At 69.7% G+C, this 54,963-nt stretch carries 60 protein-coding genes (2 of these 60 running past the window's edge); 22 read left to right on the top strand and 38 right to left on the bottom strand.

The annotated features are described in order from the left end of the window. The 3 genes in view from nudC to DM480_RS04190 are tightly spaced (at most 2 nt apart) and all read right to left on the bottom strand, a layout consistent with a single transcriptional unit that may run on beyond the window. Positions 1–428, bottom strand: partial view of an NAD(+) diphosphatase gene (gene nudC / locus DM480_RS04180; protein ID WP_115377718.1) — the start only. Its footprint begins 454 nt before the window's first position; only the first 428 of its 882 coding nucleotides appear in the window; the start codon lies at positions 426–428; its stop codon lies beyond the left edge, outside the window. Between the two features lie 2 nt (positions 429–430). Then, positions 431–1,798, bottom strand: a complete 1,368-nt coding sequence (locus DM480_RS04185) for a serine hydrolase domain-containing protein (protein ID WP_115377719.1) — start codon at positions 1,796–1,798, stop codon at positions 431–433. After that, positions 1,798–2,874: an A/G-specific adenine glycosylase gene (locus tag DM480_RS04190; protein ID WP_115377720.1), complete on the bottom strand. Its 1,077-nt coding sequence runs from the start codon at positions 2,872–2,874 to the stop codon at positions 1,798–1,800. Before DM480_RS04190 ends, DM480_RS04185 begins: the two co-directional genes overlap by 1 nt. Positions 2,875–2,900: 26 nt before the next feature. On the opposite strand from DM480_RS04190, the gene DM480_RS04195 reads away from it, so the two are divergent. The 3 genes from DM480_RS04195 (at position 2,901) to DM480_RS04205 (ending at position 4,941) form a co-directional block, all read left to right on the top strand. Beyond that, entirely contained in the window at positions 2,901–3,425 is a 525-nt protein-coding gene (locus DM480_RS04195) for a DUF721 domain-containing protein (protein WP_232834114.1), read from the top strand. Positions 3,426–3,428: 3 nt separating this feature from the next. Further along, entirely contained in the window at positions 3,429–4,121 is a 693-nt protein-coding gene (locus DM480_RS04200; RefSeq protein ID WP_115377722.1) for a DsbA family protein, read from the top strand. 79 nt (positions 4,122–4,200) lie between these two features. Continuing rightward, a complete protein-coding gene (locus DM480_RS04205) occupies positions 4,201–4,941 on the top strand; it encodes a thioredoxin domain-containing protein (protein ID WP_115377723.1) in 741 nt (246 codons plus the stop codon). 63 nt (positions 4,942–5,004) lie between these two features. Here the strand turns inward: DM480_RS04205 and DM480_RS04210 are convergent, their stop codons facing one another. Then, positions 5,005–5,955 carry a GGDEF domain-containing protein gene (locus DM480_RS04210; RefSeq protein ID WP_115377724.1) on the bottom strand — a complete coding sequence of 317 codons (951 nt, stop codon included), beginning with the start codon at positions 5,953–5,955 and terminating at the stop codon, positions 5,005–5,007. Between the two features lie 259 nt (positions 5,956–6,214). Between DM480_RS04210 and DM480_RS04215 the strand changes: the two genes are divergently transcribed. Then, positions 6,215–9,604 carry a chromosome segregation SMC family protein gene (locus DM480_RS04215; RefSeq protein ID WP_115377725.1) on the top strand — a complete coding sequence of 1,130 codons (3,390 nt, stop codon included), beginning with the start codon at positions 6,215–6,217 and terminating at the stop codon, positions 9,602–9,604. Between the two features lies 1 nt (position 9,605). Here DM480_RS04215 and DM480_RS04220 read toward each other — a convergent pair whose 3' ends face one another. Together DM480_RS04220 and DM480_RS18065 are read right to left on the bottom strand one after the other, a co-directional pair. Then, the gene (locus tag DM480_RS04220; RefSeq protein WP_198665894.1) at positions 9,606–10,034 is read right to left on the bottom strand and encodes a DUF2721 domain-containing protein; all 429 of its coding nucleotides are present in this window, start codon (positions 10,032–10,034) and stop codon (positions 9,606–9,608) included. A 93-nt stretch (positions 10,035–10,127) separates the two neighbouring features. Continuing rightward, positions 10,128–10,280, bottom strand: a complete 153-nt coding sequence (locus tag DM480_RS18065) for a hypothetical protein (protein WP_157968762.1) — start codon at positions 10,278–10,280, stop codon at positions 10,128–10,130. A 164-nt stretch (positions 10,281–10,444) separates the two neighbouring features. On the opposite strand from DM480_RS18065, the gene DM480_RS04225 reads away from it, so the two are divergent. The 3 genes from DM480_RS04225 (at position 10,445) to DM480_RS04235 (ending at position 13,650) form a co-directional block, all read left to right on the top strand. After that, positions 10,445–11,692, top strand: a complete 1,248-nt coding sequence (locus DM480_RS04225) for a putative DNA modification/repair radical SAM protein (RefSeq protein WP_115377727.1) — start codon at positions 10,445–10,447, stop codon at positions 11,690–11,692. Positions 11,693–11,767: 75 nt separating this feature from the next. Further along, complete coding sequence (locus DM480_RS04230) at positions 11,768–12,253, top strand: hemerythrin domain-containing protein (protein WP_115377728.1); 486 nt, start codon at positions 11,768–11,770, stop codon at positions 12,251–12,253. Positions 12,254–12,258: 5 nt separating this feature from the next. Then, a complete protein-coding gene (locus DM480_RS04235; RefSeq protein ID WP_115377729.1) occupies positions 12,259–13,650 on the top strand; it encodes a UdgX family uracil-DNA binding protein in 1,392 nt (463 codons plus the stop codon). Between the two features lie 125 nt (positions 13,651–13,775). Here DM480_RS04235 and DM480_RS04240 read toward each other — a convergent pair whose 3' ends face one another. The 5 genes from DM480_RS04240 to rpiB are packed head-to-tail and all read right to left on the bottom strand — an operon-like array spanning position 13,776 to position 16,965. Continuing rightward, positions 13,776–14,501: an RNA methyltransferase gene (locus DM480_RS04240; RefSeq protein ID WP_115377730.1), complete on the bottom strand. Its 726-nt coding sequence runs from the start codon at positions 14,499–14,501 to the stop codon at positions 13,776–13,778. A gap of 48 nt (positions 14,502–14,549) precedes the next feature. Then, entirely contained in the window at positions 14,550–15,014 is a 465-nt protein-coding gene (nrdR, locus tag DM480_RS04245; RefSeq protein WP_115377731.1) for a transcriptional regulator NrdR, read from the bottom strand. A 21-nt stretch (positions 15,015–15,035) separates the two neighbouring features. Then, the gene (locus tag DM480_RS18225) at positions 15,036–15,212 is read right to left on the bottom strand and encodes a hypothetical protein (protein ID WP_198665895.1); all 177 of its coding nucleotides are present in this window, start codon (positions 15,210–15,212) and stop codon (positions 15,036–15,038) included. Between the two features lie 3 nt (positions 15,213–15,215). After that, the gene (gene glyA, locus DM480_RS04250; RefSeq protein ID WP_115377732.1) at positions 15,216–16,526 is read right to left on the bottom strand and encodes a serine hydroxymethyltransferase; all 1,311 of its coding nucleotides are present in this window, start codon (positions 16,524–16,526) and stop codon (positions 15,216–15,218) included. A 4-nt stretch (positions 16,527–16,530) separates the two neighbouring features. Further along, positions 16,531–16,965 carry a ribose 5-phosphate isomerase B gene (rpiB, locus tag DM480_RS04255; protein ID WP_115377733.1) on the bottom strand — a complete coding sequence of 145 codons (435 nt, stop codon included), beginning with the start codon at positions 16,963–16,965 and terminating at the stop codon, positions 16,531–16,533. Positions 16,966–17,191: 226 nt separating this feature from the next. On the opposite strand from rpiB, the gene DM480_RS04260 reads away from it, so the two are divergent. After that, entirely contained in the window at positions 17,192–17,626 is a 435-nt protein-coding gene (locus DM480_RS04260) for a DUF3429 domain-containing protein (RefSeq protein WP_232834115.1), read from the top strand. 7 nt (positions 17,627–17,633) lie between these two features. Here DM480_RS04260 and hemA read toward each other — a convergent pair whose 3' ends face one another. Next, on the bottom strand, positions 17,634–18,875 hold the full coding sequence (hemA, locus tag DM480_RS04265; protein ID WP_269801933.1) for a 5-aminolevulinate synthase: 1,242 nt from the start codon (positions 18,873–18,875) through the stop codon (positions 17,634–17,636). 98 nt (positions 18,876–18,973) lie between these two features. Beyond that, positions 18,974–19,765, bottom strand: coding sequence for a glutamate racemase (murI, locus tag DM480_RS04270; RefSeq protein WP_115377735.1), 792 nt, complete (start codon positions 19,763–19,765; stop codon positions 18,974–18,976). A 155-nt stretch (positions 19,766–19,920) separates the two neighbouring features. On the opposite strand from murI, the gene plsY reads away from it, so the two are divergent. Beyond that, a complete protein-coding gene (gene plsY / locus DM480_RS04275; RefSeq protein WP_232834116.1) occupies positions 19,921–20,529 on the top strand; it encodes a glycerol-3-phosphate 1-O-acyltransferase PlsY in 609 nt (202 codons plus the stop codon). A 1-nt stretch (position 20,530) separates the two neighbouring features. Then, positions 20,531–21,622 (top strand): DNA-processing protein DprA, encoded by a 1,092-nt coding sequence (gene dprA, locus DM480_RS04280; RefSeq protein WP_115377736.1) that lies wholly within the window; start codon positions 20,531–20,533, stop codon positions 21,620–21,622. A gap of 7 nt (positions 21,623–21,629) precedes the next feature. On the opposite strand, the gene DM480_RS04285 is transcribed toward dprA, so the two are convergent. Then, positions 21,630–22,748, bottom strand: a complete 1,119-nt coding sequence (locus tag DM480_RS04285) for a methyl-accepting chemotaxis protein (RefSeq protein ID WP_115377737.1) — start codon at positions 22,746–22,748, stop codon at positions 21,630–21,632. 360 nt (positions 22,749–23,108) lie between these two features. Here DM480_RS04285 and DM480_RS04290 point away from each other — a divergent pair, with 360 nt between their 5' ends. Next, positions 23,109–23,822 carry a potassium channel family protein gene (locus DM480_RS04290; RefSeq protein WP_115377738.1) on the top strand — a complete coding sequence of 238 codons (714 nt, stop codon included), beginning with the start codon at positions 23,109–23,111 and terminating at the stop codon, positions 23,820–23,822. Positions 23,823–23,840: 18 nt separating this feature from the next. Here the strand turns inward: DM480_RS04290 and DM480_RS04295 are convergent, their stop codons facing one another. After that, positions 23,841–24,491: a TMEM175 family protein gene (locus tag DM480_RS04295; RefSeq protein ID WP_232834117.1), complete on the bottom strand. Its 651-nt coding sequence runs from the start codon at positions 24,489–24,491 to the stop codon at positions 23,841–23,843. Positions 24,492–24,593: 102 nt separating this feature from the next. Between DM480_RS04295 and topA the strand changes: the two genes are divergently transcribed. Next, on the top strand, positions 24,594–27,152 hold the full coding sequence (gene topA, locus DM480_RS04300; protein WP_115377739.1) for a type I DNA topoisomerase: 2,559 nt from the start codon (positions 24,594–24,596) through the stop codon (positions 27,150–27,152). Positions 27,153–27,349: 197 nt separating this feature from the next. Here the strand turns inward: topA and DM480_RS04305 are convergent, their stop codons facing one another. Continuing rightward, on the bottom strand, positions 27,350–27,646 hold the full coding sequence (locus tag DM480_RS04305; protein WP_115377740.1) for a sel1 repeat family protein: 297 nt from the start codon (positions 27,644–27,646) through the stop codon (positions 27,350–27,352). 78 nt (positions 27,647–27,724) lie between these two features. After that, a complete protein-coding gene (panC, locus tag DM480_RS04310; RefSeq protein WP_115377741.1) occupies positions 27,725–28,570 on the bottom strand; it encodes a pantoate--beta-alanine ligase in 846 nt (281 codons plus the stop codon). 76 nt (positions 28,571–28,646) lie between these two features. On the opposite strand from panC, the gene DM480_RS04315 reads away from it, so the two are divergent. From DM480_RS04315 to DM480_RS04350, 8 genes are all read left to right on the top strand, one after another. Further along, positions 28,647–29,495 (top strand): division plane positioning ATPase MipZ, encoded by an 849-nt coding sequence (locus DM480_RS04315; protein WP_115377742.1) that lies wholly within the window; start codon positions 28,647–28,649, stop codon positions 29,493–29,495. Further along, positions 29,492–29,743 carry a J domain-containing protein gene (locus DM480_RS04320; protein ID WP_115377743.1) on the top strand — a complete coding sequence of 84 codons (252 nt, stop codon included), beginning with the start codon at positions 29,492–29,494 and terminating at the stop codon, positions 29,741–29,743. Before DM480_RS04315 ends, DM480_RS04320 begins: the two co-directional genes overlap by 4 nt. A gap of 122 nt (positions 29,744–29,865) precedes the next feature. After that, positions 29,866–31,233: a phosphoglucomutase/phosphomannomutase PgmG gene (gene pgmG, locus DM480_RS04325; protein WP_115377744.1), complete on the top strand. Its 1,368-nt coding sequence runs from the start codon at positions 29,866–29,868 to the stop codon at positions 31,231–31,233. A gap of 31 nt (positions 31,234–31,264) precedes the next feature. After that, positions 31,265–31,729, top strand: a complete 465-nt coding sequence (locus DM480_RS04330; protein WP_115377745.1) for a PH domain-containing protein — start codon at positions 31,265–31,267, stop codon at positions 31,727–31,729. Positions 31,730–31,858: 129 nt separating this feature from the next. After that, the gene (locus tag DM480_RS04335) at positions 31,859–32,617 is read left to right on the top strand and encodes an exonuclease domain-containing protein (RefSeq protein ID WP_115377746.1); all 759 of its coding nucleotides are present in this window, start codon (positions 31,859–31,861) and stop codon (positions 32,615–32,617) included. 88 nt (positions 32,618–32,705) lie between these two features. Further along, a complete protein-coding gene (locus DM480_RS04340; protein WP_115377747.1) occupies positions 32,706–34,217 on the top strand; it encodes a sensor histidine kinase in 1,512 nt (503 codons plus the stop codon). Further along, positions 34,214–34,660, top strand: a complete 447-nt coding sequence (locus DM480_RS04345) for a response regulator (RefSeq protein WP_115377748.1) — start codon at positions 34,214–34,216, stop codon at positions 34,658–34,660. Before DM480_RS04340 ends, DM480_RS04345 begins: the two co-directional genes overlap by 4 nt. Positions 34,661–34,706: 46 nt before the next feature. After that, positions 34,707–35,696: a sensor histidine kinase gene (locus DM480_RS04350; protein ID WP_232834178.1), complete on the top strand. Its 990-nt coding sequence runs from the start codon at positions 34,707–34,709 to the stop codon at positions 35,694–35,696. A 160-nt stretch (positions 35,697–35,856) separates the two neighbouring features. On the opposite strand, the gene DM480_RS04355 is transcribed toward DM480_RS04350, so the two are convergent. Continuing rightward, on the bottom strand, positions 35,857–36,651 hold the full coding sequence (locus DM480_RS04355; RefSeq protein WP_115377750.1) for an aldo/keto reductase: 795 nt from the start codon (positions 36,649–36,651) through the stop codon (positions 35,857–35,859). A 76-nt stretch (positions 36,652–36,727) separates the two neighbouring features. Between DM480_RS04355 and DM480_RS04360 the strand changes: the two genes are divergently transcribed. Continuing rightward, entirely contained in the window at positions 36,728–37,357 is a 630-nt protein-coding gene (locus tag DM480_RS04360) for a DedA family protein (protein ID WP_115377751.1), read from the top strand. Here the strand turns inward: DM480_RS04360 and DM480_RS04365 are convergent. From DM480_RS04365 to DM480_RS04425, 13 genes are all read right to left on the bottom strand, one after another. After that, the gene (locus DM480_RS04365) at positions 37,344–38,735 is read right to left on the bottom strand and encodes a hypothetical protein (protein WP_115377752.1); all 1,392 of its coding nucleotides are present in this window, start codon (positions 38,733–38,735) and stop codon (positions 37,344–37,346) included. The two genes, DM480_RS04360 and DM480_RS04365, sit on opposite strands and share 14 nt — an antisense overlap. A gap of 4 nt (positions 38,736–38,739) precedes the next feature. Beyond that, complete coding sequence (locus DM480_RS04370) at positions 38,740–39,249, bottom strand: DUF2306 domain-containing protein (protein WP_115377753.1); 510 nt, start codon at positions 39,247–39,249, stop codon at positions 38,740–38,742. 313 nt (positions 39,250–39,562) lie between these two features. Continuing rightward, positions 39,563–40,075 carry a hypothetical protein gene (locus DM480_RS04375; protein WP_115377754.1) on the bottom strand — a complete coding sequence of 171 codons (513 nt, stop codon included), beginning with the start codon at positions 40,073–40,075 and terminating at the stop codon, positions 39,563–39,565. Between the two features lie 13 nt (positions 40,076–40,088). Further along, the gene (locus tag DM480_RS04380) at positions 40,089–40,631 is read right to left on the bottom strand and encodes a demethoxyubiquinone hydroxylase family protein (RefSeq protein ID WP_115377755.1); all 543 of its coding nucleotides are present in this window, start codon (positions 40,629–40,631) and stop codon (positions 40,089–40,091) included. Further along, entirely contained in the window at positions 40,628–41,110 is a 483-nt protein-coding gene (locus tag DM480_RS04385) for a disulfide bond formation protein B (protein WP_115377756.1), read from the bottom strand. The genes DM480_RS04380 and DM480_RS04385 overlap by 4 nt, the downstream gene beginning before the upstream one ends. A gap of 10 nt (positions 41,111–41,120) precedes the next feature. Next, complete coding sequence (locus DM480_RS04390) at positions 41,121–42,482, bottom strand: S41 family peptidase (RefSeq protein ID WP_115377757.1); 1,362 nt, start codon at positions 42,480–42,482, stop codon at positions 41,121–41,123. Positions 42,483–42,607: 125 nt separating this feature from the next. Beyond that, positions 42,608–43,765: a murein hydrolase activator EnvC family protein gene (locus DM480_RS04395; protein WP_115377758.1), complete on the bottom strand. Its 1,158-nt coding sequence runs from the start codon at positions 43,763–43,765 to the stop codon at positions 42,608–42,610. Between the two features lie 176 nt (positions 43,766–43,941). Further along, positions 43,942–44,364, bottom strand: coding sequence for a 23S rRNA (pseudouridine(1915)-N(3))-methyltransferase RlmH (locus tag DM480_RS04400; RefSeq protein ID WP_115380781.1), 423 nt, complete (start codon positions 44,362–44,364; stop codon positions 43,942–43,944). Between the two features lie 2 nt (positions 44,365–44,366). Beyond that, entirely contained in the window at positions 44,367–44,711 is a 345-nt protein-coding gene (gene rsfS / locus DM480_RS04405; RefSeq protein ID WP_115377759.1) for a ribosome silencing factor, read from the bottom strand. A gap of 55 nt (positions 44,712–44,766) precedes the next feature. Continuing rightward, on the bottom strand, positions 44,767–45,375 hold the full coding sequence (locus tag DM480_RS04410; protein ID WP_115377760.1) for a nicotinate-nucleotide adenylyltransferase: 609 nt from the start codon (positions 45,373–45,375) through the stop codon (positions 44,767–44,769). Beyond that, complete coding sequence (locus DM480_RS04415; protein ID WP_115377761.1) at positions 45,372–45,659, bottom strand: type II toxin-antitoxin system RelE/ParE family toxin; 288 nt, start codon at positions 45,657–45,659, stop codon at positions 45,372–45,374. Before DM480_RS04415 ends, DM480_RS04410 begins: the two co-directional genes overlap by 4 nt. Next, a complete protein-coding gene (locus DM480_RS04420) occupies positions 45,656–45,922 on the bottom strand; it encodes a hypothetical protein (protein WP_115377762.1) in 267 nt (88 codons plus the stop codon). The genes DM480_RS04415 and DM480_RS04420 overlap by 4 nt, the downstream gene beginning before the upstream one ends. 31 nt (positions 45,923–45,953) lie before the next feature. Further along, the gene (locus DM480_RS04425; RefSeq protein WP_115377763.1) at positions 45,954–47,207 is read right to left on the bottom strand and encodes a glutamate-5-semialdehyde dehydrogenase; all 1,254 of its coding nucleotides are present in this window, start codon (positions 47,205–47,207) and stop codon (positions 45,954–45,956) included. 67 nt (positions 47,208–47,274) lie between these two features. On the opposite strand from DM480_RS04425, the gene DM480_RS04430 reads away from it, so the two are divergent. Then, a complete protein-coding gene (locus tag DM480_RS04430) occupies positions 47,275–48,348 on the top strand; it encodes a DUF3667 domain-containing protein (RefSeq protein ID WP_115380783.1) in 1,074 nt (357 codons plus the stop codon). Here the strand turns inward: DM480_RS04430 and DM480_RS04435 are convergent. From DM480_RS04435 to tilS, 7 genes are all read right to left on the bottom strand, one after another. Next, positions 48,314–49,000 (bottom strand): YoaK family protein, encoded by a 687-nt coding sequence (locus DM480_RS04435; RefSeq protein WP_115377764.1) that lies wholly within the window; start codon positions 48,998–49,000, stop codon positions 48,314–48,316. The two genes, DM480_RS04430 and DM480_RS04435, sit on opposite strands and share 35 nt — an antisense overlap. 13 nt (positions 49,001–49,013) lie before the next feature. Beyond that, positions 49,014–49,193, bottom strand: coding sequence for a hypothetical protein (locus DM480_RS04440; RefSeq protein ID WP_115380785.1), 180 nt, complete (start codon positions 49,191–49,193; stop codon positions 49,014–49,016). Positions 49,194–49,439: 246 nt separating this feature from the next. Continuing rightward, the gene (gene bla, locus DM480_RS04445) at positions 49,440–50,360 is read right to left on the bottom strand and encodes a subclass B3 metallo-beta-lactamase (protein WP_232834118.1); all 921 of its coding nucleotides are present in this window, start codon (positions 50,358–50,360) and stop codon (positions 49,440–49,442) included. 239 nt (positions 50,361–50,599) lie between these two features. Next, positions 50,600–51,571: an alpha/beta fold hydrolase gene (locus tag DM480_RS04450; RefSeq protein WP_157968763.1), complete on the bottom strand. Its 972-nt coding sequence runs from the start codon at positions 51,569–51,571 to the stop codon at positions 50,600–50,602. Between the two features lie 466 nt (positions 51,572–52,037). Continuing rightward, positions 52,038–52,424, bottom strand: coding sequence for a hypothetical protein (locus DM480_RS04455; RefSeq protein WP_232834119.1), 387 nt, complete (start codon positions 52,422–52,424; stop codon positions 52,038–52,040). A 93-nt stretch (positions 52,425–52,517) separates the two neighbouring features. Next, entirely contained in the window at positions 52,518–54,485 is a 1,968-nt protein-coding gene (gene ftsH / locus DM480_RS04460) for an ATP-dependent zinc metalloprotease FtsH (protein ID WP_115377766.1), read from the bottom strand. Positions 54,486–54,616: 131 nt separating this feature from the next. Beyond that, positions 54,617–54,963: the 3' end of a tRNA lysidine(34) synthetase TilS gene (gene tilS / locus DM480_RS04465; RefSeq protein ID WP_115377767.1), read on the bottom strand. Its footprint extends 667 nt past the window's final position; 347 of the gene's 1,014 nt are visible here — the last part of the coding sequence; the start codon falls outside the window, past its right edge — the gene reads right to left on this strand; it ends in the stop codon at positions 54,617–54,619.

Genomic DNA, 54,963 nt, shown 5'->3' on the forward strand with positions numbered 1-54,963 from the left:
CCCCAGCCGGCGCGGAAGACGTGCGTCGTCGCGCCGCAGCGCGGGCAGAAACGGTGGCGCGCATGCCAGTCGAGGAGGCTGCGCGCGGCGGCGTAGGTCGCCGCCTCGCCGGGGGCGAGCGCGCCGAGGATCGCGACGAGCTGCGGATTGCGCATCGGCGGCGCCTGCCCTTCGGCGCCCGCCGGCGGGATCGCGGCGAGATGCGCGCGGCCCGCGGCGTCGAGGCCGAGGAGGGCGAAATCGGCGCCGTCGGGCGCGTCGGCGATGCTGCCCCAGACGAGCCGGTCGTCGGCGATGGCCGGCATCAGCCCGTCGAGCCGCAGCAGCCGCGCCGCCGGGGTGAGCAGCGCGGCGAAGGCATCGGGATCGTGGCGCAGCGTGTCGGCGCGATCGAGCGTGCCGCCGGTGAAGCCGGGCGCGGGATGCATGCTCACGGACGCAGGCGCGTCAGGTCGCCGGCGAAGGCGGCGACGGTCTGCTCGCGCACCGGCCAGCGATCGGCGGGGAAGTAATTGACCATGATCGTGCCGCGGATGCGCTTGACCGGATCGACGAAGGCGACGGTGCCCGCCGCGCCGCCCCAGCCGTACGTGCCCTTCGACGGGACACCGCCGGGCCCGTCGGCGAGATAGACCGACCCGCCCGCGCCAAAGCCCATCGGCGTCGCCGCGCGCGTGCCGCCGGTATTGCCCGCGACGCCGCCGAAGGTGACGCCGGTGGGCAGCAGGTTGGACATGGCGAGGCGCACCGTCTCGGGCTTCATGATCCGGACGCCGTCGAGACTGCCCTGGTCGGTGAGCATGTGCAGGAAGCGGTCGTAGTCGCGCGCCGACATGACGAGGCCGGCGCCGCCGTACGGGAAGCTGGGCGGCTTCAGCCAGACCGAGGTCGCGCCGGGATCGAGCGGCGTCAGCTGATCGCCGACGAAGCCGTAATTGGTGGCGAGCCGCGATGCGTCCTGCGGCGGGACGGTCCAGAAGCTCGACGTCATCTTGAGGGGGTCGAAGATGCGCTGCTGGACGAAACGGTCGAACGGCATGCCGGACGCCACCTCGATGACGCGGCCCATGACGTCGAGGCCGATCGAATAATGCCAGCGCGTGCCCGGCTGATAGACGAGCGGCAGCGTCGCGACGCGATCGGCGAAGGCGGCAAGCGTCGCGGGGCGGGTGCGGCGGGCGAGCGCCTCGACCTCATTGTTGACCGCGGCGGGGACGATCCCCTGCGCCTCGTAGAGCTTGAGCAGCGGGCCTTGCGCGTTGATGTTGTAGCCGAGGCCGGACGTGTGGGTGAGGAGTTCGCGGATCGTGATCGGGCTCTTCGCGGGCTCGGTGTCGAGGCTGGTGTCCGGGCTGGTCAGGACGCGCATCCTGGCGAAGGCGGGTATGTATTTGGACAGCGGGTCGTCGAGGCCGATCCTGCCCTCCTCGATCAGGATCATCGCCGCCATCGCGGTGACCGGCTTGGTCATGGAGTAGACGCGCCAGAGCGTGTCGGGCGTCGCGGCGGGGGCGGCGGCGTCGGTCGCGATGCGGCCCGCGGCGATGAACTGCGTCGGATAGTCGCCGATGCCGAACGCGGCGACGATGCCGGGCATCTTGCCGTCGCGGACGTAGCCGTCGAACAGCGCCTGCGTGCCGGGGAAGGCGGGATTGCCCTGCGCGGCCGCGGGTGCGGCGACGGGTGCGGGGACGCGCGCGGGCAGCGAGCGCGTCTCCTGCCTGAGCGCCTGCGCGCCGAGCGTGCCGGCGCCCGCGAGCGCGACGAGCGCCGCGCTGATCGTGATGGATACGCGCATCAGTCTTCCCTCCTCATGATCGCTCTCGCCGCCTTGGCGAAGACGGTCGGCAGCCCCGCCGCATCGAGATCGGCGATCGGCCACCATTCGCTCTCAGGCCGGTGATGCGCGTCGGCGCGCGCGACGGCAAGCGCGAGTTGCAGGTCGAAATGGGTGAAGCCGTGCGCGACCGTCGCGTTGCGCAGCTGCCACGCCGCTGCGGCGGGCGCGTCGGCGAGGCCGGGGGGCGCACCCTCCTGCCACGGCCCGGTCGGCAGCGCGCGCATCCCGCCGAGCAGCCCCGTGTCGGGACGGCGGACGAGGAGGACGCGGCCGTCGCGTTCGAGCCAGAAGATCGTGCCTTGACGCTGCGGCTTCGCCTTTTTCGCGGCCTTGGCGGGCAGCGCCTCCGCCAGCCCCTGCGCATGCGCGCGGCAGTGCGGCTGGAGCGGGCAGAGCAGGCATTTGGGCGCGCGCACCGTGCAGATCGACGAGCCCAGGTCCATCATGCCTTGCGCGAAATCGCCTGCGCGTGCGTCGGGGGTGATCGTGTCCGCCGCCGCCCGGATCGCGGGCCGCGCGACGGGGAGCGGCGTGGCAATCGCGAACAGCCGCGCGACGACGCGTTCGACATTGGCGTCGACCACCACCGCGCGTTCGCCGAACGCGATCGCCGCCACCGCCGCGGCGGTATAGGCACCGAGACCGGGCAAGGTGCGCAGCACCGCCTCGGTGCGCGGAAAGACGCCGCCATGGTCCGCGACGACGGCGCGCGCCGCCTTCACCAGATTGCGCGCGCGGGCATAATAGCCAAGCCCCGCCCAGGCGGCCATCACGTCCGCCTCGTCCGCGGCGGCGAGGCTGGCGAAATCGGGCCAGCGCGCGGTCCAGGCGAGGAAGCGCGGGGTCACCGCGGCGACCGTCGTCTGCTGCAGCATCACCTCCGACAGCCAGACGCGATACGGGTCCGCCGCCTCCCCCGCCCGTGCCCGCCACGGCAGGTCGCGACGATGGCGGTCGTACCAGTCGAGCAGCGCGGGGGCGATCGATCCCGCATCGATCGGCGCGTCGGGCAGGCAAGTGCGTGTAGCGTCCACGCCGCCGCTATGGCATGGAGCGGCGGATGAGCAAGCGCGGCCGCGCCCCCCAGACCGAATCCCCCCGCCACAACCGCCCGCGCGCGGTGAGCGAGCTTCTGCCCGCGGTGGGCGGCGCGGCGTTTCGCCGCTTCGGCTTCGTGCAGAGCGCGCTGGTAAGCCGCTGGCCGGAGATCGTCGGAGAGCGCTGGGCGAGCGCGTCCGCACCCGAATCCCTGCGCTTTCCGCCCGGCAAGAAGGCGGACGGCACGCTGACCGTGACGGTGCGCGGCAGCCATGCGCCGATGATGCAGCATATCGCGCCGGAGATCGTCGCGCGCGTCAACCGCTTCTTCGGCTATACCGCGGTCGCGCGGCTGACGTTGCGGCAGGGCGAGATCGCCAAACCGGTGCGCCGCGCCGCGCCCATCGCCACCGATACGGTGCGTCCGGTCCCCGCCGAGATGGGCGAAGGGCTGAAGACGATCGCCGATCCGGAGCTGCGCGCCGTGCTCGAATCGCTTGCCGCAGGCGTCGCCGCCACGCCGCGCGGCCTGCCCAGGATAGGATAAGTCATGCGTCCGTACGTCGCCGGCCTCGCCGTCTTCCTCGCCTCCGCCACGACGGCCGCGCTGGTCGCCGCCGCGCCGGCCGCCGACTGGACGCGCCATGTCACGCAGACGGCGAAGGGCGCTTTCGTGCTGGGCAACCCCGCCGCACCGATCAAACTGGTCGAATATGGCAGCTACACCTGCTCGCACTGCGCCGCCTTTTCGAAGGAGAGCGAGGCGACGCTGAAGGGCCAGATGGTGCGATCGGGCAAGGTCAGCCTGGAATATCGCCACTTGATCCGCGATCCTGCCGATCTGGGTGCGGCGATCCTGGCGCGATGCACGGGCACCGCGGGCTTCTTTCCGACCAGCGCGATGATCTTCGCGACGCAGGAGGCATGGCTGCCCAAATTGTCGAGCTACGCCCAGGCGCATCCCGAACTCGACGCCAAACCGGGCCTCGCGCAGGCGCGCGCGCTGGCCGATGGCGCGGGACTGACGCAGGCGGTGCGCGCGCGCGGACTGACCCCGGCGCAGATCAACGCCTGTTTCGCGGACAAGGCGGGCGTCGACCGGATCACCGCGATGACCGGCGATGCGCCGATCGAGGTGCAATCGACGCCGACCTTCTACATCAACAACCAGCTGCAACCGCCGATGGCGTGGGACCAGCTGGCCGCCGTGCTGCGCGCCAAGGGCGCACCGGCGGGCAAGTGAGCGCCTCGTTCGTCCGGTTTTTCCCCGTGTCCCCGGTTTCCTTTCGTCCCAAGTCCCCTTCGTGGAGCGTAACACCGCTATGAAGTTCCTTGCCCTCCTCCTTGCGCCGCTGGCGCTGGTCGCCTGTTCGAAGGGCGGCGATGCCGGCAATACCGGCACGCCCGCCGCGCCCGCAGCCCCGGTCGCCGCCGTCGCCGCGCCTGCCGGCCAGCATTGGACCGACGTGGTCGCGCAGACCAAGGAAGGCTATGTGATGGGCAACCCCGATGCCCCGATCAAGCTCGTCGAATATGGCTCGCGCCTGTGCCCGACGTGCGGCGCGCTGGCCCGCGAAGGCTATCAGCCGCTGACCACCAAATACGTCGACTCGGGCAAGGTCAGCTTCGAATTCCGCGAATTCCTGGTCCATGGCGCGCTCGACATGCCGCCGACGTTGCTCGGCAATTGCACCAGCAAGGAAGCCTTCTTCCCGCTGCTCGAGCAAATGTATGCGAACCAGCAGAGCTTCCTCGACAAGATCCAGGCGGCGTCCCCGGCGGCGCAGCAGCAGATCCAGTCGGCAAAGCCCGTCGACGCGTTCCGCCTGATGGCGCAGCAGATGGGCCTGATCGACTTCGTCAAGCAGCGCGGTATCCCGGAAGCCAAGGCGATGCAGTGCCTGGCCGACCAGGGCCAGATCGACCGCTGGACCAAGCAGACCGCCGACAAGAGCGCCGACGGCACCGTGCAGGGCACGCCGACGCTGATCCTCAACGGCAAGAAGGTCGACGCGATCACCTGGGGCGCGCTCGAGCCGCTGCTCAAGGCGGCGGGCGCGTAAGATTGGAGAAAGCCGCAGCGTTCGGGGACGCTGCGGCTTTCTCGGCAGGCCCCGCGAACGGGGTTACGTCTCGACGTGGTTGCCGCCGCGCTGCGCCGCCACGACCAGTTTTTTGCGTAACGCGGTGAGCAGCGTGTCGATATCGTCGCCCTGATCGCTGACGATCGATGCCGATCCGGTGACCGTGCCGATCCATTCACCGGTTTCGAGCAGCCTGAACTTGCGTCGCTCGACCAGCGAGAGCACCTCTTCGGCAAGGCCGCGCGCCGCGGTGACCGTGTGATCCGGAAGGACGACGACGAACTCGTTGCCGGACCATCGGATCGGTTCCTGATCCTGGAAAATCTTGCGCAGCTTGTTGGCGAAGGCGTTCAGGACATTGTCGCCGACGGACGCGCCGAATTCGCGATTGATCCCGACCAGCCCGTCGATGCTGAACATCAGCAGCACATAACGGCGCTCGTGCCGTTCGACCTGCTCGAATATACGCCGCGCGCCGACGGGGTTGAGCGCGCTGGTCAGTCCATCGTGTTCAAGGCCGACCGATTCCGGAGCGAGTGACCGGATACTTGCCTTCAAGGCCTCAAACTGCCCTTTCAGCTCGATCAGCTCCTCCTCCGCGCTGGTCAAGCGGCTGACCACTGCATCGCCGCCGGGCACCACGCCTTCGGCATGGCGCACGACATGCCTGACATCGTCGCCCACCGCCAGGGCGACGCCCTGCGCTTCGCCGGCGAGCGTTTCCAGCCGCGTCGCATGTGCCGTCAGTTCCCGCTCAATCCCCGGCCGCCGCGACGGGTCTTGCGGCGTCAGATACCGGGCGATCAATGTCTGCGCCTGGTCGGCATTCAGGCGAACTCCGCCCTCGACCAGCAGCGTGATCTCCGCCGTCAGGCCCGCATTCGCACCGGATCGATGCGCCAGCGCCAGCGCATAATGCACGGCATCCGGTTCAAGCTGATGCTGTTCAAGGAAATCGATCGCGCTTCTCGCCTGGGCAAACAACGTCTTCATGGCTCTCCAGACATTATCAACGTCGGATTAAGGCTGTCGCGAAAAGAACACAGCCCACCCGTTCAGCCCAAACTATGGAATGTACGGCGTTCGAACAAACGGAATTGCAGACGATACAGCACCGGGGCAACGTATATCGTGTCGCACGGGCGGGTCGCTGGTCATTATATACCAGAAACATACTAGATCAGCCGGCGCCCTCGGGCGGATCCGCCCCCCTTAACGCTTCGCCGAAAGGGGTGTAGCGCCCTCCCCTGACATGCAGATCAAGCGGCTCCGCATCGCCGGCTTCAAGAGCTTCGTCGACCCGGCCGACCTCGTCATCGCGCCGGGGCTGACGGGGGTCGTGGGTCCGAACGGGTGCGGCAAGTCGAACCTGCTCGAGGCGCTGCGCTGGACCATGGGCGAAAACAGCGCGAAGTCGCTGCGCGGTGCGGGGATGGACGACGTGATCTTCGCCGGCACCGCGACACGGCCGCCGCGCGACTTTGCGGAAGTGTCGATCCTGCTCGACGGCGCGGACGGTGAGGAGCGCGAGGTGGTGCGGCGGATCGAGCGCGGCGCGGGCAGCGCATATCGCATCGACGGGCGCGACGTGCGCGCGAAGGACGTCGGCCTGCTGTTCGCCGATGCCGCGACGGGGGCGCACAGCCCCGCGCTGGTCAGCCAGAACCGGATCGGCGCGGTGATCGCCGCCAAGCCGACCGAACGGCGCGCGATGCTGGAGGAAGCGGCGGGAATCGCCGGCCTGCACGTGCGGCGGCGCGATGCGGAGGGGAAGCTGCGCGCGACCGAGGCGAACCTGGCGCGGCTCGACGAACTGATCGCGGAGCAGGACGTGCGTGCCGCAGCGCTGCGCCGGCAGGCGCGGCAGGCGGCGCGATACCGCGCGCTGTCCGAGCAGATTCGGGTGGCGGAGGCGCGGATGATCTTCGCCCGCTGGCGCGAGGCGGTGGCCGCGGCGGAGGCGGCGCGCGCCGAGGCGGCGGCGGCGGCGGCGCGCGTCGCGACGGCGGACGCGGCGGAACAGGCGGCGGCGGCAGCGCAGCAGGCGGCGGCGACCGCGCTCGCCGATGCGCGCGGCGCGGCGCTGGCCGCGCGCGAGGCGGCGAGCGAGGCGGGACACAGGCTGGCGACGCTGACCACGGAGCGCGACGTGGCGGCGCGGCGCATCGCCGACCTGGCGGATCAGCGGCGGCGGATCGCAGAGGATCGCGCGCGCGAGGGGACGCTGGCGCGCGATGCCGCCGCGGCGCTGGCGCAGCTGGCGGAGGAGGCGAAGGCGCTGGAGCAGGGCCTCGCCGCGGCGACGGCGGAGGCGCCCGCCCGCGAGGCGGCGCTGGCCGCGGCAGAGCGGCAGGCGCGCGATGCCGAGGTCGCGCTGGCGCAGGGGCTGGCGGCGCAGGCGCGCGAGGCGGCGGAGGTGCGTGTCGCGGACGCCGCGCTGGCGGCGGCGACGGCGCGGCAGGCGCGGGCGATGCGCGCGGTGACCGAGGTCGCCGCGCAGCTGACGGCGTTGGGGGCGGAAGCGCCGCTGGCGCACGCACGCGATGCGGCCGCGGGGCGGCGGACGGAGGCGACGGCGCGCGGCGAGGCGGCACGCGCGGCGCTGGCGGCGGCGGAGGGCGACGAGCGCGAGGCGATGGGCGCGCGCGACGCGGCGGAGGTCGCGCGGGCGGCGGCGCGCGCAGACCTGGCGGCGATCGACAGCGAGGCGGCGGCGCTGACCCGCGCGACGCAGCGGCAGGGGAAGGACCGGCTGATCGACCATGTCCGGCCCGAGGCAGGGTATGAGCGCGCGTTGGCGGCGGCGCTGGGCGATGATCTGGACGCGGCGCTGGCGGCGTGGCCGGGCGCCGCGCCGATGCCCGGCGACCCGCCCGCCCCGGGCGATGCCGCGCCGCTGGCGATGCGGGTGACGGCGCCCGCGGCGCTGGCGCGTCGGCTGGCGCAGGTGTTCGTCGTCGCGGCGGACGACGGGCGTGCGCTGGCGGTCGGGCAGCGGCTGGTGACGCACGGCGGCCGGCTGCGCCGCTGGGACGGCTTCGTCGCGGACGGCAGCGGCGCGGCGGCGGCCGAGCGGCTGGAACGGCGCAACCGGCTGGCGGCGCTGACCGCGGCGCGCCCGGCGGCGACGGCGGCGGTGGAGCAGGCGGAGGGTGCCTGCGCGGGGATCGCGGCACGGATCGCGGCGGCGCGGGCGGCGGCACAGGCGGCACGCAGCGCCATCGCCGCCGCGGATGCCGCGCTGCGCGAGGCGACGCGCGACGAGGATCGCGCCACAGCGGCGCTGGAGCGGCTGGCGGGACAGCGCGCCGATCTCGCGGTGCGCGAGGCGCGCGTCGCGGCGGAGGCGGCCGAGGCGGCGAATGAACGCGCGGCGGCGGAGCAGGCCCGCGCGGCGCTGCCCGACGGGCGCGAGAGCGCGGTGGCGACGGCGGCGCTGGGCCGCGTCGCGGAGGATGCGCGCCAGGCGGTGGCGGCGGCGCGCACCGTCTGCGCCACCGCCGACCGCGCGGCGCAGACGCAGCGCGAACGGCTGGCGACGGTGCAGGCGGAAACGCGCGGTTGGCGTGCGCGCGCGGGCGAGGCGGCACGGCGGATCGCGGAGATGGACCGGCGCGACGCCGCGCTGGCGCAGGAGGCGGCGGCGGTCGACGGCCGGCCGGCGGCGCTGGACGCGGCGATCGCCGCCGAGCGGGCGGCGCACGATGCGGCCCGGGCCGAGGCGGCGCGGCTCGCGACCGCGGAGGGCGCGGCGGACGAGGCGCGGCAGCAGGCGGAGGCGGCGCAGCGGCGCGCCAATGCGGCGCTGGCGGAGGCGCGCGAGGGCCGCGCGGGCGCGGCGGCGCGGCTGGAGAACCAGGAATTGCGCCGCGTCGAGATGGGACGGTTGGCGGGCGAACGCTTCGCCTGCCCGGCGCCGGTGCTGCCCGAACGGCTGGGCTTCGCGAGCGACGGCGTGCACGCGCCGGCCGCGGAGAGCGCGGCGCACGAGAAGCTGCTGCTCGATCGCGAGCGGATCGGGCCGGTCAACCTGGTCGCCGAGCGCGAACTCGCCGAACTGGAGGCGGCGGGGCAGGACAATGCCGCGGAGCGCGCGGAGCTGGGCCAGGCGGTGCACCGGCTGCGCGGGTCGATCGGCACGCTCAACCGCGAAGGCCGCCAGCGGCTGCTCGCGGCGTTCGAGGCGGTGGACGGGCATTTCCGGCGGCTGTTCACGACGCTGTTCGATGGCGGCCTGGCACACCTCGCGCTGGTCGAGTCGGACGATCCGCTGGAGGCGGGGCTGGAGATCATGGCGCAGCCGCCGGGCAAGAGGCTGCAGTCGCTGACGTTATTGTCCGGCGGCGAGCAGGCGCTGACCGCGGTCGCGCTGATCTTCGCGCTGTTCCTGACCAATCCGGCGCCGATCTGCGTGCTGGACGAGGTCGACGCGCCGCTGGACGATGCCAATATCGAACGCTTCTGCGACCTGCTCGACCGGATGAGCCGCGAGACGCAGACGCGTTATCTGATCGTCACGCACAATGCGGTGACGATGAGCCGCATGCACCGCCTGTTCGGGGTGACGATGGTCGAAAAGGGCGTCAGCCGGCTGGTGTCGGTCGACCTGGGCGGCGCCGAACGCCTGATCGCGGCGCAATAGCTCAGCGATCGGCGCCGGTATCGTCATCCTCGTCGCGCAGCGTGCGGCCGGCAAGCGTGATCTCCGCGACGAAACAGGCAAGCCCCATCACCGCGAACAGCAACCCGCCGCCGAAGAACACGAACAGGAACGCGGCATGCCCCGAATCGCGCAGCACACCGAAGAACAAGGTGATCGCCGAACAACAGGTCATCGCCCCCGCCGCCGCCGCCAGCGTCACTGCGACGTCGAGGATGCGCGAGCGCCGGCGCAGCCGGGCGAGCGCCCGCTGGTTGACGCGCGGTTCCTTCTTCAACGCATGGACGCGGTCGCTCACCCGCCCGAGCCGCGTCGAGAAGACGTTGAGCAGCGAGGCGACCGCGGTGAGGAGGAAGATCGGCGTCAGCGCCAGCTGGATGACGTGCGCGGCGGCGCTGAGCGGATCGTGCATGACGGGACACATCCTCGACCGGCATCGTCGATGCAAGCGGTCAAAGGTGCGCTCGTCACCGGCCGCCGGCGTCCCGGCGGCCGGCCATCGCTCTCAGGCGCGCCGGCGCGCCAACCGGGCGAGCGCCTGCCCGACGTAGAGCAGGCAGAGTTCCTGATGGACCACCGCCGCGGCGGGACTGGTCGCCTGGATCGAACGGACCGCTTCCTGTTGCGAACGTTCGAGGAGATAGGTCGTCTCGGGCATGATCGGGCTCCCTTGCCTCCCCTGCCCGCCCGTTATCCACACCGCACCTTGCGCCAGCATGACCGGGCCAGCGCGCTTTGTGTCTGCGACCGCCGACTATGTCGCAAAACGTATCGCCATCGCGGTGCTTGCGGCCGAATACGATGGAACGTACAAGGAACACGATGGCACAGCTCGACACCCGCGAAAAGCTGGCGATCCTGGCGGACGCCGCGAAATACGATGCCTCCTGCGCTTCGTCGGGCACCGCCAAGCGCGACAGCCGCGACGGCAAGGGGCTTGGATCGACCGAGGGCATGGGCATCTGTCACGCCTATGCGCCCGACGGCCGGTGCATCAGCCTGCTCAAGATCCTGCTGACCAACAGCTGCATCTTCGATTGCCATTATTGCATCAATCGCAAATCGTCGAACGTCCGCCGCGCGCGCTTCACCGCGCAGGAGGTCGTGGCGCTCACCCTCTCCTTTTACCGGCGCAATTATATCGAGGGGCTGTTCCTGTCGTCGGGGATCATCCGCAGTTCCGACTATACGATGGAGCAATTGGTCGAGGTGGCGCGGTCGCTGCGCGAGGATCACCAGTTCCGCGGCTACATCCACCTGAAGACGATCCCTGACGCCGACCCGGAACTGGTGCATCAGGCGGGGCTGTATGCCGATCGCGTGTCGATCAACGTCGAACTGCCGACCGCGGGCGGGCTGAAGCGGCTGGCGCCCGAGAAGGACGGCGCGCGGATCGAGGGAGCGATGCGCGACGTCAAGGGCGCGATCCTCGATTCGGGCGATGCGCGCAAGAAGTACAAGTCCGCGCCGCGCTTCGCCCCTGCCGGCCAGTCGACGCAGATGATCGTCGGCGCGGATGCCGCGACCGACGGCGACATCGTCGCGCGCGCGTCGTCGCTTTACGACCGCTTCGGGCTGCGCCGCGTCTATTATTCGGCATTCAGCCCGATCCCGGACGCCAGCGCCGTGCTGCCGCTGCAACGCCCGCCGCTGATGCGCGAACATCGGCTGTACCAGTCGGACTGGTTGATGCGCTTTTACGATTATGCGCCGCAGGAGGTGATGGCGGCGACCGACGAGGCGACCGGCATGCTGCCGCTCGACATCGATCCCAAGCTCGCCTGGGCGCTCAAGTTCCGCGACCGCTTTCCCGTCGACGTCAATCGCGCGCCGCGCGAAATGCTGCTGCGCGTGCCGGGTCTGGGGGTGAAGGCGGTCGACCGCATCCTGGCCAGCCGGCGCTGGCGGCGGCTCCGGCTGGACGACGTCGCGCGGCTGACGGTGTCGGTGGCGAAGATCCGGCCGTTTATCGTCGCGGAGGACTGGCGGCCGGTGATGCTCGCGGATCGCGCCGAACTGCGCCCGCTCGTCGCGCCCAAGCGCGAACAGCTGGAGCTGTTCGCGGCCTGACGCGCAGGTTGAGAACGATTCGCGAATGAAACGGCGCCGTCGGATCGCCGTTCAACCTTGCGAAGGAGACACGCGATGGCCACTGCCCGCATCTATGCCGACCTGAAGCGCGATCACGACAAGCAGCGCGCGATGCTGAAGGAGCTCGGCGAACTGAAGGGCGATACCGCCAAGCGCAAGAAGCTGTTCGAGACGTTCCGGCTGGAGCTGCAGAGCCACGCCGCCGCGGAAGAGGAATCGCTCTACGCCGAGATGCTGGGCAAACCCGACCTGCGCGACGATGCGCGCCATTCGGTCGCCGAGCACAAGGAGGTCGACGACCTGCTGGGCGAGATGATGGACCTGGATTTCGGGTCCGACGAATGGGAATCGAAATTCTTCCACATGCGCCACCGGTATGAACATCATATCGAGGAAGAAGAGGAAGAGATGTTCCCGGCCGCCGACAAGGGGCTGGACAAGGCTACCGAGGAACGGCTCGCAGACGTCTACGAAGAGCGCAAGCCAGAGGAGCTGGAACTCGCCAAGGCGAACCCGCCGGGCGGCGACGCGCGCGACTGACGCCGTTGCGGGTCGTCACGCTTCCCGCGCCCGACGATTTCGACGCGTGGCGCGATGCCGCGCGCACGCTGGCGGCGGCCGACGTGCCGCCGGACGATGTGGTATGGCAGGTTGGCGATGCGCCCGCCGACCTGTTTGCCGCAGCGGGGGACGCAGCAGTCGACGCGGCGCCTGCCGCGACCGGCTTTTCGGTGCCGCGCGGCTTCGTCGATCTGGCGCGCAGCGTCGTGCCGGCGAACGATCCCGAACGCTTCGCGCTGCTCTACACGTTGCTGATGCGCCTGCGGCGGCAACCGGGGTTGCTGGCGGACAAGGCCGATCCGCTCGTCCGCCGGCTGGAGACGCTGGCCAAGGCGGTGCGGCGCGACATCCACAAGATGCGCGCCTTCCTGCGTTTCCGCGAAGTGGGGGAAGATGCGGGCAGCCGCTACGTCGCGTGGTTCGAGCCCGAGCATCATATCGTGCGCGCCAATGCGGCGTTCTTCGTCAACCGCTTCGCCTCGATGCGCTGGTCGATCCTGACGCCGGAGGTGTCGCTGCACTGGGACGGCAAGGCGCTGTCGGAGGGGCCCGGCGCGACGCGCGGCGACGCGCCGGAGGGCGATCCGGTCGAAGAGGTGTGGAAGACCTATTACGCCAGCATCTTCAATCCCGCCCGGCTGAAGGTGGGCGCGATGCTGAAGGAGATGCCGCGCAAATATTGGAAGAACATGCCGGAAACCGCGCTGGTCGGCGACCTGATCGCGGGCGCGCAAGCCAGGGAGAGCGGGATGATCGAACAGGCACGCGTCGCTCCGGGCGGCAACAGCATCGCGGCGTGGCAGGCGCTGCGCGACGAGGCGATGGGCTGCACGCGCTGTCCGCTCTACAAGCCCGCGACGCAGACGGTGTTCGGCGAGGGGCCGGTGGACGCGGCGATGATGGTGGTCGGCGAGCAGCCGGGCGACCAGGAGGATCTGGCCGGGCGGCCGTTCGTCGGGCCGGCGGGGCAGGTGTTCGACCGTGCGATCGCCGCGGCGGACATCGACCGCGCGCGGCTTTACGTCACCAATGCGGTCAAGCATTTCAAGTTCGAGCAGCGCGGCAAGCGGCGCATCCACGCCTCGCCCAAGGCGGGCGAGATCGACGCGTGCCGATGGTGGGTCGAGCAGGAGCGGATGCTGGTCAGGCCGCAGATGACGGTCGCGCTGGGGGCGACGGCGGCGCGATCGTTGCTGGGCCGGACGGTGACGATCGGGCGCGAGCGCGGACGGACGATCGCGCTTGCCGACGGCGGCGCGGCGTGGATCACGGTGCATCCGAGTTACCTGCTGCGCCTGCCCGATCCGGTGCAGAAGGAAGAGGAATTCGCGCGCTTCGTCGAGGATTTGCGCGGCGCGCGGGCGGCGGTGGGGTAGCCCCGGTTCCCGCTGGCGTAACCCTCAGTCCGTTCGTGCTGAGCGTGTCGAAGCACGGGCCAAGCAGCGCGGTGCTTCGGGCACGTCCTTCCACACGCTCAGGACGAACGGGTGGAGTGGCGAACCTATCGTTCCCGCGGGCGGGCGAGCGTGGTGAGGACGCCGCGCATCGTGCGCACCTCCTGGCTCGACCAGCCGGGCTTGGTAAGCAGCGTGCGCAGCATGCGCCGCGTGGTCGGCGTGCGATCGGGCGGAAAGAAATACCCCGCGCCCTCCAGCATCCCGTCGAGCTGGGCGATCATGCCATCGAGTTCGGCCTGCGGCGCGACGTCGGGCAGGTCGACCTGCGGCGGCTGCGCGAGCCCCTGCCCCTTCGACCATTCGTAGGCGCACAGGATCACCGCCTGCGCGAGGTTGAGGCTGCCGAAGTCGGGGTTGATCGGCACGGTGAGGATGGTGCGCGCGACCGCGACGTCGTCCGTCTCCAGCCCTGATCGTTCGGGGCCGAACAGCAGCGCCGAGCGGCCCGGTTCGGCGTGGATGGCGCGCGCCGCCTCCTCAGGCGTGACGACGGGCTTGGTGATGCCGCGCTTGCGCACCGTCGTCGCGTAGACGTGCGCGCAATCGGCGACCGCGTCGGCGAGCGTGTCGAACACCTGGGCGCGTTCCAGCACGATGTCCGCACCGCTCGCCGCGGGCCCCGCCTGCGGATTGGGCCAGCCGTCGCGGGGGGCCACGAGGCGCATCTCGGTCAGCCCGAAATTGAGCATCGCGCGCGCGGCCTTGCCGATATTCTCGCCCAATTGCGGGCGGACGAGGATGATGACGGGGGGTGGGGTGGAGATGGTCATGTCCCTTGGTTCGTCTGGCCGGGGGTCCTGTGGGCGTGCGCGCCGACGCTAACCCTCGCGCCCGGCCTGTTCCACCGTGCCGGCGAATTCCTCGAAATCGCGCGCCTCGCTGAAGTCGCGATAGACGCTGGCGAAGCGGATGTAGGCGACCGAATCGAGGCCCTTTAGCCCGTCCATCACCATCTCGCCGATCCGCTTCGACGAAACTTCGCCGTCGCCCGCGGTTTCGAGCTGGCGCTGGATGCCGCTGACCAGCTTCTCGATCCGCACCGGATCGATCGGCCGCTTGCGCGTCGCGATCGCGACGGAGCGGAGCAGTTTCTCGCGGTCGAACGGCTCGCGCCGGCTCTCGCTTTTCAGCACCCACAATTCGCGCAGCTGAATGCGTTCGAAGGTGGTGAAGCGCGCCGCGCAACCTTCGCACTGGCGCCGGCGGCGGATCGCCGCCCCATCTTCGGTGGGGCGGCTGTCCTTTACCTGGCTGTCTTCATGGCCGCAGAACGGGCATCGCATGTCGGTCCGTCAGCGCCTTCTTCAGATCTTGTTGCGGCGCGCATAGGCGACGCCCGCACCGACGAGCGCGCCGAACACCGGCCCGACGAAGGGCACGGGGATCGCCAGCACCGCGCCGACCGCGCCATATTTGGCCATCTTCTTGCCCAGGCCCGGCGTGTTCTTGACGGTATCCTGGACCTCTTCGATCTTCGACATGGCTTATCCTTCGTAGATGGGGAAGCGTGCGCAGAGCGCGCGCACGCGGCTACGAACGTTCGCCTCGACGTCGGGGTCCCCCGCCTCGCCCTTCGTACGCAGGCCGTCGAGCACGTCGGCGACCATATGGCCGATCTCGCGGAATTCGGCCGGGCCGAAGCCGCGCGTCGTGCCGGCGGGCGAACCGACGCGGATGCCGCTGGTCTTCATCGGCGGCAGCGGGTCGTTGGGGATGCCGTTCTTGTTGCAGGTGATGCCCGCCCGCTCCAGCGCCTCGTCCGCGTCCTTGCCGGTGACGCCGAGCGGCCGGAGGTCGATGAGCGCGAGGTGCGTGTCGGTGCCGCCCGCGATCACGTCGGCGCCGCGCTCCTTGAGCGTCGCGGCGAGCACCTTGGCGTTCTCGACCACCGCGGCGATGTACGTCTTGAAGTCGGGACGCAGCGCCTCGCCGAACGCCACCGCCTTGGCGGCGACGACGTGCATCAGCGGGCCGCCCTGCAGCCCCGGGAAGACCGCCGAGTTGATCTTCTTGGCAAGTCCCTCGTCGTCGGTCATGATCATGCCGCCGCGCGGTCCCCGCAGCGTCTTGTGCGTCGTCGTGGTGACGACGTGCGCATGGCCGAACGGCGTCGGGTGCAGGCCGGCGGCGACGATGCCGGCGAAATGCGCCATGTCGACCATGAAATATGCGCCGACCTTGTCCGCGATGCTGCGGAAGCGGGCGAAGTCGATGACGCGGGGGTAGGCGCTGCCGCCGGCGATGATCAGCTTCGGGTTATGCTCGAGGGCGAGCGCCTCGACCTGATCATAGTCGATCAGATGCGTGTCGGGGTCGACGCCATATTGCACCGCGTTGAACCACTTGCCGCTCATCGCCGCTTTCGCGCCGTGCGTCAGGTGGCCGCCGGCATCCAGGCTCATGCCCAGGATCGTCTCGCCCGGCTTGACCAGCGCCAGCATCACCGCGCCGTTCGCCTGCGCGCCCGAATGCGGTTGGACGTTGGCGAAGCCGCAGCCGAAAATCTGCTTGGCGCGCTCGATCGCCAGCGTCTCGACCTCGTCCGAGGGCGCGCAACCCTGGTAATAGCGCTTGCCCGGATAGCCTTCGGCATATTTGTTGGTGAACACCGAACCCTGCGCCTCGAGCACCGCCTTCGAGACGATGTTCTCGCTGGCGATCAGCTCGATCTGCGTCTGTTCGCGGGTCAGTTCGTGCGCGATGCCGGCGAAGACGGCGGGATCGGCGTCGGCGAGACCGCGGGTGAAGAAACCGTCGGCGCGGACGTCATTGGCGGGGGTGGGCTGCGTGCTCATCGGTTCATCCTTCCTGCGACAGCTTGTCGACACGGTGCTGGTGGCGGCCGCCGGCGAAATCGGCGGCGAGGAATGCATCGACGCAGGCCTTGGCCATTTCCTCGCCGATCAGGCGGGCGCCCATCGCGATGGCGTTGGCGTCGTTGTGCGTGCGCGCCAGCGTCGCGGACAAAGGCTCCGACACGAGCGCGCAGCGGCAGGCGGGGTTGCGGTTGGCGGCGATCATGATGCCGATGCCCGACCCGCAGAGCGCGATGCCGCGATCGGCGCGCCAGTCGGCGAGCGCGGCGGCGATGGCGAAGCCGTAGTCGGGATAATCGACGCTGGCGGTCGAATCGGTGCCGAGGTCGAGCAGCTCGTGACCCGCGGCGCGGACATGGTCGGCGAGCACGCTCTTGAGCGCGACGGCGGCGTGGTCGGAGGCGATGGCGATGCGCAAGGCGGTCGTGATCCCCGGCAGAGGTGAACGGATGTGGCCGCGCCTTAGCCGCCTTGCCCGACGAATGCCACCGTCGTGCGTGGCCGAGATCAGGAAGAGATATTGCCGCCGCGCAAAGGAACATGTCCATGTTGCGCCGTGTTGCTGCGGCATGGATCTTCACCTGCATCAACGTCGCGCCGCGCGGCTGCAACGGGCCCGTGCTCCGCAGGTCGGGGAAGCCGCGATGATCCTGGGCTATGCCGGCTTGTTGCCACAGGTCGCGGCGGTGGCGATCACGGTGTTCGACCCGCGGCTGGGCCTCGGCGCGATGTTCGCGTTCGGCTATGCCGCACTGATCCTGAGCTTTCTCGGCGGCATCTGGTGGGGCTTTGCGATGCAGGCCGCGCATGGCGAGGTGGAGGATCGTGGCCAGGGGCGCATCGCCGGCCTCGCCGTGGCGCCGCCGCTGGTCGCTTCGGCGCTGATCCTTCTGACGATCTGCCGCGTCCTGCCGGTGGGATGGGCGCTGGTGCTGATGGGCGTCGCGCTGTTCCTGACGCTCCGCGTCGACCGCTGGCTGGCGACGACGGGCGTCGCGCCGAAAGGCTGGCTGGCGATGCGCGGGCCGCTGTCGATCGGCCTCGGCTTGCTCACCATCGCATGCGGGCTGGTGGCCTGAGGCGGCGCTACGCCGCCTTGCGCAGGTCGAGCCGGCCCCAGATTTCGACGAGCGCGTCGGTCAGGTCGCGCATCATCGCCTCATCGTGGCTCGGCCCGGGCGTGAAGCGCAGCCGCTCGGTGCCGCGCGGCACGGTCGGATAATTGATCGGCTGGACGTAGACGCCATATTCGGCGAGCAGGATGTCGCTGATCTTCTTCGCCTTGACCGGATCGCCGACCATCACCGGGACGATATGCGTCTCGCCCAGCATCACCGGCAGCCCCGCATCGCGCAGCATTTCCTTCAGCGTCGTCGCCGCGGCCTGTTGCCCCGCACGCTCGACGCTGGAGCCCTTCAGATGCCGCACGCTCGCCAGCACGCCCGCGACGAGCACCGGCGACAGGCTGGTGGTGAAGATGAACCCCGGCGCATAGGAGCGGATGACGTCGACGATCGTGCGGTCCGCGGCGATATAGCCGCCCATCACGCCGAATGCCTTGCCCAGCGTCCCCTCGATGATCGTCAGCCGGTGCGCGACGCCGTCCCGTTCCGAAATGCCGCCGCCGCGCGGCCCGTACATGCCGACCGCATGCACCTCGTCGAGGTAGGTCAAAGCATTGTATTTGTCGGCAAGGTCGCAGATCGCGGCGATCGGCGCGACGTCGGCCTCCATCGAATAGACGCTTTCGAACGCGATCAGCTTGGGCACCGCCGGGTCTTCCGCGGCGAGCAGTTCCTCGAGATGCGCCAGATCGTTGTGGCGGAAGATCCGCTTCTCGCACCCGGCGTTGCGGATGCCCGCGATCATCGAGGCGTGGTTCAATTCGTCGGAAAAGATGACGCAACCGGGCAGGATCTTCGCCATCGTCGACAGCGTCGCCTCGTTCGAGACATAGCCGCTGGTGAACAGCAGCGCCGCTTCCTTGCCGTGCAGATCGGCGAGTTCGCCCTCCAGGTCGACGTGATAATGCGTGTTGCCGCCGATGTTGCGCGTGCCGCCGGAACCCGCGCCGACGTCGTGCAGTGCCTCTTCCATCGCGGCGATCACCTTCGGGTGCTGGCCCATCGCCAGATAGTCGTTCGAGCACCAGACGGTGATCGGCTTGGGCCCGTTATGCCCCGCGAAGCAGCGCGCGTTGGGGAACATGCCCTTGTTGCGCAGGATGTCGATGAAGACGCGGTAGCGCCCCTCGGCATGCAGCCGGTCGATCGCCTGGGTGAAGACGCGGGCATAATCCACGCGCGCCTCGGTCACGTCGCTGTCCATGGGATGCCCATGTAAACGGCGCACGGGGCGCTTGCCAGAAGAGAATGACGCTCAGCGTGATCGAAGGGTTGGGCATTTTGTCCCACGGTCGACGAACGCTACAGCGCTTCCGCGGTCCCGAAGCCTTGCTCGCGCAGGCCCGCGGCGATCGCCCTTTCGCGATCCCCGAGATGCGTGAAGATCAGGCGATCGGGCGCCGGGTCGGCGGGCCAGTCCTGCCCGTCGGTCAGCGCGGCGATGCGGCGCGCGATACCGGGGCCGCCGTCGACGAAGCGCACGCCGGGAGCGGCCACCGCCAGTTCCTCGGCCAGCAGCGGGAAGTGGGTGCAGGCGTTGACGATGACGTCGATCGCCTCACCGCCCGGCTGGCCGAACAGCCCGGCGAGTTCGCCCGCCACCGCATCGGCGGGCACCGGCTCGCCCGCCAGCTTCGCTTCCGCCAGCGCGACGAGCCGCGCCGATCCATGGCGCAGCACGCGGCAGTCGGCGGCGAAACGTGCCGCGAGATCGTCGACATAGGGCTGGCGCACCGTCGCCTCCGTGCCGAGCACGCCGATCGCGCGCGCCACGCTCAGCGCCGCGGCAGGCTTTATCGCGGGCACGGTGCCGACCACGGGCAGGTCGAGCGCCGCGCGCACCGCGGGCAGCGCGATCGTGGAGGCGGTGTTGCAGGCGATGACGACGAGCCGCGGGCGATAGCGTTCGACCAGGCGGCCGAGCAGCGCGGGGACGCGCGCCGCAATCTCGCCTTCAGACTTGATGCCATAGGGGAAGGCCGCCGAATCGGCGGCATAGACGATCGGCGCCTGCGGCAGCAGCGCGCGCGTCGGGGTGACGACCGACAGGCCGCCGACGCCGGAATCGAAGAACAGGATAGGCCGTGCGTCCATGCGCGGCGGCATAGGTCGGGGGCGGCCCCCGCGTCCAGCGCGGGGCGCGTATACGGCGCATGTCCGACGCCGGACGAAGCATGGCGCGCGCCATCGAGATGATGGCCAAGCGGGATCGACGGCGTTATTGAGGCAGGCGTTGTAGAGGGGGCCGTTTGCAGACCGAAATTCTCTGGATCGCGCCGACGTGCGCGCTGCTGCTCGGGTATCTGCTGGGCTCGATCCCGTTCGGCGTCATCCTGACGCGGATCGGCGGCGCGGGCGATCTGCGTACGATCGGGTCTGGCAATATCGGCGCAACGAACGTGCTGCGCACCGGGCGCAAGGGGCTGGCCGCGGCGACGTTGCTGCTCGACCTGTTGAAGGGCGCGGTCGCGGTGTGGCTGGTCGCCTGGCTGTTCCCGGGTGACGAGATGATCGCCGCGGCGGCCGCGTTCATCGGCCATTGCTATCCCGTGTGGTTGCGCTTTCGCGGCGGCAAGGGGGTCGCGACGCTGATGGGCATCGTGCTCGCGCTGCACTGGCCGATGGGCCTCGTCTATGCGGTGGTGTGGCTCGGGCTGCTGGCCAGCCTGCGCATCTCGTCGGTCGCGGGGATGGCCGCGGCGGTCAGCGCCCCGGTCAGCGGCGCGGCGTTCGGGCGGTTCGACCTCGTCATGCTGCTGCTCGGCCTTGCCGCGATCGTGCTGTGGAAGCACCGTGAGAATATCGAGCGGCTGGCGGCCGGCGACGAGCCGCGCATCGGCGGCAGGAAGGCGCGCTGACTTGGCCGGCGAAGGGGCCGGAGACGGCAGCGACCGCCTCCGCCTGATCCGTACGCCGGGCGTCGGCCCGGTCACCTATCGCCAGCTCATCGCCCGCTTCGGCACCGCCGCCGCGGCGATCGAGGCGTTGCCGACGCTGGCCCGGCGCGGCGGCGGCAATGCGCCGGCCGTGCCCGACGCGCGGCTCGTCGCGCGCGAGATGGCGGCGACCGCGCAATTCGGCGCGCGATACGTCTTCCTCGGTGCGCCCGACTATCCGGCGCTGCTTGCCGAACTCGACAGCGCCCCGCCCGCGCTGATCGTGCGCGGCGACATGGCGCTGACGCAGGCGCCGTGCGTCGCGCTGGTCGGCGCGCGCAACGCGTCCGCCGCCGCGTGCCGCTTCGCGCGCGGGCTGGCGCACGAACTGGCGGCGGGGGGCGTGACCGTCGTCTCCGGCCTCGCGCGCGGAATCGACACCGCGGCGCATGGCGGGGCGATGCCGCGCACGATCGGCGTGATCGCGAGCGGCATCGACGTCGTCTTCCCGCCCGAGAACGCCGCCCTGCAGGAAGACGTGGCGCGCGCCGCGCTGCTGATCGCCGAACAGCCGCCGGGCACGCAGCCGCTGGCGCGCAACTTCCCGTCGCGCAACCGCATCATCGCCGGCCTGGCGATCGGCACGGTAGTGGTGGAGGCAGCGCCGCGGTCCGGCTCACTCATCACCGCGCGGCTGGCGAACGAGGCGGGGCGCGAGGTGATGGCGGTGCCCGGCAGTCCGATCGATCCGCGCGCGCAGGGGTGCAACCTGTTGATCCGCGAAGGCGCGACGCTGATCCAGACCGCCGCCGACGTGCTGGAGCAGATCCGCCCGATCGACCCGCGTGCCGTCCGCGCGCCGTCAGCGGGCTATGGCGCCCCGCCCCCCGCCGATGCCAGTGACCACGAGCGCGCCGCCGTTCTCTCGCTGCTCGGCCCGGTTGCCGCGCCGGTCGACGAACTGATTCGCCAGAGCGGCCTTGCGCCCGCTGTCGTGCAGACGGTGCTGCTGGAACTGGAACTGGCGGGGCGACTGGAACGGCACGCGGGCGGGCGGGTCAGCCTGAATGGCTAGGCCGCCGTCAGGAACGCGTGGCGAGCGGCGTGGGGGCGACATCGGGCGCGCGCTCGTCGGACCCCGATCGGATCCGGCCGATCGTGTCGGACATCGACCTGGCCGTCATCGCCGTTTCGTCGATCGCCGCGGTGATGGCCGTCACTTTCGCCGATTGGCCGGTGAACGCCGACCGCAGGTGTTCCGCACGCTCGATCACCTTGGCGACGCCCTCTCGCACCGAAGCGTTGGCGCTGACCGCCGCGCTGACCGAGGCGCGGACCGCATCGACCTTGGCGGCGATGCTGTCCGTCGCCCGCGCCGTCTGGCTGGCGAGGCTCTTCACCTCTTGCGCAACGACGGAGAATCCCCGGCCGGCGTCGCCGGCGCGCGCGGCCTCGATCGTCGCATTGAGCGCCAGCAGGTTGGTGTGGCCGGCAATCTCGCGGATCAGGGTGACGATGGACGCGATCTCGACCGCATGCTGCGCGAGGTCGCGCGAAATCGTCTCTGTCCGCGTCGCTTCGTCCGCGGCGCGGACGGTGATGGCGTGGGCCGATTCGAATTCGGCCTGGGCCTCGTCGATCGCGGTGATCAGGCCCGCCGCAGTCCGGGCCGAATCGTGCATCGCCGCAGCGGCCCGTTCGGCCGCGGTCGTGATCTGGACCGTCATGAGCGCGATCTTGGTTTCTGCCTCCTTGCGCGCCTTGATGTCGACGTGCGTGCCGACCAGGCGCGATGGCCGTCCGTCGTCGCCATGATTGAGGACGCGCCCGCGTGCCAACACCCATCCCCAGCTGCCGTCCTTGCAGCGCAGGCGGTGCTCGCACTCGTAAAACGACGTCTCGCCGCTGAAATGCTGTTCGATCAGCTTGCGCGCGCGCGGTTCGTCGTCCGGGTGGACCAGCGCCGCCCACGTGTCGACGTGACCGACCAGTTCGCCGGGCGCGTAACCCAGCATGAGCAGCCACACGTCCGAAAACCAGCATTCCCCGGTTTCGATGTTCCAGTCCCAGATGCCCGCACTGCCCGCGTCCAGCGCGGAAAGCAGCCGCTGCTCACGGTCGAGCGAATGCTGCAGCTGTAAGGCGAGCGATCCGTCTTCGACCGCGTCCGGCGCAACGACTGCAGCATGATTGCTGACCATTATGTTTTCGACCCTCAGCCCAAGTAAAGACCCTGTTGATCAAAGTTAAGGTTCAAAGGTTAACTCTTTCCGCTGAATTGGCGCCGATGCGATGGGGATGCGAGCATGGCGGCCGGGCGGGACGGGACGGCAGGCCCTCTAACACGCTGATGAGGAAAAACTTTTTGAAGATACGTCCGGTTTCGGGCGAAGCGGGTCCGGCTCGGCCGCTTCGCGAAGGCCGGGCCGATCGGCGCGCCGCCGCGTGCCGCCCGTCTTCCGCAGCATCGCCGCCCGAAACGCCTATTGCCGCCAACCCGTCAATCCGCAATTCAGCCTCGCGCGCGCAGGGCGCATTGCCGGGGCGACGGACGGAACGGGATGACGGACTGGATCAACGATCGCGACCGGCTGGTCGACCACAGCCTGTCCGCGCTGCTGATCGTCCAGGGCGTGACGTTGTTCGTCGTCGTGCCGCTGGCGCGGGACTGGGCGGTCGGGCGCACCTTGCTCGACCTGTGCCACCTCGCCTTTGCCGCGATCTGCATCGGCATCCTGACGCGACACCGGCTGGTGCAGGGGCTGCTCGCCGCCTCGATCGCGCTGCTCGTCGCCTGGCCGCTGTTCGGGCTGCGGGTGACGCATATGCTGCGCCTCGACCCGGTCGAACAGCATGAGGCGATCGCCTTTGCCGCGCTCGTGTTCAACGGCGCGGTGACTGGCGTCGTCGCGCAGCACGTCTTCGCCGCCGGCCGCGTCACCGCGCATCGCATCCGTGGCGCGGTGCTGCTGTATCTCAACATCGCCGCGCTGTTCGCGGTACTCTACGGCATCGTCGCGATGCATGTCGGCCACGCCTTTTCCGGCCCCGACGTGTTGCACGCGCCGCCCGAACGATCGACCGCGGCGTTCACCTATTTCAGCCTGACGACGATCACGACGACGGGCTATGGCGATATCGTGCCCGCCGCGGCGCTGACGCGCAGCCTCGCCAACCTCGAGGCGGTGATCGGCCAGCTGTTCCCCGCCACATTGCTCGCGCGGCTGGTCGGCCTGCATCTCGTCCACGAACAGCGGGATAGGCGGCGGGACTGACCGCCGCAGGGGTCCACCTCAGGCGTCCGCCCGTCGCGCCGCCCGGCGCGCGACCAGCAGGGCGATCAGCGGCGCGCCGATCATCAGCACGACCAGCGCGGCGATCCACGTCACCATGCCCGCGGCAAAGGCGCCGACGCCGATGATGATCGAAATCCAGCTGCGTTGCAGAAACGGCCGCAGGTCCGCGGGCGAGATGCCCTCGTCGAGCAACGCCGGGTTGCGCACGATCGCACGGATCACCTGGCGGTTGAGCAGGCCGAGCAGGATCAGCCAGCCGGTGTAGAAACAGATGCCGACACGCAGCTGCACATATTCGCTGATCACCGCGGTCGGAAACGGCATGAACGCGACGCCGAGCAGCAGCAGCAGGTTCACCACCACCAGCCTTTTGTCCGCCGCCTTAAGCAGCCCCATCACCTCGTGATGCGCGAGCCAGAAGCGGCCGAGCACGAGGAAGCTGACGAGGAAACCGACGTAATTGGGAATGAGGCCGAGCAGCGCCTGCCCCAGGTCCGGCCCGGTCGGCTGGTGCAGATGCGGCAACCGCACCTCGACGACGAGCAGGGTCATCGCGATCGCGAACACCGCGTCGGAGAAGAAGGTCAGCCGTTCCAGCTGTGCCCGTTCCCGCGCCTCGCGCGCGCCGCCGCCGGTCACGGCTTGCACCGTGCGTCCCGCAATCCCCACATCCCTGCCTGCCCCCTGTTGACAGCAACCGCGCAGGCTTTCCACCCTCGCGCGTACACGCAAGGACCTTATACGCACCCCATGCAACTCGTCATCGTCGAATCGCCCGCCAAGGCCAAAACCATCGAGAAGTATCTGGGCGCGGACTATCGCGTCCTGGCTTCCTACGGCCACGTCCGCGACCTGCCGGCCCGGGACGGCAGCGTCGACCCCGACGCGGGCTTCGCGATGGAATGGGAGAATTACGCCGACAAGACGCGCCAGTTGAAGGCGATCGCCGACGAGGCGAAGCACGCCGATCGGCTGATCCTGGCGACCGACCCCGATCGCGAGGGGGAGGCGATCAGCTGGCACGTGCAGGAGGTGCTGCGTGCGAAAAAGGCGCTGCCCAAGGACGTGCAGCGGGTGACGTTCAACGCGATCACCAAGCCGGCGGTGACCGCGGCGATGGCCGCCCCGCGCGAGCTCGACACCGACCTGATCGACGCATACCGGGCGCGGCGCGCGCTCGACTATCTCGTCGGCTTCACGCTGTCGCCCGTCCTGTGGCGCAAGCTGCCCGGCGCCAAGTCCGCGGGCCGCGTCCAGTCGGTGGCGCTGCGCCTGATCGTCGATCGCGAGCGCGAGATCGAGAAGTTCGTCGCGCAGGAATATTGGTCGGTCATCGCGCAGATGGAGCAGGACGGCACGCCGTTCGCCGCACGCCTCGTCCTGTGGAAGGGCCAGAAGCTCGACCGGCTGTCGATCGGCAAAGAGGGCGACGCCCTGGCGGCGAAGGCGGACGTCGAGGCGGGGAAGTTCACCGTCCAGTCGGTCGAGACCAAGCCCGCGACGCGCAACCCGCCGCCGCCGTTCACGACCAGCACGCTGCAGCAGGAGGCGGCGCGCAAGCTCGGCTTCTCCGCCGACCATACGATGCGGATCGCGCAAGGGCTCTACGAGGACGGCGCGATAACCTACATGCGCACCGACGGCGTGCAGATGGACGGCAGCGCGATCAGCGCCGCCCGCAAGGCGATCGCCGACCGTTACGACGCGCATTACGTCCCCGATTCCCCGCGCCAGTATCAGACCAAGGCAAAGAACGCCCAGGAAGCGCATGAGGCGATCCGGCCGACCGATTTCGGCAAGGACCGCGTCGGCGGCGGCGACCATGCGCGCCTCTACGACCTGATCTGGAAGCGCGCGCTCGCCAGCCAGATGGCGTCGGCGCGGATGGAGCGCACCACGGTCGAGATGGCGGACGGCACGGGCCGCACCGTGCTGCGCGCGACCGGGCAGGTCGTGATGTTCCCCGGCTTCCTCGCGCTCTACGAGGAAGGCACCGACGATTCGCAGGATGAAGAAGCGCGCCGCCTGCCCCGGCTGCGCGAGGGCGATGCGCCGGCGAAGAAGGCGGTGGATGCCGAGCAGCATTTCACCCAGCCGCCGCCGCGCTTTTCCGAAGCGTCGCTGGTCAAGCGGATGGAGGAGCTCGGCATCGGCCGTCCGTCGACCTATGCCTCGATCATCAAAACGCTGAAGGACCGCAATTACGTCCGCGTCGAGAAGAACCGCTTCTTCGCCGAGGAATCGGGCCGGCTGGTGACCGCGTTCCTCGAACGCTTCTTCGAGAAATATGTCGGGTTCGACTATACCGCCGAGCTGGAGGAAGAGCTGGACGACGTGTCCGGCGGCCGCGCGCAGTGGCAGGCGGTGCTGGAAGCCTTCTGGCGCGATTTCAAGCCGCGTACCGCGGAGGTGATGGAACAGCAGCCGAGCGCGATTACCGCCGAGCTGGACCAATTCCTCGCGCCCTATCTCTTCCCCGACAAGGCGGATGGCAGCGACCCCCGGCTGTGCCCGAAGTGCGAGGCGGGCAAGCTCGCGCTGCGCGGCGGCCGGTTCGGCGCGTTCATCGCCTGCTCCAACTATCCCGAATGCAAATACACCCGCCGCTTCGCACAGGGTGGTGAAGCGGCGGGCGAGGACAGCGGGCCCGAGGGGCTGGGCAAGGATCCGGTCACGGGGCTGGAGGTCGAGCGCAAGTCGGGGCGGTTCGGCCCGTATATCCAGCTGGGCGAGGGCAAGGACGCCAAGCGCGCCTCGATCCCCAAGGATTTGCCGGGCGAGCTAGACCTCGAATGGGCATTGAAGCTGCTCAGCCTGCCGCGCACGATCGGCAACCATCCCGAGACGGGCGAGCCGATCACCGCCTCGATCGGGCGCTACGGCCCCTATCTGGCGCACGGCGGCAAATATGCGCGGCTGCAATCGACCGCGGAGGTGTTCGAGACGGGGATGAACGCGGCCGTGGCGAAGCTCGCGGATGCCGCCGCGGGCGGCGGCCGGCCGCAGCGCGGCGCGGCGCGTGCGCCGCTCAAGGAACTGGGCAATCATCCGCGCACCGAGGCGGAGATCAAGCTGATGGAGGGGCGCTACGGCCCCTACGTCACCGATGGCGAGACGAACGCGACCCTGCCCAAGTCGATCACGCCCGAGGCGCTGACGCTGGAGGAGGCCGCGCAGCTGATCGACGCGCGCGCCGCGGCGGCGCCGGCGAAGGGCAAGAGGAAAGCGCCGACGAAGAAGGCGGCGGCGAAGCCCGCGGCGAAGAAGGCGCCCGCCAAAAAGGCGGCGGCGAAGAAGAAGGCTGAATAACCCCAAACGTCATTCCCGCGCAGGCGGGAATCCAGACGCACTACCGTTGCGCCTCTTGCTGCGAGGTCAGAGGTTCTGGATTCCCGCCTGCGCGGGAATGACGGTTTTTAATGCATCCCACCCCTCCATCATCCCGCGAACGCCGCGAGAACGACGAAGGGTCGTCCCGCGACGGGAGAGGGTGCAGCCGTCGCAGCCTACGCCGCGCGGCGCTGGTGCGTCATCAGCCAGGCGCGCGCCTGGCGCTGCGCTTCGGCGATCTCGCGGGCGGTCAGGTCCTCGGCGACTTCGCTCCGCGCGTCGACCGCTTCGGGCAGGCCGTAGACCGCGGCGAGATTGAACCATTTGTGCGCCTCGATCAGATCGATCCCCGCCCCCGAGGTTCCGGTCGAATAGCAGACGCCCAGGTCGAACAGCGCTTCCGGTCGGCCGCGTGCCGCGTCCCGTAACCGGCTTTCTAGGAGAAACTGCGCGCTCTTGAGACTGTTGCCCATTGGTGACCCCTGTATGTCATGGGGCCACCATGGCGCACGATTCGCTAGGAAATGGTTAACGCGCAAAAAACCATGAATTCAGGTGCTTGGATCGATCGCGACATTGTCGATCAGCCGGGTCGCCCCCATCCGTGCCGCCGCGAGCAGCCGGCGCGGCCGATCCGCGGCGGGATTTTCGGCCAGCGTCTCCGAATCGGCGAGCGCGACATAGTCGACCGTAAAACCGGCGCCGTTCAGCGTCGCGCGCGCTTCCGCCAGCACCGCCTCGACATCATCGCCGCGGCCGATCGCGCGGGCCGCGATGCCCAGCGCGCGCGGCAGCGCTACCGCCTTCGCGCGCTGCTCCTCGTCGAGGTAGATGTTGCGCGATGACAGCGCGAGGCCGTCGTCGTCGCGCTGCGTCGGCACGCCGACGATCTCGATTGTCATGTCGAGGTCGGCGACCATGCGGCGGATCACGGCGAGCTGCTGGAAATCCTTTTCGCCGAAATAGGCGACGTCGGCCTCGGTCTGGTTGAACAATTTGGTGACGACGGTGGCGACCCCGTCGAAATGGCCGGGGCGCGCGGCGCCATCGAACCCTTCTGAGACGCCCGCGACGCCGACGTTGGTCGCGAAGCCTTCCGGATACATGACCTCGACCGGCGGCAGCCACAACAGGTCGCAGCCATTGTCGGCGAGCAGCCGCGAATCGGCCATTTCACGGCGGGGATAGCGGGCAAGGTCCTCGTTCGGGCCGAACTGCTTCGGATTGACGAAGATCGAGGCGATCACCTTCGTCCCCGGCCGGCGCGCCGCCTCGACCAGCGCCATATGCCCCGCATGCAGCGCGCCCATCGTCGGGACCAGCGCGATCCGGTATCCTTCGGCACGCCAGGCGGCGACGATTTCGCGCAAGCCATTCAGATCCCGAACCGTCCGCATTGCGCTTAACCCCCTCGAACAATGAGCGCGCGGCTTCTATGGAGGCTGGAACCATCGATCAACAAGGATGCGACCAGTGGCCGACGGCCCCCCAGTATCTGCACCCCCAGTCCCTGCCCCATCCGTTCCCGCCACCGCTGGCCCGCATGTCATCGTCTTCGCCAATGAAAAGGGCGGTACGGGCAAATCGACGACGGCGGTCCATGTCGCGATCGCGCTCGCCGCGAAGGGGGCGAGGGTCGCGTGCTTCGACCTCGACCACCGCCAGCGCACCGTCGGCCGCTATCTCGACAATCGCGCCGCGACGATCAAGCGGACGGGCAGCGCGTTGCCGATGCCCGTCCACGACACGCACGACGGTGTGCACGAAGAGGTTTTCGAGGAAAAGTGGCACCGCCTGTCGCAGGGCGCCGACTATCTGATCGTCGACACGCCCGGCCGCGACGACCATTTCGCGCGCACCGCAGCCGCGCTGTCGAACACGCTGGTCACGCCGATGAACGACAGTTTCGTCGATTTCGACCTGATCGGCCAGGTCGATCCGGAAACGTTCAACGTCACCCGGCCCAGCTTCTATTCCGAACTGATCTGGGATGCGCGCAAGCAGCGCGCGCGCGCCGACGGAACGCAGATCGACTGGGTCGTGCTGCGCAACCGTCTCCAGCATATCGAGGCGCGCAACATGCGCCGCGTGTCCGATGCGCTGGGGCAGCTCGCCAAGCGCGTCGGCTTCCGCATCATCCCGGGGCTCGGCGAACGCGTCATCTATCGCGAACTGTTTCCCGCCGGCCTGACAATGATCGATTCGAAGGAATTCGGCGCGATGGGCCTGGGCCACGTCGCCGCCCGCCAGGAATTGCGCGAGATGATGGCGGCGCTGCAACTGCCCGAACCGGCGCTGCCACTGCTCGCCGACGCATCATGAAGTGGCTGATCGCGCTGGCGGCGATCTGGCTCGCCTGGCGCTACCTGCGCCCCGCCCCCAAGCGCAAGGCGACGCCTGAGGCGGCCGCACGGCGCCTGCTCGGTGTCGCGAAGGATGCGGATGCGGCGACGATCCGCGCGGCGCACCGCCGGTTGCTGGCGGAGGTGCATCCCGACCGCGGCGGATCGGCGGAGGACGCCCGCCGCGCCAACGCCGCGCGCGACCTGCTGCTGACGCGATTGGGGTAAGGGGACGCCCCCCGGCCCGCCCTGCCAACCCCGGCGGAGGCCGGGCTGTTCGGTGAAGGTGGTAGGGGCCACGCGGCGCGTAGGGCTGGTCACGCGGACGCCGTTATGCTCCACCGGTGCCGATGACCCACCATTTCGACCCCGCGATCCTGCGCGAATATGACGTACGCGGCACCGTCGGGCGCAACCTCGATACCGCCGACGCTTACGCGGTCGGGCGCGGTTTTGCGACGCGGGTGCGCCGCGCGCGCGGCGCGCGCATCGTCGTCGGGCGCGACGGGCGGCTGTCGTCGCCCGATCTCGAGGCGGCGCTGGTCGATGGGCTGACCGCGGGGGGCGTCGATGTCGTGCGGATCGGCGTGGGGCCGACGCCGATGCTCTATTTCGCCGAAGCCACGCTGGGCGTCGATGGCGGCGTGCAGGTGACGGGCAGCCACAATCCGCCCGGCGACAACGGCTTCAAGCTGATGCTCCGCCACCGGTCCTTCTGGGGTGACGACGTTACCGACCTCGCCCGCCTCGCCGCCGCGGGCGACTGGATCACGGGGAACGGCACCGTCGGCGAGGCGGACGTGATGGATGCCTATGTCGCGCGGTTGCGCGCCGGCCATACTGCCGGCGCCTATCGCATCGGCTGGGATTGCGGCAACGGCGCCGCCGGGCCGGTGGTCGCGCGGCTGGTCCGCGACCTGCCGGGCGAGCATCACCTGCTCTACACCGAGGTCGACGGCCGTTTCCCCCATCATCATCCCGACCCGACCGAGGAGGCGAACCTCGCCGACCTCAAGGCGCTGGTCCGCGCGCGCGGCCTCGACTTCGGCGTCGCGTTCGACGGCGACGGCGACCGGATCGGCGCGGTCGACGGCGAGGGCCGCGTGCTGTGGGGCGACCAGCTGCTCTGCCTGCTGATGGAGCCGGTGCTCGCCGCCTGCCCCGGCGCGGCGGTGGTCGCCGACGTCAAATCGTCGCGCCACGTCTTCGACCGGATCGTCGAACTCGGCGGGCGGCCGGTGATGGGCGCGACCGGGCACAGCCCGATGAAGGAGGCGATGATCGCGCATGACGCGCCGATCGCGGGCGAATTGTCGGGGCACATCTTCTTCCGCCACGACTGGTACGGGTTCGACGATGCGATCCTCGCCGTCGTCCGCCTGATCGATGCGGTCGACCGTTCGGGCCGCTCGCTGACGCAGCTGCGCGACGCGATGCCCGCCCTGGTCAACACGCCCGACGTGCGCGTGCCCGTGCCCGCGGCGGACAAGTGGCGCATCGTCGCGGCGGTGCGCGACCGGCTGGCGGCGGCGGGTGCCGATGTCAGCGCGATCGACGGCGTGCGCGTGACGACGCCCGACGGCTGGTGGCTGCTGCGCGCGTCGAACACGCAGGATATGCTGACGCTGCGCGCCGAAGGCAGCGACGATGCGGCTCTCGCGCGCCTGCTGCGCGAGGTCGACGCGCACCTCGCCGCCTGCGGCGTGGTGCGCGATTGACAGCCGCCGCGCCGCGCATAGGGTCGGGCGCATGGTGGGAAGCTACATTGCCGAGCGTCCGGTCGACGCCTTTCGCTCCAGCACGGGGCGCTGGCTGTTCGGCAGCTTCCTCGGCTGGATGACGATCCTCGCCTGTGCGATCGGCGTCGGCCTCGTCATCATCGCGGTGCGCTGGCTGCAGAACATGGCCGCATCCTACGAGATCACCGACCAGAGGCTGATCGTGCGGCGCGGGTTGCTGATGAAATCGATCGATGAGATCGAGCTGTACCGGATCAAGGACATCCGCGTCGAGTATTCGCTGATCAACCAGCTGACCGACATCGGTACGATCACCATCACCTCCACCGACCGGACGACGGGCCACGCGCAGTTCGTGCTGCGCGACGTCCCCGCCGCGCGCGAACGGCGCGAGGGCCTGAGAAAGCTGGTCGACCGCGCCCGCCAGCGCCGCGGCGTGCGCGAACTCGACGTCGACAGCGAGGACTGGCGCTGACGGAGGGGGTTCTCCACGCCGCGCGACGCTCGTTGGAAGCCCCCCTCCACCAGCTTCGCTGATTCCCCTCCCCGCGTGCGGGGAGGATAAGACTGGCGCTTCTCGGCCCGGCAACCCATGTTGGGCGCAATGCGTGCTCCCCGCCAGATCATCCGCGTCATCGATCTCGAAACCACCGGCAGCGCGCCGCCCGCGCATGGCGTGTGCGAGATCGGGTGGCAGGATGTCGCGCTCCAGCCGTCGGGCCGCTGGGAACTGGAGGGCGAGGGCGGGTCGATCCTCGTCAATCCCGGCCGCGCGATCCCGCCGATCACGCAGGCGATCCACCATATCCTCGACGAGGATGTCGCCGACGCGCCATGGTGGCACGACGTCGCGCGCCGCGTGCTAGATCCCTATCCGCGCCGCGTCGCGCTGGCGGCGCATCGCGCGGATTTCGAACAGCAATTCTGCACCCCCAATCTGACGCACGGCGCCGACTGGATCTGCACCTGGAAATGCGCGCTGCGCCTGTGGCCCGATTCGCCCAGCTTTTCCAACCAGGTGCTACGTTACTGGCGCCGGCCCGAGGGGCTGGACCAGAGCCGCGGCCTGCCCGTGCACCGCGCCTTTCCCGACGCCTATGTCACCGCGCATCACCTGCGCGACCAGCTCAACGAGGCGAGCCTCGCGCAATTGCTCGAATGGTCGCGCGACCCCGGCCTGCTGCCGCGCGTCCGCTATGGCCCGCATCGCGGCAAGGAATGGCGCGAGCTGGACCACGAAAGCCTGATGGGCTTCCTGACCGATCGCGACCCCGACATCCGCTTCACCGCCAATGCCGAGATGGACCGGCGCAGCGGCGGCGGCCGCGTCGGCCGCGCCAGCGCGCAGGATCTGTTGCTGTAACGCGCCGCCTCCCCCTTCCCGCTTGCGGGACGGCAGGCGAGAGCCGGGACGGCTAGGCAAGCCAACAGCCCTGCCCTAAGCGTAACGCGTGCTGGCAACCATCCGTAATCGCTTCGCCGTGTCGCAGGGTCGCTTCGGCCGCGTCATCCTGTCGTTCATGGCAGTCGGCTTCCTCGCGCTGATCGCTGCCGGCATCGCCGCCGCCTGGGCCACCGCCCGCAATCAGGACCACGCCCGTGCGGTCGTCCACACCTATGAAGTCGAGCTGTCGATCGCCACGGCGCGGCGGCTGATCGAACAGGCGGAGGCATCGCGGCGCGGCTATCTGCTCACCGCCAACCGTGAGTATCGCACCGCTTATTATCGCTGGGCGGACGAGATGCCCGGCGCGGTCGCCCGGCTCGCGACGCTGACGCAGGACAATCCGAACCAGCGCGCCAATCTGGCCAGGTTGCGCCAGATGCTTGCCGTCCTGTTCGCCGCACGGACGCAATCGATCGCGATGGTCGATAGCGGCCGGATGACCGAGGCGATGATCCTGTTCTATCAGGAGGCGAGCGTCCGGCGGATGACGGCGATCCGCGACACCTTCGATCATATGGCGGCGGAGGAGCGCCGGCTGCTCGCGATGCGCGACGCGGCGCAGCAGGCGAGCCTCAACGCCTTCTACGTCATCCTGGCGCTCGCCGGCGTGCTGCTGGTGCTGGTGATGATCGCCGCCTTGCTCGTCGTCCTGCGCTACACGCGCGACCTCGCGACCTCGCGCGACGACCTTGCCCGCTTCAACGAGCGGCTCGAGGAGACGGTGCACGAGCGGACCGCCGATCTCAGCCGCGCGAACGAGGAGATCCAGCGCTTCGCCTATATCGTCAGCCACGACCTGCGCTCGCCGCTGGTCAACGTGATGGGCTTCACCGCGGAACTGTCCGCGGCGACGACGCCCCTCGCCGACCTAGTCGAGCGCGCGGAGGCGGAATGCCCCGGCATCGTCACCGAGGAGGCGCGGCTTGCGGCGCGCGAGGATCTGCCCGAGGCGATCGGCTTCATCCGCACCTCGACGCAGAAGATGGACCGGCTGATCAACGCGATCCTCAAGCTGTCGCGCGAGGGGCGGCGCGTGATCGCGCCCGAACCGATCGATCCGGCCGCGGTAGCGGAGACGGTAGAGGGATCGATCCGCCACATCCTCGACGACCGCGGCGTGACGCTGACGATCCGCCGGCCGATGCCCGGCCTCGTCACCGATCGCGTCGGGCTGGAACAGATCCTGTCGAACCTGATCGAGAATGCGTCGAAATACCTGCAGCCAGGCCGTCCCGGCACGATCACCGTCTCGGGCGAGGAAACGCGCGGGCGCGTCATCCTGTCGGTCGCCGACAACGGGCGCGGCATCGACCCGCGCGACCACCAGCGCATCTTCGACCTGTTCCGCCGCTCCGGGCAGCAGGACCAGCCCGGCGAGGGGATCGGGCTGGCGCATGTCCGTGCGCTCGCCTATCGCCTCGGCGGGACGATCGAGGTGGACAGCATCCTCGGCGAGGGATCGACCTTCCGCCTCAACCTTCCCAAGACCTTCGAAACGCAGGATATCAGCCGATGAACGCTCACCAATCCGTCGGTATCGTGATGATCGAGGACGATGAAGGCCATGCCCGCCTGATCGAAAAGAACATTCGCCGCGCCGGCATCCTCAACGACATCAAGCATTTCACCGACGGGACGCAGGCGCTGCATTTCCTGTTCGAGGCGCCCGATGGCCCGGCGAAGAACGGCCCCGCGCTCGTCCTGCTCGACCTCAATCTGCCCGACATGAGCGGCACCGACATCCTCGCCCGGATCAAGGACGAGGGCAGTCCGCTGAAGCGCACGCCCGTCGTCGTGCTGACCACCACCGACGACAAGATCGAGATCCAGCGCTGCTATGACCTCGGCTGCAACGTCTACATCACCAAGCCGGTCAATTACGAAAGTTTCGCGCAGGCGATCCGCCAGCTCGGGCTGTTCCTGTCGGTGATCCAGGTCCCCGAAATCGAGGAACATTGAGCTGACCCGCCCCCCCAGCGTCCTGTACATCGACGACGACGCCGGCATCCGGCGGCTGGCGGCGCGTGCGCTGGACCGGCGGGGCTATCGCGTGACGCTGGCCGACGGCGGCGAGGAGGGGTTGGCGCTGGCGGGCGCACAGGCGTTCGACCTCGTCGCGGTCGACCATTACATGCCGGGGATGGACGGGCTGGAGACGCTCGCCGCGCTCGCCGCGCTGCCCACGCCGCCGCCCGTCGTCTACGTCACCGGCTCCGACGAGGGGCGCGTCGCGATTGCCGCGCTGAAGGCCGGCGCGGCGGATTATGTCGTGAAGACGGTCGGCGATGATTTCTTCGACCTGCTCGCCGCCAGTTTCGCGCAGGTGCTCGACCGCGCGCAGCTCGCGCGGGAAAAGGCGCGCGCCGAAGAAGCGTTGCGCGCGAGCAACGCGCGACTCGAGGCGCTGCTCGGCGAGGTCAATCACCGCGTCGCCAATTCGCTGCAGCTCGTCACCGCGATGGTCCGCTTGCAGGCGAGCGGCATCACCGACCCGGCGGCGCGCGCCGCGCTCGACGATACGCAGCGGCGGATCGGCGCGATCGCGCAGGTCCACCGCCGCCTCTACACCGCCAACGACGTCGAGAGCGTCGACATGCGCGACTATCTCGGCGCGCTGATCGAGGAACTGGCGGAAACGCTGTCGAGCGACACGATGCCGCATACGTTGCGCCTGGTCGCCGATCCGATCCGCCTGCCCACCGATCGCGCGGTGTCGCTGGGCGTGATCGTCACCGAACTCGTGACCAACGCGTGCAAATACGCCTATCCGGGCAGCGGCGGCGAAGTGCGCGTCGCGCTGACGCAGGTCGATGAAGCGGTCTACCTGCTCGCGGTCGAGGACGACGGCTGCGGCATGCCGGCCGAGGTCGTGCCGCGCGGCACCGGCCTTGGCACCCGCATCATCCGCTCGATGGCGCAAAGCCTGCACGCTGCGGTGGAATACGAACCCCGCGACTGCGGCGTGCGCGCAGTCCTGCGCGGGGCGATGGGGTAAAGGGACGGGGCGCGAGGGATATGCGCCCCATCATCGCCCCCCATCGTCACCCCGGCCGAAGAGCCGGGGTCCCACCTCTTATTGCCGTCCACAGGGGAAATAGCGGGACCCCGGGTCAAGCCGGGGGTGACGAGCCAGGGTCGCCTATCTTTCCACCGCGTCACAGCTCCCGCGGGTCGGGGCCGATGCGCGCCTGCCGGTCGAGCGCATCAATCGCGGCGATGTCCTCCGCATCCAGCGTCAGCGCCTCCGCCGCGACATTGTCGCTGAGATGCTCCGGATCCGCCGCCTTGGGGATCACCGACAGGCCGTGCGCCAGATGCCACGCCAGGATCACCTGCGCCGCCGATCGCCGATGCTTCTCCGCGACCTGCACGATCGCGGCGTCGTGCAGCTGTTCTCCGCCCTGCCCCAGCGGGCTCCAGCTCTGCGTGACGATGCCATGCGCATCGTGGAACGCGCGTTCCGCGCGCCGCTGGTGATAGGGGTGGAGCTCGATCTGGTTGACCGCGGGCATCACGCCCGTCGCCTCCGCGATCCGTTCCAGATGCTCGGGCAGGAAGTTCGACACGCCGATCGAGCGCGTCTTGCCTGCATCGCGCAACGCGACCAGCGCCTTCCACGCATCGACGTAGCGATCCTGCGCCGGCGAGGGCCAGTGGATCAGGTACAAATCGACACTGTCGCGGCCGAGCAGCGCCAGACTCTCGTCCAGCGCGGCCTCGGCATCGCCGTGCCGGTCGTTCCACAATTTGGTGGTCAGGAACGCGTCCGACGCCTGCATCCCTTCCCCGACGCCGCGTTCGTTGTGATAGATCGCCGCGGTGTCGATCAGCCGCACGCCGAGGTCGAGCGCGCGGCGCACCGCGACCGCCGCCTGCGCATCGGGGATCTGATAGGTGCCGAAGCCGAGCCGCGGCATCGTGCGGCCATCGTTGAGCGTGAAGTCGTCCATGCGCCACTGAGCGCGCAAGGGGCGCCGGCGGTTCCCCCCTTCCCTTCGCCCCCCGGATCGGCCAAGTCCCGGCACCATGTTCGAAAAGATCCTGGGCGTGCTCGCCACCTTCACCATCGGCGTGATTTCCGGCGGCGGCTACGTCGGCATCGCGCTGCTGATGGCGATCGAAAGCGCGTGCATCCCGCTGCCGTCCGAAATCATCATGCCGTTTGCGGGCTATCTCGTCTCGACCGGCCGGTTCGACCTGTATCTTGCCGCGACCGCCGGGGCGATCGGCTGCAACCTCGGCTCGATCGTCGCCTATGAGATCGGCAGGCGCGGCGGCCGGCCGGTGGCGGAACGCTGGGGCCGCTACCTGCTGATCGGGCCGGGCGAGCTCGATGCGGCGGACCGGTTCTTCGCGCGCTGGGGCAGCATCGCGGTGCTGATCGGTCGCCTGCTGCCGGTGATCCGCAGCTTCATCGCCTTCCCCGCAGGCGTCGCGCGGATGCGCCTCGTGCCGTTTCACGTCTACACCTTCATCGGCAGCTGGCCGTGGTGCTTCGGCCTCGCCTGGGTCGGCATGCGGCTCGGCGACAAATGGAACAGCGACCCGCGCGTCAAGGCGGCGTTCCACCGCGCCGACCTCGTCATCGGCATCGTCCTCGTCGCCGCGGTCGCCTTCTACGTCTGGCACCGCGTCCGCGGGCTCAAGCGCGCCTGACGCGTTCGACAAGCCAGCCGAGCATCGCGAGCGCGCATACCGCCCACAGCGCGAAGCCGTACCACGGCGTCCAGCCGAACCATTCGCTCGCGACCGTGCGCAGGTCGCCGGCGGCGAAGCGGCCGGCGAGGACGCCGTCCCACAAGGGAAAGGGCGTCGTCGGCGGGGCGAAGATTTCCGCCGACGCGATGGCGGCATTGAGCGCGATCGATCCGCCAAGCACCAGCGCCGCCGCGATGCGCGGCCAGCCGGCGCGCAGCCGCAGCCATATCGCCGCCAGTCCGATCGCGAGCGGCCCGACCGCGGGCATGGCGAAACGCGGGCCGGTCGTGTTGCCGCCCTGCCAATAGACATAGGCGGCGTTGACGAGCAGCGCGATCGCGACGCTGGCGATACAGGCGAGCGCCAGCGCCCGGCGATGCGGGTCGCGCAGCATCAGCGCCAGGCCGACCGGCGCGAGCAGCAGCACGGGCGCGACCCAGACCAGCCCGATCCTCCGCCCGTTCAGGATATCGACGAGCACGCGCGGCTGCGGGCGGACGAGGCCGAAGACGCCCCGGTGCATCCCTTCCCAGCCGACGACGCCGGCATAGCCGACGCGCAGCGGATCGCCGAGCACCAGCGCGTTGTAGGCGAGAAAAGGTACCGCGGTGACGATGCCTGCCCCGAGGAAGGCGGCGATCCAGCGCATCCGGTCGCCGCGCGCCCGCACCTGCCACAGCGCGAGCAGGCCGATCGGCGCGCCGGCGAGCAACGCCTGATGCTCGATCACCACCGCGCCGCCCAGCGCCAGCCCCGTGACGGCGGCGTAGCGCAATCCGCGCCCCTCGCCGCGCACGATCGCCCATATCGCGATCACGTAGAGCGCCGCGACGGGCGCATGCCCCATGACGGTCGTCGACCAGCCCCAGATCGGCGTGCCGAGCGCGAAGCCGAGCGCCGCGAACAGCGCCGCCGCCGCGCTGCCCGTCAGGATCAGCGCCAGGTCGAACAGCGCGACCGCGGCGAGCGCGGTCAGCACCGCCGTGCCGCTCGCCGCCGCCAGCCGCGTGCGCAGCCGCAGCATCGCCTCGAAATCGGGCCCTACCGGAAAGGCGCCAAAATCGGTGCCGCGCCGCCCCGTCGCCGCGTCCGCCAGCGCGACCGCGGGCAGCGCGATGAGCGTCATGCCCGGCGCCTTGTCGAGATAATAATGGCCGTCGAACATCGCCTTGTCGATCGTCAGCGTCTGGTAACGGTCGATCGCGCCGCCCTCGCCCTCGACGATGCTCATCGCCGCGAACATGCGCGTCGCGTTGTTGGGGTTAAGCTCCCACGACCCGAACCACGCGGCGCTGAACCAGACGAGCGCGAACAGCACGATGCGGACACCGCGCACGCGTTCAGCCGAACAGCCAGTGGCCGAGCATCCGCCCGAACGGAAAGGTGAACAGCCCTGCGATCAGCAGCGCGCCGGTCACCATCGCGCGCACGCCGCGGCGATGCCGCGCGACCTCGTGCCGCCGCGCCGCCCGCCACAGCAGCGGCACCTGCACCAATGTGAAGGCGGAGAGGAGGTGGATCAGGCTGAGCCCGCCATGATTGGTCTGGCGGATACCGAAGGAGAGGAGCGCGGTGAGGATCATCGCGCCGACCCAGATCGCGCCGAGCCGGCGATGCCGCCGGTCGCCGCGCCGCCCGAGCAGCATCACCGGCGTCAGCGCCAGCGCGACGAGGATCGTGGCAAGATGCGCCCAGACGAGCGGTGGCACACGGACCCACTCGCCCCGCCCGCGTGCGATCGCGACGAGCACGACTGCGAGCAGCGCCGCGGCGGCATAGGCGAGGATGCGCTCATAGGTATCGGGCGCGAGCGGGCGCGCGCGTCGGGTTGCGGGTGCGGCGGTGGCCATGGTCGCGAGTCCCCCCGGTCTCGGTGATGCTTGGCGGTGTGTACCGGGATGGCGCCGAGGCGGGAAGGGGCGGGGGGATCATCGTCATCGCATTGCCACGGCTCTGGGGCCGGGCATCGAGCCTACCTGCAACACGCAACTCTCGTGCGTCCCCCTTTCACTTCCCCGGCGAAGGCCGGGGCCCAGTCGGGGGGCGTCTGGGCTAGACGCAGCGTGCCGTCACCCAAGCTTTCCCAACTGGGCCCCGGCCTTCGCCGGTGAGGGAACGCTGGCACCGGCCGGCCACCGATTCAGGATGCAAACGCCCCGATACTCAAGGAATCCGCGCCTCTTCCGCCTTCTGTTGCTGCCGCTCCGCGCGCGCCGCGCGCGCGGCCTGCGCGAAACAGCCCGACTGGCCGCTCGCGCCGACCACCGAGCAGCTGCCCGTGCTCGACACGCCGACGCCGGTGTCCAGCACGCCCTGCGCGCGCGCCGCCCAGCTCTGGTTCTGCGGCGTCACCTGGAATTCGCGCAGTTCCTTGGGGACGCGGAACTGTTCCTGCGCGCTGCGCCGTTCGCACACGACGATCTCCGCGCCGTCGTTGTTCGTCGGGCAGCGTTCGTTGCCGTAGAGGATCAGCACGCCGTTGACCGGCGCGCGCTTGGCGACCTCGCCCGGCTTTTCGACCGGCTTGATCGTCACCGCACCGGGCAGCGCCGGCGTCGGCGAAACCTGCGACGCGGCGGCGGGCGTCACCGGCGCGCGGGCGGGCAGCGTCGCCGCCTGCTGCGCCATCACGGGCGCTCCGGCCAGCATCAGGCCGAGGATCATCGCGCTACGCATTTCGTCTCTCCCGTCAGATCCGCTTGGCGGCGGCGATCGCGACCTTGCAGCCCAGCCGGATCATGCCGAACATCACCGGATAGGCGATGGCATTTTCCGCGCCCGCGCCGATCGCATGGTCACGATGCTCCAGTTCCTCCGCCTGGAAATCGGCGATCGCATCGGCGAGTTCGGGGTCGCTGTCGCCCAATTCGTCGCGCTGCGCCTGGTAATGTTTGTCGATTTCCGTCTCGACCGCGGCGGTGCAGGCCATCGCCGCTTCCGGCCCGATCGCGGCGGTGACCGCGCCGAGCGCAAAGCCCGCGACGTTCCAGAACGGCTGCATCAGCGTCGGGCGCACGCCGCGCGTCGCAATCATCCGGTCGAAGAAGGCGCGGTGCCGCTCCTCCTGCGTCGCCATGTGATGGATCGCGCGGGCGGCCGGGTGGCGATCGCCCAGCACCGCGAGCTGCCCCGCATAGATGCGTGTCGCGCCATATTCGCCCGCCTGGTCGACGCGGATCATCGCCTTCACGGGCTCGCGGCGGTCGCCCGGCTTCCAGCGTGCGTGGCTCATCGGCTCTTCCTCATCAACACGAGGATCACCAACGCACCACCGAGCGAGAAGATCGCATTGAACCCGGCGAGCGAGATGCCCATCAGCGTCCATTGCGGCGCGTCGCAGCGCACGACCGGCGCCTTCATCAGCGCCGCCAGCCGATCGGCTGCGTCCATTCCGCGCATGTCGACCGTCGAGGTGCAGGCGGTAAAGCCCTGCCACCAATGATATTCGACGCCCGCATGCGCGACGCCGATCGCGCCCGACACCGCGATCAGCAGTGCGGCGAGGACAACGCATGCCTTGGCGACGCTGCGCTGCGGGACGACGAAGGCGAGGAGCGCGAAGGGCAGCGCGGCATAATGCGGCCAGCGCTGCCAATGGCACATCTCGCATGGGTAGAGGTGGCCGAAGATCTGCGATCCCCATGCCCCCGCCAGCAGGGCGGCGGGCAGCAGCAGCGCGATCCAGCGGGCGAGGCGTTCGTTGCGGGTCATCGCGCGCGCCCTATTTTGCGGCCACGTCGGGCGGCGTCTTGACCGGCCGCGGCTTCGTCGCGGCGGCGACCGCGGTCGGCCCGCCCAGCCGCGCGATCGTCTTCAGCGCATAATAAAGCTGGAAATCGTCGATGCCCTGCTTCTTCAGCTGGTCCGCGGTCATCGCGAAGCGCGGATCGGTCTTGGCATCGTCTTCCAGGCTGCGATCGTCCGCCTTCACCTCGTTGATCAGGTGCCGGCGCAGGTCCGCCTCGCGGAATACGGGACGCGACTTGAAATCGGGATCGCTGATCTCGGGCACCTTGATGTCGGGGACGATGCCGCCTTCCTGCACGCTGCGCCCCGATGGCGTGTAATAGCGCGCGGTGGTCAGGCGCAGCGCGGTCTTCGGGCCGAGCGGCAGCAGCGTCTGGACCGATCCCTTGCCGAACGTCCGCTCGCCCATGATCAGCGCGCGGTGATGATCCTGCAGCGCGCCCGCGACGATCTCGGACGCGGACGCGGTGCCCGAATTGGTCAGCACGACGACGGGCAGGCCGTGCGCATCGTCGCCGGGCTTGGCGAAATAGCGCTCGATATCGCTCTTCTCGCGGCCGCGCTGCGAGACGATCTCGCCATGATCGAGGAAGGCGTCGCTGACCGCGATCGCCTGCGTCAGCAGGCCGCCGCCATTGTCGCGCAGGTCGACGACATAGCCGAGCGGGCGATGCCCCAGGCTCTTGTCGATCGCCATGATCGCCGCCCGCGTATCCGCGCCGGTATTTTCGGAGAAGGTGTTGATGTTGACGTAGCCGACATCGCCACGCACCTCCCACTTCACCGGCTTTTGCACGATCACCTCGCGCTGCATGGTGACGTCGATCGGCTTGTCGCGGCCCGGCCGCACCAGGGTCAGGCTGATCTTCGAGCCCGGCTTGCCACGCATCAGCGCCACCGCCTCGTCCAGCGTGTCGCCGTAGATCAGCTTGCCGTCGATGTGCGTGATATAGTCGCCCGACTTCACGCCCGCGCGATAGGCGGGCGTGTCCTCCTGCGGCGCGACGACCTTGACCGCGCCATCCTCCATCTGGACGGTGAGGCCGAGGCCACCGTAATTGCCCTCCGTCTGGATGCGCAGATTGTCGTAATCGAGCGCGTCGACATAGCTCGAATGCGGGTCGAGCGCGGCGAGCATGCCCTGGATCGCCCCCTTGATCAGCGTCTTGTCGTCGACCTTGTCGACGTAATCGGCCTTCACGCGGTTGAACACGTCGAGGAACTGGTCGAATTCGCGATAGGTGTCGGTGTCGACGGCGGCCATCGCCTGCGTCGCGAGCGGGATCAGGCAGAGCGAGCCGACGAGTGCGGTCGCGGTAAGCAGCGGACGGGCCATCGAAATTCCTGAAGGCACTAGAAGCGGACGCGATCCTAGCCGAGTTCGAACCGCAGTCAAAGCACGAGCCGGGCTTAACGCGGGCTGAGCGGACGGGGACGGCGGCTACCGTACCGCCGGCCGCTTCAGCCCAGCAACGCGACGATATCGACCGGCCGCCCGCGCCGGCGCAATTCCACGGTAACCTGTGGATCGTCATCCATCGCCGCGGTGCCGATCGGGATGCCCGCGGCGACCCGCTGCCCCGCCGCCACGCCGGTCGCGGCGAGCCCGGTGACGAGGCTGGTCCAGCCGTCGCCATGGTCGATGATAACGATCGTGCCGTAATCGCGGAACGCGCGGGCATAGCGCACGACGCCTGCCGCCGGCGCGACAACACGCGCGCCCCGCCGCACCGCGAAGGTCAGGCCGCGCGCCCGGACGCCCGCGGCGGAAAGCTCGTCGAAACCCGTGACCAATCGCCCGCGCACCGGCAGGCGATAGACACCGCCGATCCGCGCCGGCATCGCCGCACCGGGCGCAAGCGGCCGCGGCAGCGGGCCGGGCAATGCGACAAGGTCGCCCGCCCTTGCCTGCGCATCGCCCTGCTCCGCCAGCCGGTCGACGAGGTCGCGGGCGCGTTCGCCGAGCGCGAGCGCACGATCCTCCTCGCCCATCGCGTCGCGACCCAAAGCGCGGCTGCGCGCGCGATGCGCCGCCTCCGCCTCGGCGAGCGCGGTGCGATCCGCCTCCAGCCGCGCGCGGCCGTCGCGCAGCGCCGCCTCGGCGAGCGCCGCCTGCCCCTGCAGCGCGCGGGTGCGTGCGATCGCGTCGCGCATCCCTGCGGTCTCGGCGCGGACGACGGGCAGCGCACCGCCCAGCACCGCGCGGACATGGACGAGGTCGTCGACCGATCCCGGCTGCGCGAGGGCCGCGATGGCGGGCCGCCGCGCCATCGCCTGCAACGCCGCGAGCAGCCGCGCGACGGGCGCCTGCCGCACCGCAAAGTCTGCCTGCTGCCGGCCGAGCAGCTGCGCGACGAGGCTGCGCCGCGCCTGCGCCGCGGCGAGATTCGCCTCCGCCGCAGTGACGCGCGCGGCGAGCGCGGCCTCCTCGGCGCGCGCCCTGTCGGCGGCATTGCGTTCCGACGCGGCGCGCGCCGTCAACGCCTGCGCCCGCGCCGCCGCCGTCGCCGCATCGCGCTTGGCGATCGCGAGCCGGTCGCGCTGGTCGGCGAGCGACTGGCCCGATGCCGCGACACTTCCCGACAACAGCAGGGCGGCGGCAAGGACGCCGCTCGCCATCCCCCCGCCCCATCTTACCGCCCCGGGGAAGGCCGGGGTCCAGTCGGGCAACGCCCATGACGACGCTCTGTCCTCCGCAACCCCGACCGTCCCGACTGTGCCCCGGCTGACCGGGCGCGCGCCTCGCGTCTCTCCATCTTCGCCTTCACGAAAAGGACCCTGCCCCCCGACCACGCTCACCCTTCCCGGTGATAGGGGTGGCCGGCGAGGATGCTCGTCGCGCGGAACAGTTGCTCCGCCAGCATCGCGCGGGCGAGCATGTGCGGCCAGGTCGCGCGGCCGAACGAGAACAGCAGGTCGGCCTCCGCCCGCTCGGCATCGCCGAAGCCGTCCGCCGCGCCGATCAGGAAGCGCGTCTCGCGCACGCCATCGTCGCGCCAGCGCTCCAGCCGCCGCGCGAAGTCGAGCGAGCCTAATGCCTCGCCTTTTTCGTCGAGCAGCACGCGCCGCGTCTGCGGTTCAAGCGGGGGCAACTTGCCGCCGGTATCGGGCAGTTCGGTGACGCGCGTCGGCCAGGCGATCCGCTTCAGATAGCGGTCGACCAGCTCGGCCTCGGGCGAGCGCCCGATCCGGCCGCGCGCGACGATATGGAGGAGGATGGCTAGGCCTGCGGCGTGGCAGCGGACGCCGCCGGCGCCTCGCCGAACTGCCACATCCGTTCCAGATTGTAGAAGGAGCGCACCTCCGGCCGGAACAGGTGGATGATGATATCGCCCGCGTCGAGCAGCACCCAGTCGGCGGCGGGCAGGCCCTCGATCCGCACGATGCAGCCGCATTCGGCCTTGATCTTCTCGGCCAGCTTGGTCGCCATCGACGCGACCTGTCGCGTCGAACGGCCGCTCGCGATCACCATGTAATCGGCGATCGACGATTTGCCGGCGAGCGGGATCGACACCGCCTCCACCGCCTGGTCGTCGTCGAGGGATGTCATGACAAGCCGGTGCATCGCCTCGACCTCTGCGGGATCGGACGTCGGAACGGCATGGGGGGTCGTCGCCAAGTTAGCTCCTGGGTTGCTGGGCCGGTTGGCGCCGGTGCCAGTCGGGATCGGCCGCGCGGGCCGCGGTCGCGGACGTCGGGTCGGGGCGGAAGCGCAACAGCACGAGGGCCGGCAATCTCCACGTCGTCCAATCGTTCGCCTGGTCTGCGGGCCGTTGGAAGCGTCGCAGCCAGCCCATCGCGACGCTCGCGAGGGCTTGCGTCTCATACCCCGGACGCGCGATCACCGCAATCGGCATCGTGCGCGCGATCTCGCGCCACCCGCGCCAGCGATGGAATTGCGCCAGATTATCCGCCCCCATCAGCCAGATGAAGCGCCTTTTGGGATAGCGCCGCCGCAATTGGCGCAACGTGTCGAGCGTATAGCGCGTCCCCAGCCGGCACTCGATATCGGTCGCGACGATCGGCGCGCGCCGCGCCATCCGCCGCGCCGAGGCGATCCGCGCCGACAGCGGCGCCATGTCCGGCGCGCCGTCCTTCAATGGGTTGCCCGGCGACACCAGCCACCACGCCTCGTCGAGGTCGAGCGCGCGGATCGCCGCGAGCGTGATGCGGCGATGCCCCCGATGCGCCGGGTTGAACGATCCGCCGAGCAGGCCGGTGCGGGTCAAGGGTCGGATCGCCGCCAATCCTCGCGCCCGTGATAGACGCGCAGGATTTCGACGTCCCCGGCCACGACGCGATAGACGAGCACATAGTCCGTCCCCGGCACGCACCACTTCCGCTGCCCGTCGGCCAGCGCCGGGCCGGCAGCGGGATGTTCGGCCAGAAACCGCCCCGCCGCGATGGCGGCCCGGCCGACGCGATCGGCGAAATCGCGGTCGTGCTGCGCATTGAAATCGTCGATGCGCGCCAGATCGATCTGCGCGCTCTTCATCCAGACGACGCGCGTCATCGCGTCCGACGTGCGGCGATACGCTCCTCGAACCAGCTTTCCATCGCATCCTGGCCGATGCGTTCGCCACGATCGGCGGACTCGATCCCCCGCTGCACGAAGGCCCGCCAGGCGGCATCACCGCCATCGGTCCCCTCGGAAGCCAGACGCAGCGCCTCGTGGAAGAACGCATCGAGGCTCAGCCCGCGCAACGCCGCCGCCGCCTCGATCCGGGCGAGCGTGGCGTCGTCCACTTCGGTCGAGATGCGGGTCGGCGCGTTCATGGGCCGAGCCTACGCCTTACCCCGCCCCGCTTCAACCGCGCACCTGCCCGGTGCCGCGGCCGATCCATTTGTACGTCGTCAGCCCTTCCAGCGCGACGGGCCCGCGCGCGTGCAGCCGCCCCGTCGCGATGCCGATCTCTGCGCCCAGCCCGAACTCGCCGCCGTCGGCGAACTGCGTCGAGGCATTCCACAGCACGATCGCCGAATCGACCGCGGCGAGGAAGCGTTCGGCGACGCCCGCATCCTCCGCGACGATCGCGTCGGTGTGATGCGATCCGTGCGCGGCGATATGCGCGATCGCCCCCTCCAGCCCATCGACGATTGCGACCGCGGCGATCGCGTCGAGATATTCGGTGTCCCAATCCGCGTCGGACGCGGCGTCGAGGCCGGGGACCAACGCCTGTGCGCGCCCGTCGCCGCGCACGACGCAGCCCGCGTCGCGCAGCGCAGCGATCAGCCCGGCGGCATCGGCAAATCCGCGGTCGATCAGCAACGTCTCCATCGCACCGCAGACGCCGGTGCGGCGCAGCTTCGCGTCGAGCACGATCGCCCGCGCCATCGCGTCGTCGGCCGAGGCATCGACATAGATGTGGTTGATCCCGTCGAGGTGCGCGAGCACCGGCACGCGCGCCTCCGCCTGCACCCGCGCGACCAGGCTCTTGCCACCGCGCGGGATGATGAGGTCGATGACGCCGTCCGCGGCCAGCATCGCGCCCACTGCGGCGCGATCCGTCGTCGGCACCAGTTGGGCGGCATCCCCGGGCAGCCCGGCGGCGGCGAACCCGCGCGCCATCGCGCCATGAATAGCGGCATTGCTGTGCGCCGCTTCGCTGCCGCCGCGCAGGATCGCCGCATTGCCCGCCATCACGCACAAAGCGGCGGCGTCGGCGGTGACGTTGGGCCGCGATTCGTACACGATGCCGATAACCCCGATCGGCACCCGGACGCGCGACAGCGCCAGCCCGTTGGGCCGCATGCTCGTGTCGATCACCTGCCCCACCGGATCGGGCAGTGCGGCGACCGCCTCCACCCCTGCCGCCATCGCGGCGACGCGTGCGGGATCGAGCCGCAGCCGGTCGAGCATCGCGCCCGACAGCCCGCGCGCCGCGCCCTCCGCGACATCGCGCGCATTGGCGGCGAGGATCGCGGCCTCGTCTGCGCGCAGCGCCGCCGCCGCGGCGACCAGCCCCGCCGCCTTGGCCCTGGTCGGCAAGCCCGCCAGTGAGACGGCGGCGGTGCGGGCGCGGCGGCCCAGGTCGGCAATCAGCGAGGCGGCATCGGTCATGATGGCGGCCGCGCTACCACGCCGAAACCGCTTGCGCCACGCCGGCCGGCTTGCCACGCTTGCCGTCATGTCGGGGGATATCGCAGCAGCAGGTGACATCATCACGGCCGCGCTCGCCGCGCGCAGCGTGGAGCCGTCCGCCGGGGAAGGACACGGCCACGGGGGCGGCCTTTGCCTCAACTGCGGCACGCGGCTGATCGGCACGCATTGCCACGCCTGCGGGCAAAGCGCGCACGTCCACCGCTCGGTCGGCGCGATCGGGCACGAGATCGCGCACGGCGTCTTCCATTTCGAAGGCAAAATCTGGCGGACGCTGCCGATGCTCGTCACCCGTCCGGGCGAACTCACCCGCCGCTACGTCGGGGGCGAGCGCGCGCGTTTCGTATCGCCGCTCGCGCTGTTCCTGTTCACCGTCTTCCTGATGTTCGCGACGATCAGCGCGCTGGGCGGCGACATCGCGGAACTGGCGACGCCGGAGGGTGTGAGCCGGCATGTCGTCGGCCTCGCCAGCGGCGTGGAAAAGGTACAGCATCAGCTCGACGTGGCGCAAAAGACCCGCGCCGAGCTGATCGCGGCGGGCAAGCCGACCCGGCAGATCGATCAGGACATCGCCGGCTTGCAGACTGCGGTCAGCGCGCTGAAGCGCACGCAGACGGGCAAAGCCGACGGCGAAGACGCGCAATCCTTCTTCGCCAACGCAAAGACCGGCTGGGCCAAGCTCGACCATGGCCTTGAAAAGGCGAACCAGAACCCCGGCCTCGCGCTCTACAAGCTGCAATCGAGCGCGTATAAGTATAGCTGGCTGCTGATCCCGCTGTCGACGCCGTTCGTCGCGCTGCTCTTCCTGTGGCGGCGGCGCTTCGGGCTGTACGATCATGCGATCTTCGTCACCTACAGCCTCGCCTTCATGATGCTGATGGTGATCGTGCTGATGCTGGCGGGGGTCGTCGGGCTGGGATCGGGATGGATCGCGATGGCGGTGCTGCTCATCCCGCCGGTGCACATGTATCTGCAGCTGAAAGGCGCCTATTCGCTGCGCCGTTTCTCCGCGGCGTGGCGGACGGCGGCGCTGCTCGTCTTCGCCTGGGCGGCGCTGATCGCCTTTGTCATCCTGCTGCTGCTCCACGGCCTGACCGACTGACGGGGTCTAGGGCCGGCCCGATCGGGCCGATCGCGCCGGCGACAACGGCCAGCGTCGCCGCGAGCGCGGCAGCCAGCCAGATCGCCGCGCCGCCGATCCACTGGTGCATGCTCGCCCCCAGCGCGGCGCCCGCCGTCAGCGACACCCACATCACGAAATGCCCGGCCCAGCCCCGGCGATCCTCGCCGCGGACGAGCGCGGCGAGCCTTTGCCCCAGCTTGACGAGCGTACCGGTCATATAGGTCAGGCCGATCGCGACCTCGCCGTCGCGTTCGAACACCGCATTTTCCGCGCCCATCGCCGCCGCCAGCACGAACGCCGCCGCCATGCCGCTGCCCATCTGCGCGACCAGCGCGGCGATGGCGAGCAGCGCGGCAACGCAGCCGAGCACGACCGGCGCGCGCCGCACGCCCGCCGCGCCGGCGACCAGCGTTCCTGCCACCACGCCCGCGACGAAGGTCGCGACCAGCCCGCCCGCGATCCCCGCAGCATGCGTGTGAAACGCCAGCCCTACTGCCAGTCGGGTCGAATTACCGCTCATGAACGAGACGAAGAATCCGCCCAGCGTCAGGAAACCGACCGCATCGACATAGCCCGCCAGCGCGGCGAGCCCCGCCGCCAGCGCCCGGAACCGCCGCGGATAGCGCCGCATGGCCCTTTTTTCGTCAGTGCAGCTTGGCGATCGACAGCCCGTCCGCCTTGGCGCGCTCCTTGACCGATTCCTCGCTGCGCATCAGCGCCTTGGCGATGGCCTTCAGCGCCATCCCCTTCTTGGCAAGCGTGTGCAGTTTCTGGATCTCGTCGGATTTCCAGGGCTGGCGATGTCGTTCGAAGCGTTCGGCCATGGTGCGCATCGTAGCCGCCGCCGTTCCCGTCATCAACATTGGCGCGCGTGCCAGTCTAGCGCCGCTCGCCGCCCGGCTTCTCCGGATCTCGTCACCCCGGACGTGAGCCGGGGTCCCGCTTTTCGACGACCGAAGGCCAGGCCGGGGGCCGGATCGGCGACTGCATGCGACGAAAAGGCGATGCCATCCCGCAGGAGGACGCCGGCTATCCGCTGGACAGGATGACGGCCGATCGGCTCCAAGACCTCACGATCCTGCGCGGCCCCCGCCGCGTTCGCGCGCCAGCCGCGCATCCAGCGCCTTTTGCCCCGCCGCCGCATAGTCGCGGCAGGCGTTCGGCGCGGCCAGCGGCGCCTTGCCGTCCAGCCGCTCGTACAGCTCGCTCGCCCCCGGATGCGGCGTGACGATCAGGTCGCAGGGCAGGGCGGCGACACGGTCCAGCGCCGCGCGGAACCGACGGACATAGGCGGGATGGTCGACGAACCGATAGCCGTCCGCCGACACCGCACTGACGCTGTCGGCATAGGCGACGCGCCGGCACGTCACGCCCGCGCAGCTGCGCCACGTCCACGACGTGCTGCCCGGCGCATGGCCCGGCGTCGCATGCGCGGTCAGCCGCAGCGACCCCAGCACGATCGTCTCCCCGTCGCGTATCACGCGGCCGACCCGCACCGGCGCGAACGGCGGCAGGCTGCCCCCCGCCTGCGGATCGCCAGCGATCGGGCGGCCGCGCTCCAGCCCCGGCTTCTCCGCTGCGGTCGCGACGATCGTCGCCCCCGTCGCGCGCGCCAGCGCGGCGAACCCGCCGGCATGGTCGACATGCTCATGGCTCGACAGCAGCAGACGCACGTCGCGCGGCGCGAGGCCCAGCCGGCGGATGTTGGCGAGGATGCCCGGCGCGGCTTCCGCCGTCGCCGCATCGATCACGATCGCGCCGCGATCCCCCGCGACCAGCAGCACGGTGATCCCGCACGTGCCGATGTCGTAGACGTTGGCGAAGATGCGCACCGGCGGCGCGGCATCGCTCCACCCGTCCTTGCCCGCGCAGGTGGCGCGATGCTCGGCGATCGGCGCGGGGCGAAGCGTCGGCCCCCGCATCGCCGCCGGCCCCGCCCCGGTGGCGACTCCCGACACGAGCGCCAATCCAATCGCCATCACCGCTTTCATGCCCAGCTCTCCCGTCGATCGGATACCGTGATAGGCCCAGCCGGTTCGAAACACGACCGAACCCCCGATCGGCTCACCCCGAAATGACACGGGTCTGGCGGCCTTGGCGACCACTATTGGCGGTGAGGCGAAACGGCGGCTTTCAGGAATGTGGTTACCAATAGCAGTCGTTGTCGGATTACCACCTTTCCCGAAAAGGATCGAGTTTCGGGACAGCTGCCCTATGTACTTGCCGTGCGTCAGCGGTGGCCAGTCACGATCAGGTCGGCCAAGACGTTAGGCTGTTCGACATGTACGAAATGACCAGCCTCAGGCACGGTGACGATTGTGCCTCCCGCTTGCTGGACCGCCGCAAGCTCCTGGGGGCTGGTGACGTGGTCGCCTTCTCCACGTACCAGCAGCATCGGTTTCTGCCATTGCGCGATAGACGGCAGCATCGGCTTGCGGGTCGACGGTTCCGCCAACAAAGACTTGCCGGGGATCGCGCCTTGCGACCAGCGAGCTTCCGGCAAACCCGCAGATGCGGCGAGGCGGGAGAAGATATCGCGATTTTTGGCGGCGTAAACGTAGAGGTCCTGGCGACGTTCGCCTAAAGCTGCCAGCGTTCGATCCATGGTTTCGAGGAATTGGACATCGAACGGCGTTGCCGGATCGGCCAGGCGCTCTGCCTGATTGGCCGCGGCGATGTCGCGACCGTTGAGCGATTGCGCCGCTGCCGAGCAGAGCCAGCGAAACGAACTGGCCAGATCGATCGAAGGGCATTCCAGTATCAGCCGATCCACCCGCTGCGGGTGGGCAAGTCCGTAGCGAAGGGCAACCATACCGCCGAAACTGTGGCCCATGACTTGCCACCGGGGGATCGCCAATGCGGACCGGATCGCCTCAAAATCGGCAATGAGATCATCCACAGTCACCTTGGTGCCGGCAGGCAGAGGGGAGGATCGCAGAACGCCGCGCTGATCGACGCTGATCAATCGCACGCGCCCTTCAAGCGGGCCTTTCATATAGTGTTCGAAGTCGAGCGCTCCAATTCCCGGCCCGCCATGAATGTAAAGGAGCACGGGTGCATCGCGCGGTCCGCTGTCATCAACCCAAAGGTGCTGACCGTTTACCCAAAGGTGCTGACCGTTTACGGCGAGAAGCTTGCCGGTACGGCCCGTTTCGGCTGTGGCGACTGACCCCAATGCGCTTGCGATGGTGAGGCTGGCCATGTGCTGGATCAGTTGTCGACGATTCATATCTGACGCCTCTCTGCTGCCACCGGATCGATTACTACAGGTCGCACAGCTATTGATGCGATGTCACCCTCGCCGTCTACCGACACGGTGAAGCATTCCCGATTGGGAACCGAGTGTGGGAAGGCGGCCCTGCGGATCATGCCGAAAGGCTTCCGAAGCACCGGCTTTCCCAAAATCTGTTCCCGATTGCTCTTTCCCAAAATTTCCTTTCGAGGATGGGGAAACGGGAATGGTCGGGCTAGACCAATGTCCGCTTTCGGGAAGGTAGATTATGGGCCTGAGCGTCCAAGTTTGGCGATCCGGGACGCTTGCAGTTGATTGGTCACGGACTTCGGTCAGTGGCGATCTGCTCCTTCTGTGAAGGCTAAACAACGATCCAACGGCCGAGACTCAAATGCCCCGGAACGACGGCGGCCGGCCAAGCCCCCACCGCCCCGCCTCAAATACCCTGCGGCCGTGCGCCGCATGGGAAGCGCTTCGCCAGCACGCGCGCATAGCCGTCCTTGAGCGGCAGGCGCTTTTCGGCGGGGGACAGTTCGTCCAGCCCCGACAGCATGTCGAGGATGCCCAGCGACTCGCCTTCGGGAATGCAGGCGATCGGCGGCTTGCCCGCCGCGGCGCGGGCGGCGCGGTCCGCCTTCAGCGCGCGCGTCGCGGCGTCCGCCTCCGCCTTCAGCACCGGATAGTCCGGGTTGGTCAGCGCGGTGAACGGGTTGGACCGCAGCGGCGCGGCCTTGGACAGGAAGGTGCCGACGCTCATCGCGGCATCGGCGGGCGCCGCGACGAGCAGCGCGGCGGCAAGAAATACGGGCATTTTGAACGACATCGGCGGCACTCCGCTATGGAATGCCGCCGACTATCGCGCGTTGCCTTTAGGCTCGATGAACCGGACCGGACCCGTTCGCCCGGCCCCGCCTGTTCAGGCGCCGAGCGGGCTCGGCTGGCCGAACGGGCCGCCGGGGCGGCGCGTCTTGGGGATCGAGGTGCCTGCACGCGGAACGTTCGACTTGGGGCTCGGATCGGGCCGGCCAATCTCCTCGCCCGCGATCAGCTTCTTGATCTCGTCGCCCGACAGCGTCTCATATTCGAGCAGCGCGCCGGCGAGCAGGTGGAGCTGGTCGACATGCTCGGTCAGCACGTGCTTCGCCTTGGCGAGGCCGCCTTCGACGATGCCCTTGATCTCGTCGTCGATCAGCTGCGCGGTCGCGTTCGACATCCGCACCGGCTGGCTCGACGAATAGCCCAGGAACGATTCGCCTTCGGGCTGCGCATATTCCACGGGTCCGACCTTGTCCGACATGCCCCATTTGGTGACCATGTCGCGGGCGAGGCCGGTGGCGTACTGGATGTCGCCGCTCGCGCCGCTCGACACCTTGTCGTACCCGAAGATGATCTCCTCGGCGACGCGGCCGCCCATGCTCACCGCCAGGTTCGCGTACATCTTGTCGCGGTGATAGCTGTAGCTGTCCCGCTCCGGCAGGCGCATCACCATGCCCAGCGCGCGGCCGCGCGGGATGATCGTCGCCTTGTGGATCGGGTCGGACGCCGGCTCGTGCAGCGCGACGATCGCGTGGCCCGCCTCGTGATAGGCGGTCATCCGCTTCTCGTCCTCGGTCATCACCATTGAACGCCGCTCGGCGCCCATCATGACCTTGTCCTTCGCCTCCTCGAACTCGGCCATCGCGACGAGCCGCTTCCCCTTGCGCGCCGCCATCAGCGCCGCCTCGTTGACAAGGTTGGCGAGGTCCGCGCCCGAAAAGCCCGGCGTGCCGCGCGCGATCGTGCGCGCGTCGACGTCAGGCGCCAGCGGCACCTTCTTCATATGGACTTCGAGGATCTTGATCCGGCCCTCGATATCGGGGCGCGGCACGACGACCTGGCGATCGAAGCGGCCCGGGCGCAGCAGCGCCGGATCGAGCACATCGGGGCGGTTGGTCGCGGCGACGATGATGATACCCTCGTTGGCCTCGAACCCGTCCATCTCGACGAGCAGCTGGTTCAGCGTCTGCTCGCGCTCGTCGTTGCCGTTGCCCAGGCCCGCGCCGCGATGGCGGCCGACCGCGTCGATCTCGTCGATGAAGACGATGCACGGCGCGCTCTTCTTCGCCTGTTCGAACATGTCGCGCACGCGGCTCGCGCCGACGCCGACGAACATCTCGACGAAGTCGGAGCCCGATATGGTGAAGAACGGCACCCCCGCCTCGCCCGCGATCGCGCGGGCGAGCAGGGTCTTGCCGGTGCCGGGCGATCCGACCAGCAGCGCGCCCTTCGGGATCTTGCCGCCCAGGCGGGCGAATTTGGTCGGGTCCTTCAGGAACTCGACGATCTCGGTCAGCTCGGCGCGCGCCTCGTCGATGCCCGCGACATCGTCGAACGTGACCTTGCCCTCCTTTTGCGTCAGCATCCGCGCACGGCTCTTGCCGAAGCCCATCGCGCCGCCGCCGGTGTTCTTCTGCATCTGTTTCAGCACGAAGAAGGCGATGCCCAGGAACAGCAGGAACGGCAGCGACTGGTACAGCAGCAGCATCCACATCGACGTCCCCTCGTCGGGCTTGGCCGATATGGTGACGTTCTTCTGGCGCAGATGCGGGACCAGCGTGGGGTCGGAGATCGGATAGGTACGGAACTTGTCGCCGCTCGTCCCCGTGCCGGTGATGACGTCGCGGCTGATCGCCACGTCCTTCACCGTGCCCTCGTCAACGCGGTCGAGAAATTTCGAATAGGGGATCGTGTTCGCGCCCGCCGAAGAGGTCGCACCGCTGAACTGCGTCAGGAACAGCCCGACGGCGAGCAGGATGCCGACCCAGATCAACAGGCTCTTCATCCAGGGATTGCCGCCCCCGCCGTTGCCGCCGTCGCCCTGGGGCTGCTTGTCGTTGTCGTTCATGCGAAAGCCTTTCGCGCCCAAGATAGGCGCATGCCGGTTAATGGCAATGGAACACGCGGCGACTTTGGCCGATCATGGTGAACGGTGCGGCGCAATGTTCCGCCGTCCCGGTCCGTCTTCCGACGATCGCCTCACCCCGTCCGGCGCGCCGGCGCGGGGCGAAAGCGCCATTCCTCGCCCGTCGCCGCCGCGACCACGCCCGCCTGCGTCGCCCGCTTGCCCGCGGCGAGCGCGTCGAGCAACGCCTCGACATTGGCGGCCTCGCTCCATTTCGGCGCCGACAGATCGGCGGCGGCGATGACATGGCCGATCGCGCGCCGCGCCAGCCGCCGCGTCAGCTCGCGCGGCAGTCCCGCGACGCGCACGCGCACGCCGACGCCGTTGACGCTCGCCCGCTCCCCCCACAGCCAGTCGACGATCGCGCGCACGTCGCCGTCGGCGTCGCCCAGCGCCGCCGCCGCGCGCGCGAGCTGCGGCG

The sequence above is a fragment of the Sphingomonas sp. FARSPH genome, from assembly GCF_003355005.1.
In the GTDB taxonomy this organism is placed as follows: domain Bacteria; phylum Pseudomonadota; class Alphaproteobacteria; order Sphingomonadales; family Sphingomonadaceae; genus Sphingomonas.

What these genes read in the sequence shown, in the direction of transcription:
- DM480_RS04435 (WP_115377764.1), bottom strand. Translation starts at nt 49,000, where the DNA reads ATGCGGCGCTATCCGCGGCGGTTCCGGGCGCTGGCGGCGGGGCTCGCC.
- DM480_RS04260 (WP_232834115.1), top strand. Translation starts at nt 17,192, where the DNA reads ATGATCCTGGGCTATGCCGGCTTGTTGCCACAGGTCGCGGCGGTGGCG.
- DM480_RS04230 (WP_115377728.1), top strand. Translation starts at nt 11,768, where the DNA reads ATGGCCACTGCCCGCATCTATGCCGACCTGAAGCGCGATCACGACAAG.
- DM480_RS04430 (WP_115380783.1), top strand. Translation starts at nt 47,275, where the DNA reads ATGTCGGGGGATATCGCAGCAGCAGGTGACATCATCACGGCCGCGCTC.
- pgmG (WP_115377744.1), top strand. Translation starts at nt 29,866, where the DNA reads ATGACCCACCATTTCGACCCCGCGATCCTGCGCGAATATGACGTACGC.
- DM480_RS04450 (WP_157968763.1), bottom strand. Translation starts at nt 51,571, where the DNA reads ATGGCCAGCCTCACCATCGCAAGCGCATTGGGGTCAGTCGCCACAGCC.
- DM480_RS04205 (WP_115377723.1), top strand. Translation starts at nt 4,201, where the DNA reads ATGAAGTTCCTTGCCCTCCTCCTTGCGCCGCTGGCGCTGGTCGCCTGT.
- DM480_RS04415 (WP_115377761.1), bottom strand. Translation starts at nt 45,659, where the DNA reads ATGACGCGCGTCGTCTGGATGAAGAGCGCGCAGATCGATCTGGCGCGC.
- DM480_RS04220 (WP_198665894.1), bottom strand. Translation starts at nt 10,034, where the DNA reads ATGCACGATCCGCTCAGCGCCGCCGCGCACGTCATCCAGCTGGCGCTG.
- DM480_RS04210 (WP_115377724.1), bottom strand. Translation starts at nt 5,955, where the DNA reads ATGAAGACGTTGTTTGCCCAGGCGAGAAGCGCGATCGATTTCCTTGAA.
- DM480_RS04370 (WP_115377753.1), bottom strand. Translation starts at nt 39,249, where the DNA reads ATGGCCACCGCCGCACCCGCAACCCGACGCGCGCGCCCGCTCGCGCCC.
- DM480_RS04330 (WP_115377745.1), top strand. Translation starts at nt 31,265, where the DNA reads ATGGTGGGAAGCTACATTGCCGAGCGTCCGGTCGACGCCTTTCGCTCC.
- murI (WP_115377735.1), bottom strand. Translation starts at nt 19,765, where the DNA reads ATGGACGCACGGCCTATCCTGTTCTTCGATTCCGGCGTCGGCGGCCTG.
- DM480_RS04345 (WP_115377748.1), top strand. Translation starts at nt 34,214, where the DNA reads ATGAACGCTCACCAATCCGTCGGTATCGTGATGATCGAGGACGATGAA.
- DM480_RS04425 (WP_115377763.1), bottom strand. Translation starts at nt 47,207, where the DNA reads ATGACCGATGCCGCCTCGCTGATTGCCGACCTGGGCCGCCGCGCCCGC.
- bla (WP_232834118.1), bottom strand. Translation starts at nt 50,360, where the DNA reads ATGAAAGCGGTGATGGCGATTGGATTGGCGCTCGTGTCGGGAGTCGCC.
- DM480_RS04440 (WP_115380785.1), bottom strand. Translation starts at nt 49,193, where the DNA reads ATGGCCGAACGCTTCGAACGACATCGCCAGCCCTGGAAATCCGACGAG.
- DM480_RS04375 (WP_115377754.1), bottom strand. Translation starts at nt 40,075, where the DNA reads ATGCGTAGCGCGATGATCCTCGGCCTGATGCTGGCCGGAGCGCCCGTG.
- DM480_RS04385 (WP_115377756.1), bottom strand. Translation starts at nt 41,110, where the DNA reads ATGACCCGCAACGAACGCCTCGCCCGCTGGATCGCGCTGCTGCTGCCC.
- DM480_RS04390 (WP_115377757.1), bottom strand. Translation starts at nt 42,482, where the DNA reads ATGGCCCGTCCGCTGCTTACCGCGACCGCACTCGTCGGCTCGCTCTGC.
- DM480_RS04305 (WP_115377740.1), bottom strand. Translation starts at nt 27,646, where the DNA reads ATGGGCAACAGTCTCAAGAGCGCGCAGTTTCTCCTAGAAAGCCGGTTA.
- DM480_RS04185 (WP_115377719.1), bottom strand. Translation starts at nt 1,798, where the DNA reads ATGCGCGTATCCATCACGATCAGCGCGGCGCTCGTCGCGCTCGCGGGC.
- nrdR (WP_115377731.1), bottom strand. Translation starts at nt 15,014, where the DNA reads ATGCGATGCCCGTTCTGCGGCCATGAAGACAGCCAGGTAAAGGACAGC.
- panC (WP_115377741.1), bottom strand. Translation starts at nt 28,570, where the DNA reads ATGCGGACGGTTCGGGATCTGAATGGCTTGCGCGAAATCGTCGCCGCC.
- DM480_RS04200 (WP_115377722.1), top strand. Translation starts at nt 3,429, where the DNA reads ATGCGTCCGTACGTCGCCGGCCTCGCCGTCTTCCTCGCCTCCGCCACG.
- DM480_RS04355 (WP_115377750.1), bottom strand. Translation starts at nt 36,651, where the DNA reads ATGGACGACTTCACGCTCAACGATGGCCGCACGATGCCGCGGCTCGGC.
- hemA (WP_269801933.1), bottom strand. Translation starts at nt 18,875, where the DNA reads ATGGACAGCGACGTGACCGAGGCGCGCGTGGATTATGCCCGCGTCTTC.
- DM480_RS04395 (WP_115377758.1), bottom strand. Translation starts at nt 43,765, where the DNA reads ATGGCGAGCGGCGTCCTTGCCGCCGCCCTGCTGTTGTCGGGAAGTGTC.
- DM480_RS18065 (WP_157968762.1), bottom strand. Translation starts at nt 10,280, where the DNA reads ATGCCCGAGACGACCTATCTCCTCGAACGTTCGCAACAGGAAGCGGTC.
- DM480_RS04360 (WP_115377751.1), top strand. Translation starts at nt 36,728, where the DNA reads ATGTTCGAAAAGATCCTGGGCGTGCTCGCCACCTTCACCATCGGCGTG.
- ftsH (WP_115377766.1), bottom strand. Translation starts at nt 54,485, where the DNA reads ATGAACGACAACGACAAGCAGCCCCAGGGCGACGGCGGCAACGGCGGG.
- DM480_RS04240 (WP_115377730.1), bottom strand. Translation starts at nt 14,501, where the DNA reads ATGACCATCTCCACCCCACCCCCCGTCATCATCCTCGTCCGCCCGCAA.
- DM480_RS04215 (WP_115377725.1), top strand. Translation starts at nt 6,215, where the DNA reads ATGCAGATCAAGCGGCTCCGCATCGCCGGCTTCAAGAGCTTCGTCGAC.
- DM480_RS04455 (WP_232834119.1), bottom strand. Translation starts at nt 52,424, where the DNA reads ATGTCGTTCAAAATGCCCGTATTTCTTGCCGCCGCGCTGCTCGTCGCG.
- DM480_RS04380 (WP_115377755.1), bottom strand. Translation starts at nt 40,631, where the DNA reads ATGAGCCACGCACGCTGGAAGCCGGGCGACCGCCGCGAGCCCGTGAAG.
- topA (WP_115377739.1), top strand. Translation starts at nt 24,594, where the DNA reads ATGCAACTCGTCATCGTCGAATCGCCCGCCAAGGCCAAAACCATCGAG.
- DM480_RS04320 (WP_115377743.1), top strand. Translation starts at nt 29,492, where the DNA reads ATGAAGTGGCTGATCGCGCTGGCGGCGATCTGGCTCGCCTGGCGCTAC.
- DM480_RS04285 (WP_115377737.1), bottom strand. Translation starts at nt 22,748, where the DNA reads ATGGTCAGCAATCATGCTGCAGTCGTTGCGCCGGACGCGGTCGAAGAC.
- DM480_RS04420 (WP_115377762.1), bottom strand. Translation starts at nt 45,922, where the DNA reads ATGAACGCGCCGACCCGCATCTCGACCGAAGTGGACGACGCCACGCTC.
- DM480_RS04195 (WP_232834114.1), top strand. Translation starts at nt 2,901, where the DNA reads ATGAGCAAGCGCGGCCGCGCCCCCCAGACCGAATCCCCCCGCCACAAC.
- glyA (WP_115377732.1), bottom strand. Translation starts at nt 16,526, where the DNA reads ATGAGCACGCAGCCCACCCCCGCCAATGACGTCCGCGCCGACGGTTTC.
- DM480_RS04335 (WP_115377746.1), top strand. Translation starts at nt 31,859, where the DNA reads ATGCGTGCTCCCCGCCAGATCATCCGCGTCATCGATCTCGAAACCACC.
- DM480_RS18225 (WP_198665895.1), bottom strand. Translation starts at nt 15,212, where the DNA reads ATGTCGAAGATCGAAGAGGTCCAGGATACCGTCAAGAACACGCCGGGC.
- DM480_RS04225 (WP_115377727.1), top strand. Translation starts at nt 10,445, where the DNA reads ATGGCACAGCTCGACACCCGCGAAAAGCTGGCGATCCTGGCGGACGCC.
- DM480_RS04290 (WP_115377738.1), top strand. Translation starts at nt 23,109, where the DNA reads ATGACGGACTGGATCAACGATCGCGACCGGCTGGTCGACCACAGCCTG.
- rsfS (WP_115377759.1), bottom strand. Translation starts at nt 44,711, where the DNA reads ATGCACCGGCTTGTCATGACATCCCTCGACGACGACCAGGCGGTGGAG.